Raw genomic sequence first — 41447 nt, 5'->3', positions numbered from 1 at the left:
CACCACCGGCCGCCGGCCCGGCCGCTGCCGGCCTGCCGCTGGCCGGGTCGGTGCCGGCCTCCTCGGCGGCGAGTTCGTTGAGCCGGGCGCAGAGCCGTTCGGCGCTGCGCCGGGAGTTGGTGAAGACGATGGTGGAGCGGTGGGCCCGGATCAGCGCGAGGACCCGTTCCTCCACCGCCGGCCAGATCGAGGCGCGGCGGGGCCCCGGCCCGCCGAGGTCACCGTCGACGGGCCCCGCCGGCCAGCCCGGACTGCTCCCCGCCGGCTCGCCCGGGTAGGGGCCGGCCGGGTCGTCCCGGTGAGTGTGGGCCGGCGGCGACGGCGGCTCGTCCAGGGGGGTGTGGGCCGGCGGCGACGCCGGGTCGTCCAGGGGGGTGTGGGCCGGCGGCGACGCCGGGTCGTCCAGGCGGGTCATGTCCTCGACCGGCACCTGGACGTCCACCTCGATGGTCTTGTCGGTGGCCGGCTGCACCACGTCGACCGCGCGTGCGCCGCCGAGGAACCGGGCGCAGGTGTCGACCGGGCGGACGGTCGCGGAGAGCCCGATCCGCTGCGCCGGGGCCGGCAGCAGCGCGTCGAGGCGTTCCAGGGAGAGGGCGAGGTGGGCGCCGCGCTTGGTGCCGGCGACCGCGTGGACCTCGTCCACGATCACCGTCTCCACCCCCCGGAGCGACTCCCGCGCGGCCGAGGTGAGCAGCAGGAACAGCGACTCGGGCGTGGTGATCAGGATGTCCGGCGGGGTCCGGGCGAAGGCCCGCCGCTCGTCGGCCGGGGTGTCCCCGGTCCGCATCCCGACGGTGATCTCCGGCGGGGCGATGCCGAGCCGGGTGGCGGCCTGCCGGATGCCGGCCAGCGGGGCGCGCAGGTTCCGCTCGACGTCGACCGCGAGGGCCTTGAGCGGGCTGACGTAGAGGACCCGGCAGCGCCGCCGGGCGTCGGGCGGGGGCGGGGTCCGGGCGATCCGGTCCAGCGACCAGAGGAACGCGGCGAGGGTCTTCCCGGAGCCGGTGGGGGCCACCACCAGGGCGTTGCGCCCGGCGGCGACCGAGTGCCAGGCGCCGGTCTGCGCGGCGGTCGGCGCGGCGAAGGCCGCCGCGAACCATTCCCGGGTGGCCGGCCCGAACCCGCCTGGCATCCCGGCCGAGGCGGCGCTGGCGCTTCCGGTACCCGTCACCACCCCATGGTGCCCCGGTCGTGTGACATTTCCACGGCTGGCGGCGCTGTTCTGTCCAAGAGCGACGGGTAAACCAACAACTGCGATGTACGCGCGTTAAGTCTCACTTAACTGCTTGCATGTGGATCACAACATAACGTAACTTCACTCGCACCATGGACCCGGGGTGGGGAGAATCGATGGCCGTCGAGGAGCGTGGCTTCGAGTCCGGCACCGACGTGCTCATCCGCAAGGTCGACGGTCATCTCGCCGCCGTCCGGGTGGGTCTGCACGGCCCCGAGCTGGAGCTCGCCGAGCGGCTCGCCGGCTGCCTGCGGGAGCTGGTCGTCTCCACGGCCCAGGCCAGCGCGGCCGACCGGGGTCGGGTCCGGGCGGCGGTGCACTTCTTCGTGCTGCGGCGGGAGAGCCGGGGCCGGCTGCTGTCGGTGCGGTCGCTGGCCGCGGCGCAGCAGGTGGTCAACCGGGTGGCCCGCCAGCTCGGCCGGCCCGACCTGCTGGTGGAGACCCGCCCCGAGCGGCCGGCGGCCCGCACGCCGGGCGACGTGGTCGTGGGGTGAGTCGGCCCGCTCGCGTAGAAACCCCTTAAAGCTACAAAACCTCCTAAAGCGGATTTATTACGCAAAAGCCCTTCACCGGGCGACGAACTGGCGTCTGATCGCTGCTGAGGCCTTCCCGCGAGGCCCGGCCGCGCCGCGCCGCCCGTCGACCTGGAGCACCCGTGCTGGCACTGCTGATCCTCCACCTGGTGGCGGCGCTCGTCGCGCCGCTGCTGGTGCAGTGGTGGGGACCGCGCGCCTGCTGGCCGCTCGCGCTGGCGCCGGCGGCGGCGTTCGGCTGGGCGGTGCTGCGTACCCCGGCGGTCCGCGACGGCGGCGCGGTCGTCGAGACGTACCCCTGGGTCGGTCAGCTCGGCCTGGACCTCACCTTCCGGCTCACCACGCTGTCCTGGCTGATGACCCTGCTCGTCGGTGGGGTCGGGGCGCTGGTGCTGGTCTACTGCTCCCGGTACTTCGCCGCCGGCGCGGTGGGGCTGGCCCGGTTCGCGGGCGTCCTGGTCGCCTTCGCCGGCGCGATGCTCGGCCTGGTCCTCGCCGACGACCTGCTGCTGCTCTACGTCGGCTGGGAGCTCACCACGATCTTCTCGTACCTGCTGATCGGGCACAGCACCGAGCGGCGGTCGAGCCGGTGGGCGGCGGCCCAGGCGCTGACCGTGACCACCCTCGGCGGGCTGGCCATGCTGGTCGGGGTGCTCCTGCTCGGCGCGCACGCCGGCAGCTACCGGTGGTCGGTGATCAGCGCCGGACCGCTGCCCGGGGGCGCCCCGCTCATCGTCGCGGTGGTGCTGATCCTGGTCGGCGCGCTGTCCAAGTCGGCGATCCTGCCGTTCAGCTCCTGGCTGCCGGCGGCGATGGCGGCCCCCACCCCGGTCAGCGCGTACCTGCACGCGGCGGCCATGGTCAAGGCCGGCGTGTACCTGATCGGCCTGCTCGCCCCGGTGCTCGCCACCGTCACCGGGTGGCGGCCGGTGGTGCTCACGGCCGGACTGGCCACCATGATCGCCGGCGGCTGGGCCGCGCTGCGGCAGACCGACCTGAAACTGCTGCTGGCGTACGGGACGGTCAGCCAGCTCGGCCTGCTGGTGGTGGTGACCGGGGCGGGCACCCCGGACGCGGCGCTGGCCGCCACCGCGATGCTGCTCGCCCACGCGGCCTTCAAGGCGGCGCTCTTCCTCGTCGTCGGCGTGGTCGACCACGCCACCGGCACCCGCGAGGTGGCCGAGCTGTCCGGGGTGGGCCGGCGGGCCCCGCTGCTGTGCGGGATCGCCGTGCTCGCCGCCGCCTCGATGGCCGGGCTGCCGCCGCTGCTCGGCTTCGTCGCCAAGGAGGCGATCTTCGCCGCCTTCACCCACCAGCCGGTGGTCCTCACCGGGCTGGTTGTGGGCACCGTGCTCACCGTCGCGTACAGCGTCCGGTTCGTCTGGGGCGCGTTCGCCAGCAAACCGGGCGTCGCACCGAGCGAGGTCCTCGCGTCGAACGCCCCGATGCTGCTGCCACCGACCCTGCTGGCCGGGTTCGGGCTGGTCGCCGGCCCGCTCGCCGGTGGCCTGGACGGCCTGCTGCGGCCGTACGCCGAGTTGTTCGGCCGGCCCGGTGAGCACCTGGCGCTCTGGCACGGCCTCACCCCCGCGCTCGGCCTGTCGATCGTCGCCCTGCTCGGCGGCGGGCTGCTCTTCGCGCTGCGCGGCCCGCTCGCCCCGGCCTGCGCCCGGCTGCGCTCCCCGGTCGACAGCCAACGGGGGTACGAGTGGGTGGTCCGCCACTTCGACCGGCTCGCCATCGAGGTCACCGGCGCCACCCAGCGCGGCAGCCTGCCGCAGTACCTCGGCACGATCCTGCTCGTCCTGGTGCTGGTCCCGGGCACCGCGCTGCTGCTGGCCCGGCCCTGGCGGACCCGGATCGCGCTCTGGGACACCCCGCTGCAACTGGTCGTGGTGGGCGTCGTCGCCGTCGCGGCGGTGCTCGCGGTCGGCGCCCGCCGCCGGTTGACCGCGATGCTGCTGACCGGGGTCACCGGGTACGGCAGCGCGATGCTCTTCGTGTTCTACGGCGCGCCGGACCTGGCGCTGACCCAGTTCCTGGTGGAGACGGCCACCATCGCGGTCTTCGTGCTGGTGCTGCGCCGGCTGCCGGAACGCTTCTCGGCCCGGCCGCTGCGCCGCAGCCGGTGGGTCCGGCGCGGCGTCGGCGTCGCGGCGGGCGTGGTGGTGGCCGGCCTCGCCCTCACCGCCTCCGGCGCCCGGCAGGCCCCGACGGACTCGCTCGCCTTCCCGGAGCTGGCGGTCACCCAGGGGCACGGCCGCAACGTGGTGAACGTGACCCTGGTGGACATCCGCGCCTGGGACACCATGGGCGAGCTGTCGGTGCTCGTGGTGGCCGCCACCGGCGTGGCGAGCCTGGTCTTCCAGCGTTCCCGGACCGGCCCCCGGCCCCGCCGGCCGCAGCGGGACCGGGCACCGGCCGGGCCGCGCGACACCGACCGGTCGGTGTGGCTCCGGGGCGGGGCGACCCTGCGGGAGCGGCAGCGGTCGATCGTCTTCGAGGTGGTCACCCGGCTGCTGTTCCACACGGTGGTGCTCTTCTCGCTCTTCCTGCTCTTCTCCGGGCACAACGCCCCCGGTGGGGGCTTCGCCGGTGGCCTGGTGGTCAGCCTCGCCCTGGCGGTCCGGTACCTCGCCGGCGGCCGGTACGAGCTGGCCGAGGCGATGCCGGTCGGCGCGGGTACGGTGCTCGGCGCCGGCCTGGCGGTGGCGGTGGGCACCGGTGTGGTGGCGCTGCTGGCCGGTGGATCGGTGCTGGAGAGCACGAAGATCGACTTCTCGGTGCCCGTCGTCGGCGACGTCCACCTGGTGACGTCCCTCTTCTTCGACGTCGGGGTCTATCTCGTGGTGATCGGGTTGGCGCTGGACATCCTGCGCAGCCTCGGCGCCGAGGTGGACCGGCACATCGAGGCGGCCGGCGGCTCGGGCCGGGGCCCCCTGGTCGACCGGCCCGGGAGCGGATCGTGACGCCGGGGTGGATCGTGACGCCGGGGTGGATCGTGCTCCCACCGCCGGGCGGTGGGGCGGGGCCGGTCGGGCCGGCGGCGGGTCCGGCCGGGGCGGGCGACCTGGCGGTGCGGGTGGTGACGGAGGGCGTCGCCGGGCCGACCCTGGTGCTGGTGCTGGCCGTCGCGGTGCTCGTCGCGACCGGGGTGACCCTGCTGCTGGAGCGCAGCCTGACCCGGATCCTGCTCGGCATCATCCTGCTCGGCAACGGGATGAACCTGCTGGTCCTGCTCGGCGGGCGGGCCGGCGGGGCGCCGGTGGTCGGCGCCGACCCGGTGGCCCGGATGAGCGACGCGCTGCCCCAGGCGATGGTGCTCACCGCCATCGTGATCACCTTCGGGCTGACCGCGTTCCTGCTCGCCGTGGCGTACCGGAGCTGGTACCTGACCGGCAGCGACGAGGTGCAGGACGACCTGGAGGACCAGCAGGTGGTCCGGCTCGCCGAGCGCAACGAACTACCCGCCCGGGACCTCGGTGGCGAGGGGCCGGACGAGGACCCCGAGCAGGTGGACCCGCCGCCCCGGCACCACCGGCCGCAGGGCGGTGAGCCGCGATGATGTCGGCGCTCGTCCCGTTGCCGGTGGTGGTGCCGCTGCTCGGCGCCGCGCTGACCCTGCTGCTGACCAACCGGCCCCGGGCGCAGCGGGCGGTCAGCGTCGCGGTGCTCACCGCCACCGTGGCGGTCGCGGTGGTGCTGCTGGTGCAGGCGTACCGGTCCGGGCCGGTGGTGATGCACGTCGGCGGCTGGTCGGCGCCGGTCGGCATCGTCCTGGTCGCCGACGAACTGGCCGCGTTGCTGCTGGTGGTCTCGGCGGCGGTGACCCTCTGCGTGCTGCTCTACTCGATCGGCCAGGGGCAGGGGGACGTGGGGGAGACCGCCCCGGTCACCATCTTCCATCCCACCTACCTGGTGCTCACCGCCGGTGTCACCAACGCCTTCCTCGCCGGTGACCTGTTCAACCTCTACGTCGGCTTCGAGGTGCTGCTGGCCGCCAGCTTCGTCCTGATCACCCTCGGCGGCACCGAGACCCGGATCCGGACCGGCTCGACGTACGTCGTGGTCAGCGTCCTGTCGTCGATGATCTTCCTGGGCGCGGTGGGGCTGGCGTACGCCGCCACCGGCACCCTGAACCTCGCCCAACTCGCCCAGCGGCTGGACGCGCTGCCCGACAAGGTACGGCTGAGCCTGCAACTGATGCTGCTGCTCGCCTTCGGCGTCAAGGCGGCGGTCTTCCCGCTGTCGGCCTGGCTGCCGGACAGCTACCCGACGGCCCCCGCCCCGGTGACCGCCGTCTTCGCCGGCCTGCTCACCAAGGTCGGCGTCTACGCGATCATCCGGACCGAGACGCTGCTCTTCCCCGACAGCGTGTCCGACGTGCTGCTGCTGGTGGTGGCCGGGCTGACCATGCTGGTCGGGATCCTCGGCGCGGTCGCCCAGTCGGACATGAAACGGATCTTCTCCTTCACCCTGGTCAGCCACATCGGCTACATGATCTTCGGGGTCGGGTTGAGCACGGTGGCCGGGCTCTCCGGGGCGATCTTCTACGTCATCCACCACATCACCATCCAGACCACGCTGTTCCTGGTCGCCGGGCTGGTCGAGGTCCGGGCCGGCAGCACCGACCTGCGGCGCATCGGCGGACTGGCCCGGGTCGCGCCGATGCTCGCGGTGCTCTTCTTCGTTCCCGCCATGAACCTCGCCGGGATTCCGCCGTTCTCCGGGTTCCTCGGCAAGCTGGGCCTGCTCCAGGCCGGCGTCGCCGAGGGCACCCCGCTGGCCTGGGTGCTGGTCGCCGCCGGCACGGTGACCAGCCTGCTCACCCTCTACGCCGCGTCACGGGTGTGGGGCATCGCCTTCTGGCGGGCCCCGCAACTGGCCACCGCGGAGCCGCCCACCCGGCTGCCCGGCCTGATGGTCGGCGCGACGGCCGCGCTGGTCGTCCTCGGCCTGGCGCTGACCGTCGCCGCCGGGCCGATCTTCGACGTCACCGTCGACGCGGCCAGCGACCTGCGGGACCGCACGCCGTACCTGCGGGCCGTGCTGCCGGGCCTGGCCGACGGGGCGACGTCGTGAGCCCGACCTGGCATGCCCGGCTGGGGCGCTGGCGGGACCAGGCCATCGCGCTCGGCTGGCTGGTGTTGATCTGGAACCTGCTCTGGGGGCGGTTCACCTGGGCCAACCTGGTCGGCGGGTTGCTCGTCGGCGGGGCGGTGCTGGTGTTCTTCCCGCTGCCCCCGGTCACCTTCGGCGGCCGGCTCCGGCTGCGGGCCCTGGTCTCCATGGCGGCCTCGTTCGTGGTCGACCTGGTCCGGGCCAGCGTGCACGTCGCCGTGCTCGCCGTCCGGCCGGGCCCGCCGCCGCGCAGCGCGATCATCGCGGTGCCGCTGCGGGTCCACACCGACCTGAACCTGGCCCTCACCGCCGAGGTCGTCTCGCTGGTCCCCGGGACGCTGATCATCGACGTCGACCGAGACGACGCCGTGCTCTACATCCACGTGCTCGACCTGCCCGGCACCGGCGGCCTCGCGGCCAACCGGGAGCGGGTGCTGGCCGTGGAGCGGGGCATCGTCCGGGCGATCGGATCGGCCCGGGAACTGCACACCGTCACCGTCGACCGGGGGTCCGCGCCGTGAACACCGTCCTCGCCGTCCTCGTCACCGTCCTGCTCTCCGGGACCGCCCTGCTCGCGTTGGCCCGGATGTACCGGGGTCCCTCGCTGCTGGACCGGGTGATCGCCGCCGACATGCTGCTGGCGACGATGGTCGCGGCGGTGGGCGCGGAGGCGGCGGTGAACCGGCACGCCTCCACCCTGCCGGTGCTGGTGGTGCTGTCGCTGCTCGGCTTCATCGGCTCGGTGGCCCTGGTCCGCTTCGCCGTGCGGGAGGAGGCATGAGCCTCGGCACCGTGGCCGACTGGGCCGGCGCCGGCGCCCTGGTGGCGGGCGCGCTGCTCGCCCTGGCCGCCGGGATCGGGCTGCTGCGCTTCCCGGACACCCTCGACCGGATGCACGCCGCCACCAAGCCGCAGGTGCTCGGCGTGCTGCTGACCATGCTCGGGTTGGCGCTGCGGCTGCGCAGCCCGGCCGACCTCGGCATGGTCGCCCTGGTGGCGCTCTTCCAACTGGCCACCGCGCCGGTGGCCGCGCAGATGATCGGGCGGGCCGCCTACCGGACCGGCCGGCACGACCGGTCGCTGCTGGAGACCGACGAACTCGCCGACCGCTGACCCGCCGACCGGGTCGGCCGGTCGGTGGCACGCGAACCGGGGCAGGCGGTCCGGGTCCTCTGTCCGCAGAACCACCGAGCGGTCCCAATTCGGGGACTGCGACGATTCCCGCTCTTGCGTCTTGCCGGGCCCCGGGCCAGAGCCCACCCTCGTGCAGTGACGGTTGTCGATCAATGGCCGTCCGTCGGCCGGGCCCCATCCACACCCGGCCGGTCCCGCCCCCGACCGGAGGACCCATGAGATCCCGTACCCCCTGGATCGCCGTACTGGCCTCGGCGGCCGTGACCCTGGCGACCGCCACCGGCGCGGCCCCCGCCCCGCGCAGCGCACCGGCCCCCGCCCCGACGGCGTTGGCGGCCCCGACGGTGTTGGCGGCCCCGGACATCCCGGTGGCGAACGTGCAGGCCCATCTCAACCAGTTCCTCAGCATCGCCACCGCCAACGGCGGCAACCGGGCGCACGGCCGCCCCGGCTACCTGGCCTCCGTCAACTACGTCAAGGGTCGGTTGGACGCCGCCGGCTACACCACCACCGTGCAGTCGTTCACCTACAACGGCGCCACCGGGTACAACCTCATCGCCGACTGGCCGGGCGGCGACCCGAACGCGGTGGTGATGACCGGGGCGCACCTGGACAGCGCCACCGCCGGACCGGGGATCAACGACAACGGCACCGGCTCGGCGGCGATCCTGGAGGTCGCCCTCGCCGTGGCGCGCACCGGCTTCAGCCCCGACAAGCACCTGCGCTTCGCCTGGTGGGGCGCGGAGGAGCTGGGGCTGCGCGGCTCGCGGCACTACGTCACCGCGCTGCCGGCGGCCGAGCGGACGAAGATCAAGGCGTACCTCAACTTCGACATGGTCGGCTCGCCGAACCCCGGCTACTTCGTCTACGACGGGGACAACTCCGACGGGGTCGGCGCCGGTCCCGGCCCGGCCGGCTCGGCGCAGATCGAGCAGACCCTCCAGGCGTACTTCACCTCGATCGGGGTGCCGACCCGGGGCACCGACTTCGACGGGCGCAGCGACTACGGGCCGTTCATCAGCGCCGGCATCCCCGCCGGTGGCACCTTCACCGGCGCCGAGGGGACCAAGACCAGCGCCCAGGTCGCGCTCTGGGGCGGTACCGCCGGGGCGGCCTTCGATCCCTGCTACCACCGGGCCTGCGACAACCTGGGCAACGTCAACGCCACCGCGCTGGACCGCAACACCGACGCCATCGCGTACACCGTGTGGGCGCTGGCCGGGGCCGCGCCGCCGCCCGGCACCACGGTCCACACCGACGGCTTCGAGACCGCCACCGGCTGGACGGTGAACCCGGCCGGCACCGACACCGCCACCTCCGGCCGCTGGGAGCGGGGCGTCCCGGCGGCCACCAGCAGCGGCGGCGTGAGCACCCAACTCGCCGCCGCGACCGGCAGCTACGCCCTGGTCACCGGGGCGGCGGCCGGGGCCGCCGCCGGGGACAACGACCTCGACGGCGGGGTCAGCACGATCCAGTCCGGGCCGATCACCCTCCCGGCCACCGGCACGCTGACCCTGTCCCTGGCCGCGTACCTGGCCCACCTCACCAACGCCACCAGCGCCGACTACCTGCGGGTACGGGTGGTCGGCACGAGCACCGTCACCGCGCTGAACCTCACCGGCGCGGCGGTGAACCGGGCCGCCGCCTGGCAGACCACCAGTACGGACATCACGGCCCTGCGCGGGCAGACGGTCCGCATCGTCGTGGACGCCGCCGACGCGGGCACGGCCAGCCTGGTCGAGGCGGCCGTGGACGACGTCCGGATCGTGCAGAGCTGACCGGTCGACCGGGCTCCCGCCGACGTCCCGGCGAGCGGGGGCCCGGTCCCGCGCACCCACCGCGCGGACCCCGCGATCGCCGATAAAATGTGGCGCATGACCGACTCTTCTGCCCAGGAGGGCAGCAGTAGCCAGCCGGGCACTGCCCGGCGTTCCCCCGTCCCGACGACGCTCCCGGGAGCCGTGAGACTCCCGTGTTGATCCTCGTCGGGCTCGTCCTGATCACCCTGCTCACCGTCGCCACCGGGTACTTCGTCGCCCAGGAGTTCGGCTACGTCGCGGTCGACCGGGGCAAGCTCAAGCAACTCGCCGACCAGGGCGACCAGCCCGCCGCGCGGGCCCTGCAGGTCACCGCCCGGCTCTCCTTCATGCTCTCCGGCGCCCAGCTCGGCATCACCGTCACCGCGCTGCTGGTCGGGTACGTCGCCGAGCCGTACCTGGGCGCCGGGCTCGCCGAGCTGTTCGGTGGGGTCGGCGTCTCGTCGGCGGTGAGCCTGCCCCTCTCGGTCGCGCTCGCCCTGACCATCGCGACCGCGGTGCAGATGGTGCTCGGCGAGCTGGCCCCCAAGAACCTCGCCATCGCCCGGCCCGAGCCGCTGGCGCGGGCGCTGAGCCGGTCCACGCTGATCTACCTCAAGGTGGCCGGCCCGCTGATCAAGCTCTTCGACCGGGCCGCCGTACGGCTGCTGCGCCGGGTCGGCATCGAGCCGATCGAGGAGCTGCCCAGCGGCGCCACCCCGGAGGACCTGGAGCAGATCATCGCGGAGTCCCGCGAGGAGGGGCACCTCGACGCGGAGATGTCCGACCTGCTGGACCGGGGGCTCGACTTCCGGCAGCTCACCGCCGGGGAGGCCATGGTCCCCCGGGTCGACGTGCACACGGTCCGCGCCGACGAGCCGGTCAGCCGGGTGGTCGAGCTGCTCGACACCGGCCACTCCCGGTTCCCGGTCCGGGGCGCCGAGGGCGTCGACGACCTGGTCGGGGTGGTCGGCATCGCCGACGTGCTCGGCGTACCCCCGGCGGAGCGCGGCAGCACCCGGGTCGGCGCGGTCGCCGTACCGCCGCTGCTGGTGCCGGAGACCCTGCCGCTGCCGACGGTGCTGGACCGGCTCCGCTCCGGGCACCGGCAGCTCGCCTGCGTGGTCGACGAGTACGGCGGCTTCGCCGGCGTGATCACCCTGGAGGACCTCGCCGAGGAACTGGTCGGCCCGATCCGCGACGAGGACGACCCGCCCGAGCGGGCGCCCGCCCGGCAACCGGACGGCTCCTGGGTGGTGCCGGCCCGCTGGCGCATCGACGAGGTGGCCGACAGCACCGGCATCGCGCTGCCCGAGGCCCCCGAGTACGACACCCTCTCCGGGCTGGTCATGCGCGAGCTGGGCCGGGTGCCCGAGGTGGGTGACCGGCTGGAGATCGTGCTGCCGCCCGACGGCGAGGAGCCCAGGACGGTACCGACCGCCCTGGTCGAGGTCCTGGCCGTCGACCGGCACGTGGCCGACTCGGTCCGCATCCGCGTCGCCGCCCCCGAGGAGCGCACGGAGGTGACGGCGTGAGCGAACGCAGTGAACGAGTCGTCGGTCCGGCCCACGCCCAGGAGGTGACGGCGTGAGCCCCGGGATCGCACTGGCCGTGTCGGTGGTGCTGCTGGCCCTCAACGGGTTCTTCGTGGCCGCCGAGTTCGCCCTGGTGGCCGCCAAGCGGTACCGCCTGGAGCAGCTCGCCGTCGGCGGCGGCCGGGCGGCCCGCGCGGCCCTCGACGGGGTCCGCGAGCTGTCCCTGATGCTGGCCGGCGCGCAGCTCGGCATCACCCTGTGCACGCTGGGCCTGGGTGCGCTGGCCGAGCCGGCGATCGAGCGGCTGCTCGGCCCGCTGCTGCACGCGGCGGGGCTGCCCACCGCGGCGAGCCACGTCGTCGCCCTGGTCTTCGCGCTGAGCCTGGTCACCTTCCTGCACCTGGTGGTCGGCGAGATGGCGCCGAAGTCGTGGGCGATCACCCACCCGGAGCGGTCGGCGCTGCTGCTGGCCCTGCCGTTCCGGGCGTTCGCCCGGGTCGCCCGCCCGGTGCTGTCGGTGCTGAACGCGTGGGCCAACGCGATGCTGCGGCTGGTCAAGGTCAATCCGCAGGACCAGTTGGCCCAGGTCCACGGGCCGAGTGAGCTGCGCATCCTGCTGGAGCAGTCCCGTGAGCACGGGCTGCTCGGCGCGGAGCAGCACCAGTTGCTGACCAGCATGCTGGAGTTGCAGCGGACCACGGTGGCCGACGTGATGGAGCCGTTCGACCGGATCGTGACGGTCCGGCGCGACGACCCGGCGGACCGGATCGAGGAGGTCAGCCGGGACAGCGGCCGGTCCCGCCTGGCGGTGGTCGACGACAGCGGCGACGTGGTCGGCCTGGTGCACGTCCGGGAGGCGGTCCGGGCGGTGACGACCGGCCGGTCGGCGACCGCGGGTGAGCTGATGAGCAGCGCCTTCACCGTGCCGGCGGAGTCCACGGTCAACCAGGCGGTGGCCGCGATGCGGGGCCGCCAGACACAGCTCGCGCTGGTCCGCAACGGTGGCGGGCCGACCCGGCCGATCGGTTTCGTCGCGCTGGAGGACCTCCTGGAGGAGGTCATCGGCGAGTTCGACGACGAGACCGACCCGGTGCCCCGCGGGCGGCGGATGCGGTAGGAGCGACGGCGGTGCGGTTGACGGGGGTGTCACCGGAGTCCGGCTGGACCGGGCTGTCGGTGCACACCACGGTGACCAATCCGAGCACCCGCCCCGGGCTGCGGCTGCCGGGGCGGGTGACGCTCGCCGCCGGCGGCGACGACGTGCCGGTCCGGCACATCCGGCTCGGCCTGGTCGTGCAGGCCGAGCCGGACGACCCGGCCCGGGGGCCCCGCCTGGTGCAGTACCACCAGGTCGCGATCGCCGGCCGGTTCGTGGTGCCGGCCGGCCGCCGCCGGGCGGTGGACTTCGCGTTGCCGCTGCCCTGGGAGGCCCCGGTGACGATCTTCGGCGGGGTACCGCTGATGGGGTTGCGCACCGGGCTGCGCACCGAGGTCGCCGTCGGGCCCGACCCCGAGGTGGGCCAGGGCGCGATGGTGCCGGTCTTCGTGCATCCGCTCCCCGTGCAACAGCACGTCCTGGCCGCCCTGGATTCTCTCGGCTTCGTGCTGCGCCAGGCCGCCCTGCAACAGCGCCGGCTGCCCGGGGTGGAGCAGGCGCTGCCGGTGCACCAGCGGCTCGGGTACTGGGTGGCCCCGCTGTACGCCGGCCCGATCACCGAGCTGGAGGTGATCTTCGTGGCGAACCCGGCGGGCCTGGAGGTGCTCCTCTGGGCCGACCGCCGGCTGGCCCTGGCCGGGGCCACCCACCAGAGCATCAGCCGGTTCCGGGTGTGGCACGCCGGTGCCGAGCGGCAGGACTGGCCGGCCGTGGTGGACGGGTGGCTCCGGTCCACGATCAACCGGCACGCCGAGATGGCCGCCCACGCCGACTGGTCCGCGCAGGTGACCGAGTCGGCGCACGTGAGCCGCCACCCGGACGGGCCGGGCCCGGCGGGCTACGGGCTCGGCGGGATGACCGGCGAGGGCGCCGGCCCCGGCGGTGGTGGAGCCGGCGACGGCACCTGAGCCCAGACGGTGGCCGGTCAGACGGTGCCGGCTCAGACGGTGCCGGCTCAGACGGTGGCGGTGGCCAGTTTGATGCTGAACCCGAGGAAGAGCGCGGCGACCCCGGTGGTGGCCCCGGCGGCCAGCCGGCGGCGCTCGGCGAACTGCGCCGCCAGGAAGGTGCCCGCGAAGATCAGCACGCTCAGGTACAGCACGCTGGACACCTGGGCGATCAGACCGAGCAGCAGGAACGACAGTGCCGGCCAGGGGTAGGTCGGGTCGACGAACTGGATGAAGAACGAGACGAAGAAGAGGATCGCCTTCGGGTTGAGCAGGCTGATCACCATCGCCTTGCGGAACGGGCTGCGCAGCGCGGCCGGCTCGGCGGCGTCGATCAGGCGCGGCGTGTCCGGGTCGTGCCGGGTCCGCCAGCGCCGCCAGGCCCCGAGCAGCATGGTCACCCCGACGTACCCGAGGTACGCCGCACCGGCGTACTTGACCACCAGGAAGATCGGCGGGTACGCCTTGAGCAGCGACGCCACCCCGGCGGCGGAGAGGACCATCAGCACCCAGTCGCCGACGAAGACACCGGCCGCCGCCCGGTAGCCGGTCCGTACCCCGCGTCGGGCGGCGGTGGAGAGGACGAAGAGCGAGTTGGGACCGGGCAGCAGGATGATCGCCACGGTGCCCAGCACGTACGTCCAGATGTCGGTGATACCCAGCACGGCGGTCATCATCGCCCCGCCGGTACGCCGCGTCGATGGCTGTCCCGCAGGCTGATGTGTGCCGTCGACCACTTATCGAGGACCGTCACGACTGCGCCGGCCGTCACCGTGGCGCCGGGGCGGGTGGCGTCGGGCCGGACGACGTCGGCGCGGGCGTCGGCGGGGGGTCGCCGGCCGGCAGGTACCCGGGGGCGGGGACGCCGACTCCGGCGTCCGGCTCCGGGCGGCCCGGGGTGAGCCGCAGCGGCACCACCCCGGCCCAGTACGGCAGGTCGAGATCCGCCTCGTCGTCGCCCACCCCACCGGCGCGGGCGCGGAGCGAGACCTCCCGCAGCGGCAGCGCCAGGACGGCGGTCTCGGCCAGTTCCCGGCGGTTCGGCGGTCGGGTCTCCCGGCTGCGGCCGGGGCCGACCTTCTCCACCAGGGCGGTGAGCACCTCGGTCTTCTCCCGGTCGTCGGTGACCAGGTGGGCGGTGCCGTGCACGACCACCGAGCGGTAGTTGGCGCTGTGGTTGAACTGGGAGCGGGCGTAGACCAGGCCGTCGAGGAGGGTGACCGAGACGCAGACCGCGAGCCCGTCCGGCCCCCGGGCGGCCAGCAACGGCCGGCTGCCGGTGGAGCCGTGCAGGTAGAGCGTGTCCCCGACACGGACGTGCAGGGTGGGCAGGATCCGGGGCTCGCCGTCGACGACGAAGCCCAACGCGCAGTGGTACGCCTCGTCCAGCACCGCGTGGACGGCGGCCCGGTCGTGGCTCATCCGGTCCCGCATCCGGGTGGCGGTGGTGCGGTCGGTCGGTGGGTACACGAGACACCCCGTCTTTGTTCTAGTACAATCCTCTGTTTGTGTCAGCACGCTATCAGATCGGCGGCGCCACGGCGGCCGAGATCTCGGCCAGTGTCGAGGCGGGCATCCGCTCCGGCACCCTCCCGGCCGAGACCGCGCTGCCCCCGGTCCGGACGCTCGCCGCCGACCTCGCCGTCAGCCCGGCCACCGTCGCGCGGGCGTACCAGGAACTCCGGCAACGGGGTCTGGTCGCCACCGCCGGCCGGCACGGCACCCGGGTCCGGGCCCGCCCACCGGTCGCCACCCGCCGGGCCGCGCTGCGCCCGCCCCCGACGCCCGGCACGCGCGACCTCTCCGGGGGCGAACCCGACCCGGCCCTGCTGCCCCCGCTCGGCCCGCACCTGGCCGCGCTCGCCGCGACGATCGGCCCCCCGACCGGGTACGCCACCGTCGGGGTCCTGCCCGAGGTGGCCGGGGCGGCCCGCCACCGGCTCGCCGCCGACGGGGTACCGGTCGACGACCTGACCCTCACCGGCGGCGCCCTGGACGGCATCGAACGCCTGCTCGGCGCCCACCTGAGCCCCGGTGACCCGGTGGCCGTGGAGGACCCCGGCTGGGCCAACCTGCTCGACCTGGTCGCCAGCCTCGGGCTGCGCCCGATCGGGGTACCCGTCGACGACGAGGGCCCCGCCGTGGCCGGGGTCCGCGCCGCCCTCACCGCCGGGGCCCGCGCGCTGATCGTCACCAGCCGCGCCCAGAACCCGACCGGCGCCGCCGTCACCGCCGACCGGGCCGCCGCCCTGCGTACCCTCCTCGCCGACCGGCCCGACCTGCTGCTCGTCGAGGACGACCACGCCGCCGAACTGGCCCGGGTACCCCTGCACCCGCTCGCCGGGGCGACCCGCTCCTGGGCCTTCCTCCGCTCGGCGAGCAAACCGTACGGCCCCGACCTGCGGCTGGCGGTGCTCGCCGGGGACGAGACGACCGTGGCCCGGGTCGCCGGTCGGGCCCGGGTCGGCGCGGGCTGGGTCTCCACCGTCCTGCAACGCCTGGCCCTGGCCCTGTGGCAGGACCCCGGCACCGCCGCCCTGGTCGACCGGGCCGGCCGTACCTACCAGCGGCGTCGTACCGCCCTGCTGGCCGCCCTCGCCGAGCGGGGCGTGGCCGCCCACGGCCGTACCGGGATCAACGTCTGGCTGCCGGTGCCCGACGAGACCAGCGCGGTGACCGCCCTGCGCGACGCCGGCTGGGCGTTGGCCCCCGGCGCGCAGTTCCGCATCGCCGCCCCGCCCGGCCTGCGCCTCACCGTCAGCGCCCTCACCGACGCCGACATCGTCCCCCTCGCCGACGCCGTCGCCCGCGCCCTGCACCCGCCGCCCCCCACCACCTTCACCGCCTGACCCGCCCCGCCCCTGCCCGCTCTCCCGCCCCCGGCGACGGCGGTTCTCCGACGCGACACGCCGGGACAGGCGACGCTTTCCGCACACCGCTGCACCCCAGCCCGGCCCGCCCCGGGCACCGGGCGGGCTCGGCGGGTCCGTCGCGTGTGCGGCGAGGGAACGGGTACAACAGTCCGCATGTCCGAGATCGACACCGCCCCCGGCGCCCAGCAGTTCATCCCACCCCGGGCCGACACCCTCGACGAGTTGCGGGCCGCCGCGCGCGACTGCCGGGGCTGCGAGCTGTACCGGGACGCCACCCAGACGGTCTTCGGTCGGGGCGACGCGCACGCCCGCCTGGTCTTCGTCGGCGAGCAGCCCGGGGACATGGAGGACCAGAAGGGGCTGCCCTTCGTCGGCCCCGCGGGCCGGCTGCTGCGCCGGGCGGTCGACGACGCCGGCCTGGACCCCGGGCACATCTACCTGACGAACACCGTCAAGCACTTCCGGCACGAGTTGCGGGGCCGGCGGCGCATCCACCAGACCCCGGACCAGGTGCACGTCACCGCCTGCCGCCCGTGGCTGGTCGCCGAGTTCGCCCGGCTGCGCCCGGAGGTCGTCGTGGTGCTCGGTGCCACCGCCGCCAAGGCCCTGCTCGGCCCCTCGTTCCGGGTCACCCGGCAACGCGGCGAGCTGCTGCCCTGGCCGGCCGCCGCGCAACGCCCGCAGGACTTCGCCCGGGTGCCGGTGGACAGCGCCGGTGCCGTCGCCGACGCCCCGCCCGCGCGCCTGCTCGCCACCATCCACCCCTCCGCCGTGCTCCGCGCCGACGACCAGGACCGGGCGTACGCGGGCCTGGTCGCCGACCTCACCACCGTCGCCCACGCCCTGGGGTAAGGAAGGGCCCCCTATTAACGCCTGGGGTAGAGCAGGGGCCCCCTATTAACATCCGGGGTGTTAACAGGGGGCCCCTGCGCACACCCCCCTGCCAGCACCCCGGCCACCCGGCCACCCGGCCACCCGGCCACCCCGGGACGCACCGGTGCGCCGCCGGCACCGGCCCGCGCGTCGCATCGTCACACCGCTGACCGGGGCGGAGCCGTCGAGGAGCCCGCGATGACCGTCGAGCAGAGCGCGCCACCCCGCCACCGGCCGGACGTCGCCGTGGTCCAGCGGCGCACCGTACGCCTGCTCGCCGGCACCCAGGTCCTCGGCGGGACCGGGGTGACCATCGGCGTCGCCGTCGGGGCGCTGCTCGCCGCCGACCTCGCCGGTACGGCGGTGGCCGGCCTGGCGCAGAGCGCCGCCGTGGTGGGCGCCGCCCTGCTCGCCGTCCCGGTCACCCGCCTGATGACCGGGTACGGGCGGCGGCCCGGTCTGGCCCTGGCGTACCTGGTCGGTGCCGCCGGCGGAGTGCTGACCGTGCTGGCGGCGGTCACCGGGTGGGTACCGCTGCTCTTCCTCGGCATGCTGTTCTTCGGCGGGGGCAGCGCGGCGAACCTCCAGGCCCGCTACGCCGCGGTCGACCTGGCCGAGCCGGCCCGCCGGGGCCGGCAGCTCTCCGTGGTCGTCTGGGCGACCACGGTCGGCGCGGTGGTGGCGCCGAACCTCGCCGCGCTGGCCGACCGGCTCACCACGGGCTGGGGGCTGCCCCCGCTGGCCGGCCCGTTCGCGTTCAGCGCCGTGGCGTTCGTCGCCACGGCCGGGGTACTTCTGATCTTCCTCCGTCCCGACCCGTTGCTCACCGCCCGCCGGCTCACCGCCGACCCGGGCGTGCCGACCGACCCGGGCGCGGTGAACGAACGCAGCGCGGGGGCCGACCCGGGCGCGACGGGGGCCGGGTCGGGCCCTGCCCCCCGGCCGGCCGGGAGCCTGCGCGCGGCCTGGGCCCAGGTGCGCCGCCGGCCGGCCGCCCGGCTCGGCGTCGCCGCCGTGGCGGTGGGCCACCTGGTGATGGTCGCGGTGATGGTGATGACCCCGGTACGCCTGCACGAGGCGCACCACGACGGCGACGTGCTGCCGGTGGTGGGTCTGGTGCTGAGCCTGCACATCGCCGGCATGTACGCCGTCGCCCCGCTGGTCGGCTGGCTCACCGACCGGCTCGGCCGGCGGGCCGTCGTCCTCGGCGGGGCCGGGCTGCTGCTGGCCGCCTGTGCGGTCGCCGGCACCGCCGGGCACGACACGCCCCGGCTCGCCGCCGGCCTGGTCCTGCTGGGGCTGGGCTGGTCGGCGACGATGGTGGCCGGCTCCACGCTGCTGTCCGAGTCGGTCCCGGTGCCGGTCCGGCCGACGGTGCAGGGGCTGGCCGACCTGATCATGGGGCTGGCCGGGGCGGGGGCCGGTGCGGCCAGCGGGTTTGTCGTGCAGACGGCGGGATATCCGGTCCTCACCCTGCTTGCGGCGGTCGCGGTCGGGCCGCTGGTGGCGCTGGCGCTGCGACCGGTACCGTCGCGGGGTCCGGGCCGGGACGACGCCGGGGACGTGCCGGACGAGGAGGAGTGACACGTGCGGCTGACCGACTTCTGGGACCGGCTGGAGGAGGCCTTCGGCCCGGGGTACGCGGCCAGCATCGCCGCCGACCAGGTGCTGTCGCAACTCGGCGGGCGCACCATCGAGCAGGCGCTCGCCTCGGGTGAGGAGACCCACGTGGTGTGGCGGGCGGTCTGCGCCGCGTACCCCGACCGGGTGCCCGCGCGACTACGCTGAGCAGCGGTTTCGGTGCTGCCGCGTGTCGCTTGTCGAGTCGTACACCTGTTCGGCTATTGTCCACAGCGGGGTGCTCGTCCACAGCTCGCGGCCCGTCGGCTGGTTTTCTGTCGGACCCAGCGCCTAGCGTGTCCCGCGTGACGAGAAGCTCAGGAAAGACGCCGGCGAAGGCAGGGGTGGCAACCATGGCGGCAGGGCCTGACCGGGAGAAGGCACTCGACCTTGCTCTCGCTCAGATCGACAAGCAGTTCGGCAAGGGTTCGGTGATGCGGCTGGGGGAGCGGCCGGTCATCCAGACCGCGATCATCCCGACCGGCTCGATCGCCCTCGACGTGGCGCTCGGCGTGGGCGGCCTGCCCCGGGGCCGGGTGGTCGAGGTCTACGGCCCGGAGTCCAGCGGTAAGACGACGGTCGCCCTGCACGCGGTGGCCAACGCCCAGCGCAACGGCGGGATCGCCGCCTTCGTCGACGCCGAGCACGCCCTCGACCCGGAGTACGCGAAGGCCCTCGGCGTCGACACCGACGCCCTGCTGGTCTCCCAGCCGGACACCGGTGAGCAGGCGCTGGAGATCGTGGACATGCTGGTCCGCTCCGGCGCGCTCGACATCATCGTGATCGACTCGGTCGCCGCGCTGGTGCCGCGTGCCGAGATCGAGGGCGAGATGGGCGACAGCCACGTCGGCCTCCAGGCCCGGCTGATGAGCCAGGCGCTGCGCAAGATCACCGGTGTGCTCAACAACACCGGCACCACGGCGATCTTCATCAACCAGCTCCGCGAGAAGATCGGCGTCATGTTCGGCAGCCCCGAGACCACCACCGGTGGCCGGGCGCTGAAGTTCTACGCCTCGGTCCGGCTCGACGTGCGCCGGATCGAGAGCCTCAAGGACGGCACCGACGTGGTCGGCAACCGGACCCGGGTCAAGGTCGTGAAGAACAAGGTCTCCGCGCCGTTCAAGCAGGCCGAGTTCGACATCATGTACGGCAAGGGCATCTCCCGGGAGGGCTCGCTGATCGACGTCGGCGTCGAGCAGGCGATCATCCGCAAGTCCGGCGCCTGGTACACCTACGACGGCGACCAGCTCGGCCAGGGCAAGGAGAAGGCCCGCGAGTTCCTCCGGGAGAACCCGGACGTGGCCGCCGAGATCGAGAAGAAGATCCTGGAGAAGCTCGGCGTCGGCGCCGCTGCGGGCGGCGACGCCGCCGGCGGCCCGGAGCTGCCGCCGGTCGACTTCTGAGCGCCGGGTGGCCGGACGACGCGCCCGCACGGGGCGGGGCTGGGACGCCAGTCCACCCCGGGCGGGTGAGGCCACCAGCACGCCCCGCCCCCGCCGGGGACGCGGTGACGGGAGTGCTTCCGGGTCGACGGGGTTCGGCGGGGGCACCGAGCCGGGGGTAACCGGTGCGGAGCCGGCCCCGCCCCGGGACCCCGCCGAGGCGGCCCGCCGGGAGGCGGAGCTGGCCCGGGAGATCTGCCTGCGGCAACTCGCGGTCCGTCCGCGTACCCGGGCCGAGCTGGCCGGCGCGCTGACCCGGCGGGGGATCTCCGAGGAGGTGGCCGCCTCGGTCCTCGACCGGTACGACGAGGTCGGGATGATCGACGACGCCGCCTTCGCCCGCGCCTGGGTGTCGAGCCGGCACGCCGGTCGCGGGCTGGCCCGCCGGGCGCTCGCCACCGAGCTGCGTCAGCGGGGCGTGGCCGGCGAGGTGGCCGGTGAGGCGCTCGACGCGCTGGACGAGGAGACCGAGGCGCAGACCGCGCGGGCCCTGGTCGACCGCAAGCTGCGGACCGCCCGGGGCGAGCCGGACGCGGTCTTCCGTCGCCTGGTCGGCATGCTGGCCCGCAAGGGCTATCCCGCCGGCGTGGCGATCCGGGCGGTGAAGGACGCGCTCGCCGCGCAGAGCGCCGAGGCGGCCGAGTTCGCCGACGCGATCGACGCCGACGCGCTGGCCGACGCCGAGGGGGAGCCCGACCGCTGACCGGAGCCGGTGGTTGACCAGGGCGACCAGTCGGCGCGGCGGCGGGGCAGCCGGCCGGGCCGGAGCGTCGCCACCGGGTCCGGGAGGCCGGCGGCGCATCGGGCGAGGGGCGGTGGGCGGCCCGACAACGGGGCTCTTTGTCCTCTCGTGTCCGGACTGTCGGTGGGCAGGGAGTCACCCCTCAACTTCGCTCCGTTCGGGGGGTTTGATCATGACTCCTTGACCAGAGGGCCATCGGCGACCTAGCCTCGCCATACAAGCTCATTGCCCGACCGATGCAGGCTAAGCGCACAACATAGAACGCATAACGGAACAGCATCACTTTGCACGGCTCCCACGGACGTGGATCGGCGACCGCCGCCCGCGCCGGTGGGTGCTGGCGCGATAACTGCACCCCGCCGTCGGCGGTGCCCGAGGGGCGCCGCCGTCGGAAGGCTACCCAGGCCAGGCGCTCCGGTCGGGCGTCACGAGCCGCAGGCAGCGTGCCCACCGGCGCGACGGCTGCGGCGCCGACGTTCAGGGGAGGCGGCCATGGCGGGGCGGCAGAGGTACACCGGTGGCCCCACGGAGGCGGCATGAACGCCTTCGACCTCGTGCTCCTCGTGACGGTCGTGCTCCTGACCCTGGTCGTGGTCGGCGCGGTGCTGTTCGGGGTACGGGTGCTGCGCCGGCTCGCCGTGACACCGGCGGCCGAGGACCCCGCGTTCATCGCCGAGAAGGACCGTCAGGAGCAGTCCCTGGCCGCGTTGCGCACCGCCGCCGACGAGGCCAACAGCACCATCGACGTGGCGAAGTCGATGGCCGCCGCCGCCCGGGCCGAGGCGGCTGCCGCCAAGGCGGAGGCGAAGGCCGCCCGCGCCGAGGCCCGCCGGGTGCTCGACGCCGCCCGGGTCGAGGCGGACACCGTCCTGGAGCGGGCCCACAAGCAGGCGGAGACGGACGCCGAGCAGTTGCGCACGACCGCCCGGCGCAGCGGCGAGCGGGAGGTCGCCGTCCTGGCCGCCACCACCCGGGAGCAGGCGGCCGAGGTGGAACGGCGGGCCGCCCGGATGGACGAGCGGGAACGGCTGCACACCGAGGAGGTGGAGCGGCTCGCCGAGCGGGAGCGGCAGCTCACCGCCGCCAGCGCCGCCCTGGCCGCCCGGGAGTCGGCGCTGGTCCAGCGCGAGCAGGAGGTGGCCGAGGCGGAGGAGCAGCGCCGCCGCGAGCTGGAGCGGATCGCCGGGCTCACCGCCGAGGTGGCCCGGACCGAGCTGGTCGAGGCGATCGAGGGCCAGGCCAAGCGGGAGGCCGCCCTGCTGGTCCGCGACATCGAGTCCGACGCCCGCAACACGGCCGAGCAGCGGGCCCGGCACATCGTGGTGGACGCTATCCAGCGGGTGGCCAGCGAGCAGACCGCGGAGAGCGTGGTCAGCGTCATGCACCTGCCCGGCGACGAGATGAAGGGGCGGATCATCGGCCGGGAGGGGCGCAACATCCGCGCCTTCGAGTCGGTCACCGGGGTCAACCTGATCATCGACGACACCCCCGAGGCGGTGCTGCTCTCCTGCTTCGACCCGGTCCGCCGGGAGGTCGGCCGGCTCACCCTGGAGAAGCTGGTGCTGGACGGGCGCATCCACCCGCACCGGATCGAGGAGGTCTACGACCTGGCCCGGCAGGAGGTGGAGCAGCTCTGCCAGCGCGCCGCCGAGGACGCCCTGGTCGAGGTCGGCATCACCGAGATCCACCCGGAGCTGGTCACCCTGCTCGGCCGGCTGCGCTACCGGACGTCGTACGGGCAGAACGTGCTCAAGCACCTGGTGGAGACCGCGCACATCGCCGGGGTGATGGCGGCCGAGCTGCGGCTGGACGTGCCCACCATCAAGCGGTGCGCGTTCCTGCACGACGTCGGCAAGGCGCTCACCCACGAGGTGGAGGGTAGCCACGCCATCATCGGCGCCGACCTGGCCCGCAAGTACGGCGAGAGCGAGGACGTGGTGCACGCCATCGAGGCGCACCACAACGAGGTACCGCCGCAGACCATCGAGGCGGTGCTCACCCAGGCCTCCGACGCCTGCTCGGGCGGCCGGCCCGGGGCCCGGCGGGAGAGCCTGGAGGCGTACGTCAAGCGGCTGGAGCGGATCGAGGAGATCGCCGCCGGCAAGCTCGGCGTGGAGAAGGTCTTCGCCATGCAGGCGGGCCGGGAGATCCGGGTGATGGTCAAGCCCGACGACGTCGACGACATTGGCGCGGCGGTCCTGGCCCGGGACGTGGCCAAGCAGATCGAGGAGGAGCTGACGTACCCCGGTCAGATCCGGGTGACCGTGGTCCGCGAGTCCCGGGTCACCGAGATCGCCCGCTGAGCGAGCGGGCTGCGGCGGCCGGCGCGGCCGGCCCGCTCGTGCCGGTGGCCCGCGCCGCCGTTCGTGCCGGTGGCCCGCGCCGCCGTTCGTGCCGGTGGCCCCGGGCCGCCGCACCCTGCCGGTGGCCCGCGCCGCCGCACGTCCCGGTGGCCCGTCCCGCCCACAGCCGGGACTGCCGCGCGTGGCCCCGCTGGGGCCGACGCCGTGGGGACGGACGGCGCTGGGGCCGACATCGGTAGGACCGACGTGGGTAGGCCGACGTGGGCAGGACCCACGTCGCGGGGGCCGTAGGAGACGAGGGCGCTGCCCGTCGGCCGTGGACGGCGACAGGGCCGCACCCGGTGGGGTGCGGCCCTGTCGATGGCCGGTCGTGAGCCGTGCCGTCAGGACGCTGTGGTGTCAGGACGTTGTGGCGTCAGGACGCGCCGGACTGGGCCGTGGACTGGGCGCCGAGCGCGGCGGCGATGGCGGGCGGCGGGGCCGCCGTCGGGGTGTCCGCGGTCTTGCGACCCCGGGCGAGGCGACCCTGGACGTACTGGGCCAGCTTCGACAGGGAGTAGTTGACCACGATGAACAGGACACCGATGACGATGTAGACCGGGATCGGGTTGTTGAGCACCCCGATGATCTGCTTGCCGATGTTCAGGGTCTCCTCGTAGCTGATGATGAAGCCCAGCGAGGTGTCCTTGAGCACCACCACGAGCTGGCTGATCAGCGCCGGGAGCATGATCCGGAAGGCCTGGGGGAGCAGGATCAGGCCGGTGGTCTGCAGCGGGGAGAGGCCGATCGCGGCGGCGGCCTCCCGCTGCCCGCCGGGCAGCCCCTCCATGCCGGAGCGGAGGATCTCGGCGATGACCACCGAGTTGTAGATGGTCAGACCGATGACCAGGTAGGTCAGCGTGCTCAGCGAGATGCCGAACTCGGGGAAGCCCCGGGCCACGAAGAAGATCGTGATGACCACCGGGAGTCCCCGGAACACCTCGACGCAGAACCGGGTCAGGGCCGCCAGGAACAGGCTCAGCCCGCGCAGCAGGTACGTCACGGGGGCGGCCATACCGGTGAACCGTCGGGCGGTGAGGCTCTTGAGCTGGATCCGCAGCACCGCCAGCAGGGTGCCGACCACCAGGGAGGAGGCGATCGCCAGGACCGCCGCCATCAGGGTGTTGCCGAACCCGATCCCGATCCGCTCCCAGACCAGGCTGAAGTTCTCGTTGGAGGGGTCGATCAGCGGACCCCACAGCTCCATGGAGAACTGGCCGTTCTCGTCCAGCGGCCGGTAGACGAAGAAGTACGCCCCGATGAGGACGGCGATCGTGGCGACGATGCTGCCGATCAGGGTGATCCGGCGCTGCCGGGGACCGGGGACGTCGTAGAGGACGCTCTGGCTCATCGGGCCACCGCCTGTCGCTTCTCGATGCGGTCGAGGAGGGCGCCGAGGGGCACCGTCATGATCAGGTACCCGATGGAGATACCAATGGCGACCGGTACGAAGGCGTGGCCCTCGGCCGAGGTGAGCTGGTCGGCGCTCTGCGAGAGGTCGCCGACCACCCCGAAGAAGCCGACCAGCGCCGAGTTCTTGATCATGGCGATGATGACCGAGCCGAGCGGTACCACCGAGGCCTTCCAGGACTGCGGCAGGACCACGTACCGCAGGTTCTGCGTGAAGGTGAGGCCGAGGGAACGGGCGGCCTCGGCCTGCCCGGCGGGGACGGCGTTCACCCCGGAGCGCAGCGCCTCGCAGACGAAGGCGGCGGTGTAGAGCACCAGCGCGATCAACGCGAAGCGGAAGTACGGCAGGTCGGTCCCGAGCCGGCTGAAGATCGCGTCCAGCCCGGGGATGCGGAGGAAGTCCGCGTTGGAACCGAGGGCCGGCAGACCGAAGGCGGCGAAGAACATCACCACGGTCAGCGGCAGGTTGCGGAACATGTTCACGTAGGCGGTGCCGACCGCCCGCAGGGGCGGCACCGGGGAGATTCGCAGTACCGCCACGATGGCGCCCAGGATCAGGGCGCCGATCGCGGCGAGTAGGCAGATCTGGAGGGTGAGCCAGAAACCACCCGCGAAGACGTCGAACTTGTCGATGAGCACACTCACGGGTCGGACTTCCTCCCCACCCTCCAGATCAACTGTTCAGACTCAGTAGCGGTTGACGGCGGGCGGGTCGCCCAGCTCGGCACCGAACTTGCCGGCGGTGTCGTCCCAGGCCTTCTTCCAGCTGCCGTCGGAGTACGCCTTCTCCAGCGTGTCGTTGACGAAGCTGCGGAAGTCGGTGTCCTCCTTCTTCACCCCGAGGCCGTAGGGCTCCTTGGTGAAGTTCTCGCCGGCCAGCTTGAAGGCGTCGTTGCCGTTGGCGATGTAGCCGAGCAGGATGACGTTGTCGGTGGTGACGGCGTCGACCTGGCCACCGTTGAGGGCGTCCCGGCACTTGTCGTAGGTGTCGAAGAGGACGAGCTGCGAGCCGACGTCCTGGACGTACTTCTTGATCTCCTCGGCCGGCGTGGAGCCGGTGACCGAGCAGACCTTCTTGGTGCCGTCCTTGAAGGAGTCCGGCCCGGTGATCGAGGTGTCGTCCTTCTTCACCATGATGTTCTGGCCGGCCTCGTAGTACGGCCCGGCGAACGCGATCCGCTCCTTGCGGGTGTCGTTGATCGTGTAGGTCGCCGCGACCAGGTCGACGGTGCCGTTGACGATCACGTCCTCGCGGACCTTCGAGGGGGCCTCGACCCACTCGATCTTGTCCTCGGGGATGCCCAGCTCCTTGGCGATGATCTTCGCGACCTCGACGTCGAAGCCCTCCGGCTCACCCGAGAGGCCCTTGAGGCCGAAGCCCGGCTGGTCGAACTTGGTGCCGATCTTGATGGCCTGGGCCTTGTTGAGCCGCTCCATCGTGCTGCCGGCCGGGAACGACTTGCTCTCGCCGCCGGTGCCCTCCCCGGCCTCGTCGTTGCCGCCACAGGCGGTCAGGCCGAAGGCCAGGGTGGCGGCTGCGGCGAGCGCCGCTACGCGCTTCATACGCATCTTCATTCTCCTTTTTCGACGGAGCCCCATCGATGAGGGCTTCGACGGAGCTCGCCGGGGGCGGCACGCTCCACAACAGACGCCTAGTGCGTCAGGATCTTCGACAGGAAGTCCTTGGCCCGCTCACTGCGCGGGTTGGCGAAGAACTCGGTCGGCGCCGCGTCCTCGACGAGCCGGCCGTCGGCCATGAAGATGACCCGGTTCGCCGCGTGCCGGGCGAAGCCCATCTCGTGCGTGACCACGACCATGGTCATGCCGTCGCGGGCGAGCGACGTCATCACGTCCAGCACCTCGCCGACCATCTCCGGGTCCAGCGCGCTGGTCGGCTCGTCGAAGAGCATCGCCTTGGGCTGCATGGCCAGCGCCCGGGCGATGGCGGCCCGCTGCTGCTGGCCGCCGGAGAGCTGGGCCGGGAACTTGTCGGCCTGGTTGGCGATGCCGACCCGGTCGAGCAGGGCCAGGCCACGCTCCCGGGCGGCGGCCGGCTTCTCCTTGCGGACCTTGACCGGCCCGAGGGTCACGTTCTCCAGGATGGTCTTGTGCGCGAAGAGGTTGAACGACTGGAAGACCATGCCGACCTCGCTGCGCAGCTTCGCCAGCGCCTTGCCCTCGGCGGGCAGCGGCCGGCCGTCGAAGGTGATCGTGCCCGAGTCGATCGGCTCCAGGCGGTTGATCGTCCGGCACAGCGTCGACTTGCCGGAGCCGGAGGGGCCGATCACCACCACCACCTCGCCCCGACCGACCGAGAGCGAGACGTCCTGCAGCACGTGCAGTGGCCCGAAGTGCTTGTTGACCTCGTCCAGCACGATGAGCGGTTCGCCCGTCGTCACGTCGTCCACCGTCCCTGTCGTCGCGGGAACCGGGGTCGGATGAACCCCCGGTTGCGGCAACTGTAGGCGGGGCGACGTAGCGGCATGCAAGCCAAATGGTCACGAGGGTGTAACACCCGTCCCGGACTGTGTCCGGAATCCGAATTCCGGCCCGCATCGGGCCGCTGTGGTGGCGATCGCCACGTTGGCCACGGGATCATCGGAGGATGACCGAACCGGTACGACTGACCAGGTACGCCCGGGGTGGTGGGTGTGCCTGCAAGATCCCGCCCGGCGAGCTGGAGGCCATGGTGGCCGGGCTCGCCCCCGCCAGCGGCACCGCCGAACTGTTGGTCGGGATCGACCACGGCGACGACGCCGCAGTGGTTCGCCTCGATGAGTGTACCGGACTGGTGAGCACCGCCGACTTCTTCACACCGGTGGTCGACGATCCGTACGACTGGGGGCGGATCGCGGCGGCCAACGCCCTCTCCGACGTCTACGCGATGGGCGGCACCCCGTTGGTCGCGCTCAACCTGCTCTGCTGGCCGCGTGACGTGCTGCCGCTGGACCTGGCCCGGGAGGTGCTGCGCGGCGGGCAGGACGTGGCCCGCCAGGCCAGCTGTCACCTGGCCGGCGGGCACAGCGTCGACGACGACGGCCCCAAGTACGGCCTGGCGGTGACCGGGGTGGTCCGCCCCGACGAGTTGATCACCCTGGACGCGGGGCGGGCGGGGCTGCCGCTGTCGTTGACCAAACCGCTCGGGGTGGGGGTGCTGAACACCCGGCACAAGGCGACCGGCGAGACGTTCCCCGAGGCGGTGGCCACGATGAGCGCCCTGAACCGGGACGCCGCGAGCGCGGCGGTCGCCGCCGGGATCCGCTGCGGCACCGACGTGACCGGCTTCGGCCTGCTCGGGCACGCCTCGAAGCTGGCGCGGGCCAGCCGGCTGACGGTCGCCATCGACACCGCCCGGGTGCCGTACCTGGCCGGGGCGCGGGAGGCGGTGCGGGACGGGTACGTCAGCGGGGGCAGCCGGCGCAACCTGGACTGGGTGACCCCGTGGACCGACGCCGGCCCGACCGGTGAGGCCGACCGGCTGCTGCTGGCCGACGCGCAGACCTCCGGCGGGCTCCTGGTCGCGGGGGAGGTGCCCGGGGCGACCGTGATCGGCGAACTGCTGCCCCGGGGCGAACACCTGGTGCTGCTGCGCTGAGCCTTGGCCGCTGGTCGGCCCCCTGGTGTCGCACCCCGCCCCGGCCCGCCCCGGGGCGGGTGCGGCGTCGGCTCGCCGGCCGTCCGGTCGCGCGTTCGGGGCACCGTACCCGATAAACTGTCATCTTCCCGCTACTTCCAGCAACGGGGACTCAGGAAAATTTGCCCGGAATGGTCACAGACCGGTAACTTGCCCCCGGCTGCGGTCATATGCCCCCCACCATCGTCAGTAAGGCCCGATCCGGAGGCCGGTGGGACGAGCACAGCGAGGAGGCGGCGTGACCGAGCTGTGGAACTGGAGAATCGACCGGGTGCCACCCGTGGAGGTGTACCCGGCACTGGCCGAGGCGCTCGGTCGGGTGGTGATGCCGCTGGCGGTGGCCGACCCGGCCCGCCTGCCCACGTACGCGGTGATCTGCGACGTCTGGGAGGCCCCGGGCGAATTCGGCACCATCGTGGACTGCTACGGCGTGCCCGACCGGCTGTCCGAAGAGGCGGGCATCGCGGCCCTGGCCCGGCTGCTGGGGCGCAACTGCCTGCTGCGCGACGACACCCTGGACGCCGGGCGGCACCTGCTCGTCGGGCCGGACGGCACCATCCGTCCGGTGCACTTCGACCTGACCGAGACCGACGACGGCGAGGAACTGAGCAACCAGCGGCTCTGCACCCTGGACAATCCGGGCTGCCGGGGCTGGTCCCGGTGCCACCGGTCGCGCTGGGCGCCCGACTCGGTCATCCCCGCCCTCGCCGCCGCCTGACCCCCCGGCCTGAACCCCGCCCGGCACGCGGGGCGCGCGGGGCGGGACGGCGCGGGCGGTGAGAAGGGTTCCCTTCTCTACCCCAGGCGTTAAGAGGGGGCCCTTCCTTCCCGGCGGGCGGGGGTGGCGCCGCCCTTGACGACCAGGTCGTCGAGGAGGGTGCGGGTGGCCGCCGCGACCGCGGCGACCGCCGCGTCGAAGGCGGCGGCGTTGTGGGCGGCGGGTGCCCGGAAACCGGAGATCTTCCGGACGTACTGCAACGCGGCGGCGTCGATGTCGGCCGGGGTCACCGCCGGCACGAACGGTTCACGCAGGGTCTTGATGCTGCGGCACATCGCCTTCTCCTCGCCTGGGCCCGGACCGGACCCGTCCACGGTGCCACGCTCCGGGCCGGGACGGGGGGCGAGACCCGCCGGGCGGGGCCCCGCCCCGGGGCGGGTGGTGGGACGCCACCGGGCCGCGTCGAGGGGCCGCTACCCTGGTACCCCGAGGAAAGGGGCGCTGCGAGGGTGGCGAAGACCTACAACGTCGTGACGTACGGCTGCCAGATGAACGTGCACGACTCCGAACGGATCTCCGGCCTGCTGGAGCGGGCCGGCTACGTGCGGGCCGACGCGGGTGACGACCACCCGGACGTGATGGTCTTCAACACCTGCGCGGTACGGGAGAACGCCGACAACCGGCTCTACGGCAACCTCGGCCACCTGCGCCCGGTGAAGTCCCGCAATCCGGGGATGCAGATCGCCGTCGGCGGCTGCCTGGCGCAGAAGGACCGGGGCGAGATCGTCCGTCGGGCGCCCTGGGTGGACGTGGTCTTCGGCACGCACAACATCGGCTCGCTGCCGGTGCTGCTGGAGCGGGCCCGGCACAACGCCGCCGCCGAGGTGGAGATCCTGGAGTCGCTGGACGTCTTCCCCTCCACCCTGCCGACCCGGCGCGAGTCGACCTACGCCGGCTGGGTGTCGATCTCGGTGGGCTGCAACAACACCTGCACCTTCTGCATCGTGCCGGCGCTGCGCGGAAAGGAGAAGGACCGTCGCCCCGGCGACATCCTCTCCGAGGTCCGCGCCCTGGTCGACGAGGGCGTGCTGGAGGTGACCCTGCTCGGGCAGAACGTCAACTCCTACGGCGTCGAGTTCGGCGACCGGTACGCCTTCGGCAAGCTGCTGCGGGCCTGCGGGGACGTCGACGGGCTGGAGCGGGTCCGGTTCACCAGCCCGCACCCGAAGGACTTCACCGACGACGTGATCGCCGCGATGGCCGAGACGCCGAACGTCTGCCACTCGCTGCACATGCCGTTGCAGTCCGGCTCGGACGACGTGCTGCGCGCGATGCGCCGGTCGTACCGGTCGGAGCGGTACCTCGGCATCATCGACAAGGTCCGGGCGGCGATGCCGGACGCGGCGATCACCACGGACATCATCGTCGGCTTCCCCGGCGAGACCGAGGCCGACTTCGCGCGGACCCTGGACGTGGTCCGCGCGGCCCGGTTCTCCTCGGCGTTCACCTTCCAGTACTCCAAGCGGCCCGGCACCCCGGCCGCCACCATGGACGGCCAACTGCCCAAGCAGGTGGTGCAGGAACGCTACGAGCGGCTGGTCGCCACGGTCGAGGAGATCACCTGGGCGGAGAACAAGAAGCTGGTGGGGGAGACCGTCGAGGTGCTGGTCGCCGTCGGCGAGGGGCGCAAGGACGAGCGCACCGGCCGGATGTCCGGCCGGGCCCGCGACGGGCGGCTGGTGCACTTCGACGCCGGCTCGTACCAGGGGCTGATCCGCCCCGGTGACATCGTGCACACCACCGTCACGTACGCCGCCCCGCACCACCTCAACGCCGACGGCGAGCCGGTCGCGCACCGGCGGACCCGGGCCGGGGACGCCGCCGAGGCGGGCCGCTCCCCGCGTACCCCCGGGGTGCTGCTCGGGTTGCCCACGGTCGGTGTGCCGGCCGTGGCGCCCGCGCCGACGACCGGCTGCGCCGCGCACTGACGTGAGGTCGGGGCCCGCCGCGTGGGCGGGCCCCGAGCCGGGTCCGGGGCTCAGACCGAGATCTTGCCGGCGCCGGCGCCGTTGGTCACGATCGACTTGACGTTGGCGGCCGGGTCCAACGGATAGCCGTACGGGATGCCGGCGACGCTGCCGCCGGCCTGCCCGGCGCCCGAGTTGACGAAGTGGTTGTTCCGGGCCACCAGGGTGCCCGGACCGGAGCTGCCCTCACCCAGGTGGTACGGGTCCCGCACGTTCTCGAAGTAGTTGCCCTCGACCAGGACGCCGCCACCCATGGTGGAGGCGACGCCGTACCCGCCGTTGCTGCGGTAGAAGTTGTTGAACACGTGCACCGGGTTGCCGAAGCGGACCCGGGGGTTGCGCTGGTTGCTGCCGTCGAAGTAGTTGTGGTGGTAGGTCACCCGCAGCTTGCCCTGGTCCTGGCCGGCGTTGCTGTCGCTGTGCCCGAGCAGCATGGTCTTGTCGTGGTTGTGCACGCGGTTCCAGGACACGGTGATGAAGTCCGAGCCCCGCTTGATGTCGACCGCGCCGTCGTACCCGGCGGTGAAGGTGTTGTGGTCGATCCAGAGGTTGGTGGCGTTCTGCTCGACGTTGATCGCGTCGTCGCCCCAGTTGCGGAAGGTGAGGTTCCGGATGATGACGTTGCGGTCGCCGTTGACGGTGAAGCCGCAGCCGGCGATGGTCGCCCCGGCGTTGCCGAGGATGGTCTTGTTGGACCGGACCCGCAGCATGCCGGAGCAGGTGATGGTGCCGGAGACCCGGATCACCGAGGCGCTGCTGGAGCCCAGCGCGCTGGTCAGCGCGGCGGCGGTGGTGACCGTGGTGGTGGGGGAGCTGCCGCCGCCGGTGGTGCCGCCGTTCTGGGTGGCCCAGCCGACCAGGTAGTTCGGGGCGGCGGAGGCCGGCGAGCTGATGACGGTGAGCGCCCCGACCACCAGCAGCGAGGCGGTGGCGGTGGCGGTGGTGGCGAGCAGGGTCCTACGCCAGGATGTGCGCACGGTGCTCTCCTTCTGCCGAAGAGGGGACAGCGAGGGTCGGCCGTCCCGCACGCCGTCGACGGGGTGGCGGCGCGCGGGGTTCGGCCGGGGACGGTCCGTCGTGCCCCTACCGGTGGACTGACTGGCTCGGGTGAGAAGCACCCCCGGGTCGGCGCTCCTCTCGGTGCGATGGCAAGCGCTTTCCCCGATGGAAACACAGATGAGTATCGATGTAAAGACTGGTTGTGAACGTTCTCATCCACGGCCTCGGGCGGCCCGACGTGGGTCGGCGCGCGGGGGTGGACGGCCGAGGACCCCCGTCCCGGGGCGGGACGGGGGTCCTGGTCGGTGTCGGGCCCGGCCGGGCTAGCTGGCCTGCTCGGCGAGCTGGAGGAACTGCCGCTTCGAGGCCAGCGCCTGCTCGGCCTCCTTGATCCGGCGGGCGTCCCCGGCGGCCTGGGCGCGGGTCAGCCGCTGCTCGGCCTCGGCGACCTGCTCACGCATCTGCGCCAGCAGCGGGTTGTCGGCCGGGGCGGTCCGGCGCCAGGCGGAGTCCATCACCTCGCGGACCTTGTCGTCGATCGCCCGCATCCGGCGCTCCAGCCCGGCGGCGGCGTCCCGGGGCACCCGGCCCGCCTCGTGCCACTGGGCCTGGATGTCGCGCAGCCGGACCTGGGCGCCCTTCGGGTCCCCGTCGATGTCGAGCGCCTCCGCCTCGGCCAGCAGGGCCTGCTTGCGCTCCAGGTTGGCCCGCTGCTCGTTGTCACGGGCCGAGAAGACCTCGCTGCGCCGGGTGAAGAAGTCGTCCTGGGCGGCCCGGAACCGTTCCCAGAGCTTCTGCTCGGCCTCCTTGGACGCCCGGGGCGCGGCCTTCCACTGGGCCATCAGCTCCTTGAGCTGGTTGGCGGTGGCCGCCCACTCGCTGGAGTCCTTCAGCTTCTCCGCCTCGGCGACCAGCTCCTCCTTGACCGACTGGGCCTGCTTGCGCTGGGCGTCCAGGGAGGCGAAGTGGGCGCCCCGGCGCCGGGTGAAGCCGTCCCGGGCGGCGGCGAACCGCTTCCACAGCTCACCGTCGGCCTTCTTGTCGACGCCCCGGATGGTCTTCCACTCGTCGAGGATCTCCTTGAGCCGGTCCCCGGCGGACTTCCAGCCGGTCGCCTCGGCGGCCAGCCGCTCCGCCTCCTCGACCAGGGTCGTCTTGCGGGCGAGCGCCTCGGCGCGGGCCGCGTCCTTGGCCGCCCGGGCCTCCCCGGCCTTCTCCTCGGCGAGGGTGGCGAGCTTGTCCAGCCGGCTGGCCAGCGCGTCGATGTCGCCCACGACGTGCGCCTCCGCCAGCGAGGCGCGGATGCGGCGGATCGTCGCCAGGGAATGACCCGCGTCGGCGGCCCCTGAGGAGAGCCGGGCCTCGGTCAGGTCCACCTCGGTCACCAGGTCGGCGAAGCGGCGCGCGAAGTGGGCCAGCCCCTCCTCCGGTGCCCCCGCCTGCCAGGAACCGACCACCCGCTCGCCGTCGGCGGTCTTGACGTAAACGGTGCCGTCCGCGTCCACCCGTCCGAAGGCAGTCCAGTCGCTCATGTGCCCATCCTCGTTCTCCCGGCGTCGACAGGTCGGACCCGCGATCGCCGCCACGGCGCAGCAAGTTACTCCCGGCATTGTCACAGGTCTCACCGGGTCCGCGTCGAGCGCCTATCGCCGACCGTGACCATACGGTGTCCTACTCCCCGGTGGGGACCCGCACGTCGGCCGGTTCGGCGTTCCCGTCTTCTTTACCGTACGATGTACGACAAGCTGCCCCCGTCGGGGGCCGGAAGGAGCCCGCCCGATGTCCCAGACCCCGTCCCGGACCGTCCCACCGGCCGACGCCGGGTACGTCCCCAGCGCCGAGGAGTTGGCCGCCCTCGACGACTGGTTCCGCCGGTACGACGCCCTCGCCGCGGCGGGCGACGTCGCCGGCACCGCCGACCTGGCGCTGTTCCCCCTCAACACGGTCACCGACGACGCCGCCGGGGAGGCCTCGGCCCAGCAACTCGACCGGGCGGCGTACCTGGAGATGATGGGTGGGGTCCTCGGCGGCGCGGGGGAGGTGACGATGGAGTCCCGGCGCACCCCGCACTTCCTCACCGCCAGCCTGGCCGTGGTGTTCACCGACGCCGAGTTCACCGTGGACGGCCACCGGCAGCGGGTCCGCTACGCCGACGTGCTGGTCAAGGTGGGCGGGCAGTGGCGGTTCCAGACCATGGTGCAGGGCGGCTGGGGCGACCACGCCGGCTGACCGGGTCAGCGGGAAGCCCCACCACCCGGCCGCTACGGTTGCCTGGTGTCCCTGGTCGCCGCCGCCGTCTGCCCCCACCCGCCACTGCTCGTACCCGACCTCGCCGGCGCCGCCGCGCCGGAGCTGGACGATCTCCGGGCCGCCTGCGACGCGGCCGTCGCCGGCCTGCTGGCCGCCGGGCCGGAGCTGATCCTGCTGGTCGGCGGCGGTCCGGAGAGCACCGCCTTCCGGACCGCCGACTACGGGTCGCTGCGCCCGTACGGGCTCGACCGGGCGGTCCGACTGTGGAAGGTCAACTGCGCCGGCGGCGAGCGGCTGCCGTTGAGCCTGACCATCGGCGCCTGGCTGCTCGGGCGCTCCGGCACCGACCTGCCCCGGTTCGCCGAGGCGGTCGCCGTCGACGCCACCACCACCGCCTGCGCCACCCTCGGCGCGGACCTGGTCCGGCGGACCGAGCACCCGTTCGCCCTGCTGGTGCTCGGGGACGGGTCGGCCTGCCGGGGCACGGCGGCGCCCGGCTACGACGACCCGCGCGCCGAGGCGTACGACGACGGGGTGGCCGCGGCCCTGGCCGCCGCGGACACCGACGCCCTGCTCGACCTGGACCCGGACCGGTCGGCGGAGCTGAGAGCCGCCGGCCGGGCACCCTGGCAGGTCCTCGCCGGGGCGGCCCGCGCGGCCGGCGGCACCTGGCAGGGCGAGCTGACCCACTACACCGTGCCCTACGGCGTGGCCTACTTCGTGGCCTCCTGGCGGCGGCCGGCGGGCGGGCCGGCGTGAGCGCGGCGGCCGGCCCGCCCGTCGACCCGGCGGGCGGTGGGGCCGGGACGGTCGTGGCGGTGGTCGGGCCGACCGCCGCCGGGAAGTCCGCGCTCAGCATCCCGCTGGCGCACGCCCTCGGCGGGGAGGTGGTCAACGCCGACTCGATGCAGCTCTACCGGGGCATGGACGTCGGCACCGCCAAGCTCACCCCGGCCGAACGCGACGGCGTGCCGCACCACCTGCTGGACATCTGGGACGTCACCGAGCCGGCCAGTGTCGCCGAGTACCAGCGGCTGGCCCGCGCGGCGATCGACGACATCCTCGCCCGGGGGCGGGTGCCGCTGCTGGTCGGCGGCTCCGGCCTGTACGTGCGGGCGGTGCTGGAACGCTTCGAGTTCCCCGGCACCGACCCGGCGCTGCGCGACCGCCTCGAACGGGAACTCGCCGCCGTCGGCCCCGCCCCGCTGTACGCGCGGCTGCGCGCGGCCGACCCGGCCGCGGCGGCGGGCATCCTGCCCGGCAACGGCCGGCGGATCGTCCGGGCCCTGGAGGTGATCGAGCTGACCGGGGCGCCGTTCACCGCCGCGCTGCCCGAACCCACCCCGTACTACCCGTCCGTGCAGCTCGGCGTGGACCTGGACACCGCCGTGCTGGACGAGCGGATCGCGGTACGGGTGGACCGGATGTGGGCCGACGGCCTCGTCGCCGAGGTCCGCGAGCTGGTCGGCCGGGGCCTGCGGCAGGGGCGGACCGCCAGCCGGGCCCTCGGGTACCAGCAGGTGCTGCGCCTGCTCGACGGCGAGTGGACCGAGGCGCAGGCGCGCGACGAGACGGTCCGGGCCACCCGCCGCTTCGTCCGCCGGCAGCGCTCCTGGTTCCGCCGCGACCCGCGCGTGCACTGGCTGGACTCGGCCGCGCCGGACCTGGTCGAGGCCGCCCTGCGGCTGGTGCGTCCCGCTGGGTGATGATGGGGGCGTGGAGTTCACCAAGGGGCACGGCACCGGCAACGACTTCGTCATCCTTCCCGACCCGGACGGCACCCTCGACCTGACCCCCGAGCGGGTCGCCGCGCTCTGCGACCGGCGGCGTGGCCTCGGCGCGGACGGCGTGCTGCGGGTGGTCCGGGCGGCCAAGCACCCCGAGGGGGCCGGGCAGGCCGGCGAGGCCGAGTGGTTCATGGACTACTGGAACGCTGACGGCTCCTTCGCCGAGATGTGCGGCAACGGGGCACGGGTCTTCGTCCGGTACCTGCTCGACACCGGGCTGGCCACCCCGGCGGGCCGGGCGTTGCCGGTGGCGACCCGGGCCGGCGTCGTGCGCGCGCTCGTCGTGGGCGACGAGATCTCCGTCGAGATGCGCCGCCCCCGGGTGTACGACACCTCGGCCGCCAGCCTCGGCGGGCTCACCCTGCCCGGCGCGGCGGTGGACGTCGGCAACCCGCACCTGGTGTGCGCCCTGCCGGCGGGGCTGGAGCTGCCGGCGCTGGACCTCACCCGGGCGCCCGGGTTCGACCCGGCGGTCTTCCCGGCCGGGGTGAACGTCGAGTTCACCGCCCCGGCGGAGCCGGTCGACGGCACCGACGCCCACGTGCTGATGCGGGTCTACGAGCGCGGCTCCGCCGAGACCCTCTCCTGCGGTACGGGCGCCTGCGCGGTCGGCGCGGTGGCCCTGCGCGACGCCGGCCTGGACACCGGCAGCGTCGCGGTCGACGTCCCCGGAGGCCGCCTCACCGTACGGCTCACCGAGGACTCCTGCTGGCTCACCGGCCCGGCCACCCTCGTCGCCACCGGCACCCTCCACCCCTGACCCCCTCTCCCCGCCCCTCTTCCCTCCGCGATCTTGCAGTTGCGGCCCGTGTTCCGGGCTGTTCGCCCGCTTTGTCGGGGCGGCAACTGCAAGATCGCCGAGAAACGGGCGGGGGAGGGGACGGGGTGGGGCGCGGGGGGTCAGGGGGTGGCGGAGGCGGTGGCGGCGATCTCGGGGAGGTCGGCGGGGCCGGGGTCGGCGGCGGGGGCGGGGGTGGCGGCCGGGTTCTGCGCGGCGGCGCGGACGGCGGCGGCGACCGCCGGGGCGACCCGGGAGTCGAAGACGCTCGGCACGATCACCGTCGGGTTGATCTTCTCCTCGCCGACCACGTCCGCGATGGCCCGGGCGGCGGCGATCGCCATCTCCTCGGTGAACTCCTCGGCGTGGGCGTCCAGCATGCCCCGGAACACGCCGGGGAAGGCCAGCACGTTGTTGATCTGGTTCGGCTGGTCCGAGCGGCCGGTGGCGACCACCGCGGCGTGCTTGCGCGCCTCCCGGGGGTCCACCTCCGGGTCCGGGTTGGCCAGCGCGAAGACGATCGCGCTCTTGGCCATGGTGGCGATGTCGTCGCCGGTGAGCAGGTTCGGCGCGCTGACCCCGATGAAGACGTCCGCGCCCCGGACCGCCCCGGCCAGGTCACCGGAGTAGTTGTCCCGGTTGGTGTTCTCGGCCAGCCACTGCCAGGCCGGGTTAAGCCCGGTCAGACCACGGTGCAGGGCGCCCTGCCGGTCGTAGGCGATGATGTCGCCCACGCCCTGGCGCAGCAGCAGCTTCATGATCGCGGTGCCCGCCGCGCCGGCACCGGAGACCACCACCCGGACGTCGGCGAGCTGCTTGCCGACCACGCGCAGCGCGTTGGTCAGCGCGGCCAGCACCACGATGGCGGTGCCGTGCTGGTCGTCGTGGAAGACCGGGATGTCCAGCGCGTCACGCAGCCGGGCCTCGATCTCGAAGCAGCGCGGCGCGGCGATGTCCTCCAGGTTGATCCCGCCGTACGCGGGGGCGATCGCCTTGACGATCTGCACGATCTCGTCGGTGTCCTGGGTGTCCAGCACCACCGGCCAGGCGTCCACCCCGCCGAAGCGCTTGAACAGCGCCGCCTTGCCCTCCATCACCGGCAGCGAGGCGGCCGGGCCGAGGTTGCCCAGGCCGAGCACGGCCGAGCCGTCGCTGACCACGGCGACCGTGTTGCGCTTGATGGTCAGCCGGCGGGCGTCGGCCGGGTTCTCCGCGATCGCCTGGCAGACCCGCGCCACGCCCGGGGTGTACGCCCGGGACAGCTCGTCGCGGGTGCGCAGCGAGACCTTGGAGCTGACCTCGATCTTGCCGCCGAGGTGCAGCAGGAAGGTGCGGTCGGAGACCTTGCGCACGTCCACGCCGTCCAGCGCGCTCAGCGCCTGGACCACCTGGTCGGCGTGGTGGGCGTCGGCGGTGTCGCAGGTCAGGTCGACGATCACGTTGGTCGGGTCGGAGTCGACCACGTCCAGGGCGGTGACGATCGCGCCGGACTCGCCGACACAGGTGGTCAGCCGGCCGATCGAGGAGGCGTCCGCAGGCACCGCGATCCGGATCGTGATCGAGAATCCGGCACTCGGAAGTCGGGTGATGGCCACGGAAAAATCCCCTCCGTCAACGCTGGCGGCCGGTCAGATGTCGCCCCGCCTTTCTACTCGCCCGCCGAGGTCGTCCGGCATTCACCCCCTGGTTGGCCGGCCGAGACCGGCGTGCACCCCCCTGGCTGGCCGGCCGAGACCGGCGTGCACCCTCCTGGTTCACCGGTCGGAGGCGGGCATATAGCACGTGCGTGCGGCGTTGCTCCATGACAGGATTACCGGTAGCTGACAGATTCTGTGCGGTCAGCTACCTATCGGACACACGTGACATTGTCGGACAACAGGCGGGAGAGCGGTTTGCGAGACCAGGAGACCTTCGTCTCAGTCGAGGGCGAGGAACTCGACGCCACCACCGGTGAGCTGGAGCTGTCGGAGCGCCAGGCCCTGCGTCGCGTTCCCGGCCTCTCCACCGAGCTCACCGACGTCACCGAGGTCGAGTACCGGCAGCTGCGACTGGAGCGGGTCGTCCTGGTCGGCGTCTGGACCGAGGGTACGGTCGCCGACGCGGAGAACTCGCTCACCGAGCTCGCCGCGCTGGCCGAGACCGCCGGATCGCAGGTCCTGGAGGGGCTCATCCAGCGCCGTACCCGGCCCGACCCGGCGACGTACATCGGTCGCGGCAAGGTCGAGGACCTCGGCGCGGTGGTCCGCTCCTCCGGTGCCGACACGGTGATCTGCGACGGTGAGCTTTCCCCGTCCCAGCTGCGCAACCTGGAGCAGCGGATCAAGGTCAAGGTGATCGACCGGACGGCGCTGATCCTCGACATCTTTGCCCAGCACGCCAAGAGCAAGGAGGGCAAGGCGCAGGTCGAGCTGGCCCAGCTCGAGTACCTGCTGCCCCGGCTGCGCGGCTGGGGCGAGGCCCTCTCCCGGCAGGCCGGTGGCTCCGGCGGCGGGGGCGGGGCCGGCGGCGGCGTGGGCCTGCGTGGTCCCGGTGAGACCAAGCTGGAGACCGACCGGCGGCGCATCCGCCACCGGATCGCCCGGCTGCGCCGCGAGATCAAGAGCATGAAGACGGTACGCCAGACCAAGCGGGCCCGGCGGGCGCGCAACGTGGTGCCGGCGGTGGCCATCGCCGGGTACACCAACGCGGGCAAGTCCAGCCTGCTCAACCGGCTCACCGGGGCGGGCGTGCTGGTGGAGAACGCGCTCTTCGCCACCCTCGACCCGACCACCCGGCGGGCCACCACCGCCGACGGGCGGCAGTACACCCTCTCCGACACCGTCGGGTTCGTCCGGCACCTGCCGCACCAGATCGTCGAGGCGTTCCGCTCGACGCTGGAGGAGGTCGCCGACGCCGACCTGCTGGTGCACGTCGTCGACGGCGCCCACCCCGACCCGGAGGAGCAGGTCCGGGCGGTCCGGGAGGTGCTCGTCGAGGCGGGCGCGGAGCGGCTGCCCGAGCTGCTGGTGGTCAACAAGGTCGACGCCGCCGACGAGGAGACGCTGCTGCGGCTCAAGCGGCTCTGGCCGGACGCCGTCTTCGTCTCCGCCCACACCGGGCGCGGCATCGACGAGCTGCGGGCGGTGGTGGAGAGCCGGCTGCCGACCCCGGCGGTCGAGGTCCGGGCCGTGCTGCCGTACGACCGGGGGGACCTGGTCGCCCGGGTGCACCAGTACGGTGAGGTGCTGAGCACCGAGCACCTGCCCGAGGGCACGGTGCTGCACGTCCGGGTGGACGAGGGGCTCGCCGCCGAACTGGCGCCGTTCGACGAGGACCGGACGGACCGGGTGGTGACCGCCCACCGCTGACCGGCGTCGACCAACCGGTAACAGAGACATGCGACACTGACGTCATGCGCCGCGTCGTCTCCTTGTTCACGGTTGCCGTCGCCCTGTTCGGGGCCACCGTGGCGTTTCCCGGCGCGGCCACGGCCGCGCCGGCTCCGCAGACCGAGGCGGAGCCGGGCAAGAAGCGGTGCACGGTCTCGGACGAGCGCCTGCGGGAGCTCTCCGGCCTGGTGGCCACCGAGAACGGCTACATCGTCGTCAACGACAGCTCCGACGTCGAGGAGCGCAAGCGCGTCTTCTACCTCGACAGCCGGTGCCGGGTCACCAAGGCGGTGCAGTACACCCAGCAGGGGCCGTTCGACACCGAGGACCTGGCGCTCTCGCCGGACGGCAGGACGCTCTGGATCGCCGACATCGGTGACAACATCACCAGCAGCGAACGCCGGCAGCGGGTCGCGGTGTGGACCATGCCGGTCGACGGTTCCGAGCGCCCGGTGCTGCACCGCCTGTCGTACCCGGAGCGCAAGCCGCACGACGCGGAGGCGCTGCTGATCGGCCCGGACAACCTGCCGTTGGTGATCACCAAGGAGCTCAACGGCAAGTCGCAGATCTTCACCCCCACCGGGCCGCTGAAGTCCGGTGACACCGACCCGGTGCCGATGAAGAAGGTCGGCGACGTCACCCTCCCGAAGACCACCACCGACAACCGGCTGGGCGCCCCCGGGCGGCTGGCCGTCACCGGTGCGGCCCGGTCGCCGGACGGCACCCGGGTGGTGCTGCGCACCTACGCGGACGCCTTCGAGTACGACGTCACCGACGGCGACGTGCTCGGCGCCCTGACCACGGGCACGCCCCGGGTGACGCCGCTGGCCGACCCCTTCGGCGAGGCGATCGCGTACACGCCGGACGGCAAGACCTTCGTCACCGTCTCCGACGGCGGCCAGCTGGAGGACTCGGATCCGATCGACATCCTCGCGTACACCCCGTCGCAGAAGACCGCGGCGGAGCTCGCCGCCGGGCCCGAGCCGCCACCGGCCAAGGAACAGTCCTTCCTCTCCGGCCTCTCCCTGGACGACATCACGTACCTGATCGCGGCGATCGGGATTCTCGGCGCGCTGCTGGTCGGCGCCGGCATCGTGGGGATCCTGCGCTCCCGCCGCCGTCCGC

36 protein-coding genes and 2 pseudogenes are annotated in these 41447 nt (G+C 73.6%); 27 read left to right on the top strand and 11 right to left on the bottom strand.

From position 1 onward, the window contains the following. A partial coding sequence (locus tag AWW66_RS32740) for a DEAD/DEAH box helicase (protein ID WP_245648333.1) occupies positions 1 to 1135 on the bottom strand: 1135 nt, incomplete at its 3' end. 218 nt (positions 1136 to 1353) lie between these two features. Between AWW66_RS32740 and AWW66_RS16040 the strand changes: the two genes are divergently transcribed. From AWW66_RS16040 to AWW66_RS15990, 11 genes are all read left to right on the top strand, one after another. Further along, a complete protein-coding gene (locus AWW66_RS16040) occupies positions 1354 to 1731 on the top strand; it encodes a hypothetical protein (protein WP_067366505.1) in 378 nt (125 codons plus the stop codon). A 161-nt stretch (positions 1732 to 1892) separates the two neighbouring features. Then, complete coding sequence (locus AWW66_RS16035; RefSeq protein WP_067366502.1) at positions 1893 to 4739, top strand: Na+/H+ antiporter subunit A; 2847 nt, start codon at positions 1893 to 1895, stop codon at positions 4737 to 4739. 116 nt (positions 4740 to 4855) lie between these two features. Then, positions 4856 to 5335 carry a Na(+)/H(+) antiporter subunit C gene (locus AWW66_RS16030; RefSeq protein ID WP_067366517.1) on the top strand — a complete coding sequence of 160 codons (480 nt, stop codon included), beginning with the start codon at positions 4856 to 4858 and terminating at the stop codon, positions 5333 to 5335. Then, positions 5335 to 6852 carry a Na+/H+ antiporter subunit D gene (locus AWW66_RS16025; protein WP_067366499.1) on the top strand — a complete coding sequence of 506 codons (1518 nt, stop codon included), beginning with the start codon at positions 5335 to 5337 and terminating at the stop codon, positions 6850 to 6852. The genes AWW66_RS16030 and AWW66_RS16025 overlap by 1 nt, the downstream gene beginning before the upstream one ends. Further along, positions 6849 to 7412 (top strand): Na+/H+ antiporter subunit E, encoded by a 564-nt coding sequence (locus AWW66_RS16020; protein ID WP_067366496.1) that lies wholly within the window; start codon positions 6849 to 6851, stop codon positions 7410 to 7412. Before AWW66_RS16025 ends, AWW66_RS16020 begins: the two co-directional genes overlap by 4 nt. Then, positions 7409 to 7672, top strand: a complete 264-nt coding sequence (locus tag AWW66_RS16015) for an MrpF/PhaF family protein (RefSeq protein WP_067366494.1) — start codon at positions 7409 to 7411, stop codon at positions 7670 to 7672. Before AWW66_RS16020 ends, AWW66_RS16015 begins: the two co-directional genes overlap by 4 nt. Next, positions 7669 to 8004, top strand: a complete 336-nt coding sequence (gene mnhG / locus AWW66_RS16010; protein ID WP_067366491.1) for a monovalent cation/H(+) antiporter subunit G — start codon at positions 7669 to 7671, stop codon at positions 8002 to 8004. Before AWW66_RS16015 ends, mnhG begins: the two co-directional genes overlap by 4 nt. A 236-nt stretch (positions 8005 to 8240) precedes the next feature. Beyond that, complete coding sequence (locus AWW66_RS16005) at positions 8241 to 9803, top strand: M28 family metallopeptidase (protein ID WP_067366488.1); 1563 nt, start codon at positions 8241 to 8243, stop codon at positions 9801 to 9803. A gap of 194 nt (positions 9804 to 9997) precedes the next feature. Beyond that, on the top strand, positions 9998 to 11356 hold the full coding sequence (locus AWW66_RS16000) for a hemolysin family protein (protein WP_067366485.1): 1359 nt from the start codon (positions 9998 to 10000) through the stop codon (positions 11354 to 11356). A 52-nt stretch (positions 11357 to 11408) separates the two neighbouring features. Next, positions 11409 to 12473, top strand: coding sequence for a hemolysin family protein (locus AWW66_RS15995; protein WP_067366482.1), 1065 nt, complete (start codon positions 11409 to 11411; stop codon positions 12471 to 12473). A gap of 11 nt (positions 12474 to 12484) precedes the next feature. After that, positions 12485 to 13420 (top strand): sporulation protein, encoded by a 936-nt coding sequence (locus AWW66_RS15990; RefSeq protein ID WP_067366479.1) that lies wholly within the window; start codon positions 12485 to 12487, stop codon positions 13418 to 13420. A 47-nt stretch (positions 13421 to 13467) separates the two neighbouring features. Here AWW66_RS15990 and leuE read toward each other — a convergent pair whose 3' ends face one another. Next, entirely contained in the window at positions 13468 to 14136 is a 669-nt protein-coding gene (leuE, locus tag AWW66_RS15985) for a leucine efflux protein LeuE (protein ID WP_067366476.1), read from the bottom strand. Positions 14137 to 14284: 148 nt separating this feature from the next. Beyond that, positions 14285 to 14929: pseudogene (locus AWW66_RS15980) on the bottom strand (pyridoxamine 5'-phosphate oxidase family protein); the annotation flags it as partial. A 38-nt stretch (positions 14930 to 14967) separates the two neighbouring features. Here AWW66_RS15980 and AWW66_RS15975 point away from each other — a divergent pair. The 7 genes from AWW66_RS15975 to rny all read left to right on the top strand — a co-directional run bounded on the left by AWW66_RS15975 (position 14968) and on the right by rny (position 23312). Beyond that, on the top strand, positions 14968 to 16308 hold the full coding sequence (locus tag AWW66_RS15975) for an aminotransferase class I/II-fold pyridoxal phosphate-dependent enzyme (RefSeq protein WP_067366472.1): 1341 nt from the start codon (positions 14968 to 14970) through the stop codon (positions 16306 to 16308). Between the two features lie 177 nt (positions 16309 to 16485). After that, complete coding sequence (locus AWW66_RS15970; RefSeq protein ID WP_067366470.1) at positions 16486 to 17184, top strand: UdgX family uracil-DNA binding protein; 699 nt, start codon at positions 16486 to 16488, stop codon at positions 17182 to 17184. A 219-nt stretch (positions 17185 to 17403) separates the two neighbouring features. Then, the gene (locus AWW66_RS15965; RefSeq protein WP_067366467.1) at positions 17404 to 18789 is read left to right on the top strand and encodes an MFS transporter; all 1386 of its coding nucleotides are present in this window, start codon (positions 17404 to 17406) and stop codon (positions 18787 to 18789) included. A gap of 3 nt (positions 18790 to 18792) precedes the next feature. Further along, complete coding sequence (locus AWW66_RS15960) at positions 18793 to 18993, top strand: DUF3046 domain-containing protein (RefSeq protein WP_067366464.1); 201 nt, start codon at positions 18793 to 18795, stop codon at positions 18991 to 18993. A gap of 185 nt (positions 18994 to 19178) precedes the next feature. Continuing rightward, positions 19179 to 20228 (top strand): recombinase RecA, encoded by a 1050-nt coding sequence (recA, locus tag AWW66_RS15955; protein WP_067366461.1) that lies wholly within the window; start codon positions 19179 to 19181, stop codon positions 20226 to 20228. 7 nt (positions 20229 to 20235) lie between these two features. Further along, positions 20236 to 20970 carry a regulatory protein RecX gene (locus AWW66_RS15950; RefSeq protein ID WP_067366459.1) on the top strand — a complete coding sequence of 245 codons (735 nt, stop codon included), beginning with the start codon at positions 20236 to 20238 and terminating at the stop codon, positions 20968 to 20970. A 575-nt stretch (positions 20971 to 21545) separates the two neighbouring features. Beyond that, positions 21546 to 23312 carry a ribonuclease Y gene (gene rny / locus AWW66_RS15945; RefSeq protein WP_067366456.1) on the top strand — a complete coding sequence of 589 codons (1767 nt, stop codon included), beginning with the start codon at positions 21546 to 21548 and terminating at the stop codon, positions 23310 to 23312. Between the two features lie 415 nt (positions 23313 to 23727). Here the strand turns inward: rny and AWW66_RS15940 are convergent, their stop codons facing one another. The 4 genes from AWW66_RS15940 to AWW66_RS15925 form a co-directional block, all read right to left on the bottom strand. After that, positions 23728 to 24702 carry an amino acid ABC transporter permease gene (locus AWW66_RS15940; protein WP_067366453.1) on the bottom strand — a complete coding sequence of 325 codons (975 nt, stop codon included), beginning with the start codon at positions 24700 to 24702 and terminating at the stop codon, positions 23728 to 23730. Next, positions 24699 to 25406, bottom strand: coding sequence for an amino acid ABC transporter permease (locus AWW66_RS15935; protein ID WP_067366450.1), 708 nt, complete (start codon positions 25404 to 25406; stop codon positions 24699 to 24701). Before AWW66_RS15935 ends, AWW66_RS15940 begins: the two co-directional genes overlap by 4 nt. A gap of 42 nt (positions 25407 to 25448) precedes the next feature. Further along, entirely contained in the window at positions 25449 to 26330 is an 882-nt protein-coding gene (locus tag AWW66_RS15930; RefSeq protein ID WP_067366514.1) for a glutamate ABC transporter substrate-binding protein, read from the bottom strand. 83 nt (positions 26331 to 26413) lie between these two features. Continuing rightward, entirely contained in the window at positions 26414 to 27169 is a 756-nt protein-coding gene (locus AWW66_RS15925; protein WP_067366447.1) for an amino acid ABC transporter ATP-binding protein, read from the bottom strand. 197 nt (positions 27170 to 27366) lie between these two features. Between AWW66_RS15925 and selD the strand changes: the two genes are divergently transcribed. After that, on the top strand, positions 27367 to 28356 hold the full coding sequence (gene selD, locus AWW66_RS15920) for a selenide, water dikinase SelD (protein ID WP_067366444.1): 990 nt from the start codon (positions 27367 to 27369) through the stop codon (positions 28354 to 28356). Between the two features lie 277 nt (positions 28357 to 28633). Beyond that, positions 28634 to 29113 (top strand): hypothetical protein, encoded by a 480-nt coding sequence (locus tag AWW66_RS15915; RefSeq protein ID WP_067366441.1) that lies wholly within the window; start codon positions 28634 to 28636, stop codon positions 29111 to 29113. A gap of 89 nt (positions 29114 to 29202) precedes the next feature. Here the strand turns inward: AWW66_RS15915 and AWW66_RS15910 are convergent, their stop codons facing one another. Then, entirely contained in the window at positions 29203 to 29448 is a 246-nt protein-coding gene (locus tag AWW66_RS15910) for a DUF2277 family protein (protein ID WP_067366438.1), read from the bottom strand. 174 nt (positions 29449 to 29622) lie between these two features. Here AWW66_RS15910 and miaB point away from each other — a divergent pair, with 174 nt between their 5' ends. Then, positions 29623 to 31101, top strand: coding sequence for a tRNA (N6-isopentenyl adenosine(37)-C2)-methylthiotransferase MiaB (gene miaB / locus AWW66_RS15905; protein ID WP_083978528.1), 1479 nt, complete (start codon positions 29623 to 29625; stop codon positions 31099 to 31101). A gap of 50 nt (positions 31102 to 31151) precedes the next feature. Here miaB and AWW66_RS15900 read toward each other — a convergent pair whose 3' ends face one another. Together AWW66_RS15900 and AWW66_RS15895 are read right to left on the bottom strand one after the other, a co-directional pair. Further along, entirely contained in the window at positions 31152 to 32117 is a 966-nt protein-coding gene (locus tag AWW66_RS15900) for a pectate lyase family protein (protein ID WP_067366436.1), read from the bottom strand. A 345-nt stretch (positions 32118 to 32462) separates the two neighbouring features. Continuing rightward, positions 32463 to 33671 (bottom strand): DUF349 domain-containing protein, encoded by a 1209-nt coding sequence (locus tag AWW66_RS15895; protein ID WP_067366432.1) that lies wholly within the window; start codon positions 33669 to 33671, stop codon positions 32463 to 32465. A 247-nt stretch (positions 33672 to 33918) separates the two neighbouring features. On the opposite strand from AWW66_RS15895, the gene AWW66_RS15890 reads away from it, so the two are divergent. Genes AWW66_RS15890 through dapF form a run of 4 tightly spaced genes read left to right on the top strand, consistent with a single transcriptional unit; the run spans position 33919 to position 36936 of the window. Further along, a complete protein-coding gene (locus AWW66_RS15890; protein WP_067366430.1) occupies positions 33919 to 34368 on the top strand; it encodes a hypothetical protein in 450 nt (149 codons plus the stop codon). 45 nt (positions 34369 to 34413) lie between these two features. Continuing rightward, positions 34414 to 35148 (top strand): class III extradiol ring-cleavage dioxygenase family protein, encoded by a 735-nt coding sequence (locus AWW66_RS15885; RefSeq protein WP_067366427.1) that lies wholly within the window; start codon positions 34414 to 34416, stop codon positions 35146 to 35148. Beyond that, positions 35145 to 36095: a tRNA (adenosine(37)-N6)-dimethylallyltransferase MiaA gene (gene miaA, locus AWW66_RS15880; RefSeq protein ID WP_157527497.1), complete on the top strand. Its 951-nt coding sequence runs from the start codon at positions 35145 to 35147 to the stop codon at positions 36093 to 36095. Before AWW66_RS15885 ends, miaA begins: the two co-directional genes overlap by 4 nt. A 10-nt stretch (positions 36096 to 36105) precedes the next feature. Then, positions 36106 to 36936 (top strand): diaminopimelate epimerase, encoded by an 831-nt coding sequence (dapF, locus tag AWW66_RS15875; protein WP_067366423.1) that lies wholly within the window; start codon positions 36106 to 36108, stop codon positions 36934 to 36936. A 140-nt stretch (positions 36937 to 37076) separates the two neighbouring features. On the opposite strand, the gene AWW66_RS15870 is transcribed toward dapF, so the two are convergent. After that, a complete protein-coding gene (locus AWW66_RS15870; protein WP_067366420.1) occupies positions 37077 to 38549 on the bottom strand; it encodes an NAD-dependent malic enzyme in 1473 nt (490 codons plus the stop codon). Positions 38550 to 38846: 297 nt separating this feature from the next. Between AWW66_RS15870 and hflX the strand changes: the two genes are divergently transcribed. Together hflX and AWW66_RS15860 are read left to right on the top strand one after the other, a co-directional pair. Next, entirely contained in the window at positions 38847 to 40301 is a 1455-nt protein-coding gene (hflX, locus tag AWW66_RS15865; protein WP_067366417.1) for a GTPase HflX, read from the top strand. Positions 40302 to 40345: 44 nt separating this feature from the next. Next, positions 40346 to 41447 (top strand): annotated as a pseudogene (locus AWW66_RS15860) (hypothetical protein); the annotation flags it as partial.

Origin of the sequence: Micromonospora rosaria, assembly GCF_001567585.1 — a bacterium.
GTDB lineage: Bacteria > Actinomycetota > Actinomycetes > Mycobacteriales > Micromonosporaceae > Micromonospora > Micromonospora rosaria.
The sequence above is the reverse complement of the archived record's forward strand: the minus strand, read 5'-3'. Positions and strand labels throughout refer to the sequence as shown.

Coding starts and splice junctions, on each gene's coding strand:
- AWW66_RS16040 (WP_067366505.1), top strand. CDS start 1,354: ATGGCCGTCGAGGAGCGTGGCTTCGAGTCCGGCACCGACGTGCTCATC.
- AWW66_RS16025 (WP_067366499.1), top strand. CDS start 5,335: ATGTCGGCGCTCGTCCCGTTGCCGGTGGTGGTGCCGCTGCTCGGCGCC.
- mnhG (WP_067366491.1), top strand. CDS start 7,669: ATGAGCCTCGGCACCGTGGCCGACTGGGCCGGCGCCGGCGCCCTGGTG.
- AWW66_RS16005 (WP_067366488.1), top strand. CDS start 8,241: ATGAGATCCCGTACCCCCTGGATCGCCGTACTGGCCTCGGCGGCCGTG.
- leuE (WP_067366476.1), bottom strand. CDS start 14,136: ATGATGACCGCCGTGCTGGGTATCACCGACATCTGGACGTACGTGCTG.
- AWW66_RS15970 (WP_067366470.1), top strand. CDS start 16,486: ATGTCCGAGATCGACACCGCCCCCGGCGCCCAGCAGTTCATCCCACCC.
- AWW66_RS15965 (WP_067366467.1), top strand. CDS start 17,404: ATGACCGTCGAGCAGAGCGCGCCACCCCGCCACCGGCCGGACGTCGCC.
- recA (WP_067366461.1), top strand. CDS start 19,179: ATGGCGGCAGGGCCTGACCGGGAGAAGGCACTCGACCTTGCTCTCGCT.
- rny (WP_067366456.1), top strand. CDS start 21,546: ATGAACGCCTTCGACCTCGTGCTCCTCGTGACGGTCGTGCTCCTGACC.
- AWW66_RS15940 (WP_067366453.1), bottom strand. CDS start 24,702: ATGAGCCAGAGCGTCCTCTACGACGTCCCCGGTCCCCGGCAGCGCCGG.
- AWW66_RS15930 (WP_067366514.1), bottom strand. CDS start 26,330: ATGCGTATGAAGCGCGTAGCGGCGCTCGCCGCAGCCGCCACCCTGGCC.
- selD (WP_067366444.1), top strand. CDS start 27,367: ATGACCGAACCGGTACGACTGACCAGGTACGCCCGGGGTGGTGGGTGT.
- AWW66_RS15910 (WP_067366438.1), bottom strand. CDS start 29,448: ATGTGCCGCAGCATCAAGACCCTGCGTGAACCGTTCGTGCCGGCGGTG.
- AWW66_RS15895 (WP_067366432.1), bottom strand. CDS start 33,671: ATGAGCGACTGGACTGCCTTCGGACGGGTGGACGCGGACGGCACCGTT.
- AWW66_RS15890 (WP_067366430.1), top strand. CDS start 33,919: ATGTCCCAGACCCCGTCCCGGACCGTCCCACCGGCCGACGCCGGGTAC.